This is a genomic window from Lysinibacillus sp. NPDC097162 (genome assembly GCF_044762185.1).
GTDB lineage: Bacteria > Bacillota > Bacilli > Bacillales_A > Planococcaceae > Lysinibacillus.
In genome coordinates this window covers 115,344-173,014 of sequence record NZ_JBIWDT010000001.1, presented here as the reverse complement: position 1 = coordinate 173,014, position 57,671 = coordinate 115,344, and the positions used below count along the sequence as shown (strand labels likewise).

54 protein-coding genes (1 of these 54 only partly in view) are annotated in these 57,671 nt (G+C 38.5%); 8 read left to right on the top strand and 46 right to left on the bottom strand.

From position 1 onward, the window contains the following. Positions 1-145: 145 nt before the first annotated feature. The 31 genes from sucD to ACIQXW_RS00660 all read right to left on the bottom strand — a co-directional run bounded on the left by sucD (position 146) and on the right by ACIQXW_RS00660 (position 33,027). Positions 146-1,048 carry a succinate--CoA ligase subunit alpha gene (gene sucD, locus ACIQXW_RS00810; protein ID WP_173477774.1) on the bottom strand — a complete coding sequence of 301 codons (903 nt, stop codon included), beginning with the start codon at positions 1,046-1,048 and terminating at the stop codon, positions 146-148. 17 nt (positions 1,049-1,065) lie between these two features. Continuing rightward, positions 1,066-2,226, bottom strand: a complete 1,161-nt coding sequence (gene sucC, locus ACIQXW_RS00805; RefSeq protein WP_401009485.1) for an ADP-forming succinate--CoA ligase subunit beta — start codon at positions 2,224-2,226, stop codon at positions 1,066-1,068. A 155-nt stretch (positions 2,227-2,381) separates the two neighbouring features. Then, on the bottom strand, positions 2,382-2,690 hold the full coding sequence (locus ACIQXW_RS00800) for an EscU/YscU/HrcU family type III secretion system export apparatus switch protein (protein ID WP_340825865.1): 309 nt from the start codon (positions 2,688-2,690) through the stop codon (positions 2,382-2,384). Then, positions 2,687-4,582, bottom strand: coding sequence for a hypothetical protein (locus ACIQXW_RS00795; RefSeq protein WP_402759400.1), 1,896 nt, complete (start codon positions 4,580-4,582; stop codon positions 2,687-2,689). Before ACIQXW_RS00795 ends, ACIQXW_RS00800 begins: the two co-directional genes overlap by 4 nt. Before the next feature lie 15 nt (positions 4,583-4,597). Further along, complete coding sequence (locus tag ACIQXW_RS00790; RefSeq protein ID WP_402762398.1) at positions 4,598-5,353, bottom strand: ribonuclease HII; 756 nt, start codon at positions 5,351-5,353, stop codon at positions 4,598-4,600. 114 nt (positions 5,354-5,467) lie between these two features. Then, entirely contained in the window at positions 5,468-6,343 is an 876-nt protein-coding gene (ylqF, locus tag ACIQXW_RS00785) for a ribosome biogenesis GTPase YlqF (RefSeq protein ID WP_401020395.1), read from the bottom strand. Between the two features lie 139 nt (positions 6,344-6,482). Further along, entirely contained in the window at positions 6,483-7,049 is a 567-nt protein-coding gene (gene lepB, locus ACIQXW_RS00780) for a signal peptidase I (RefSeq protein ID WP_173477780.1), read from the bottom strand. Between the two features lie 112 nt (positions 7,050-7,161). Continuing rightward, complete coding sequence (gene rplS, locus ACIQXW_RS00775; protein ID WP_139860434.1) at positions 7,162-7,506, bottom strand: 50S ribosomal protein L19; 345 nt, start codon at positions 7,504-7,506, stop codon at positions 7,162-7,164. A 126-nt stretch (positions 7,507-7,632) separates the two neighbouring features. Further along, complete coding sequence (gene trmD, locus ACIQXW_RS00770; RefSeq protein WP_340826527.1) at positions 7,633-8,361, bottom strand: tRNA (guanosine(37)-N1)-methyltransferase TrmD; 729 nt, start codon at positions 8,359-8,361, stop codon at positions 7,633-7,635. Beyond that, on the bottom strand, positions 8,361-8,876 hold the full coding sequence (rimM, locus tag ACIQXW_RS00765) for a ribosome maturation factor RimM (RefSeq protein ID WP_402759397.1): 516 nt from the start codon (positions 8,874-8,876) through the stop codon (positions 8,361-8,363). Before rimM ends, trmD begins: the two co-directional genes overlap by 1 nt. A gap of 229 nt (positions 8,877-9,105) precedes the next feature. Further along, the gene (locus ACIQXW_RS00760; protein ID WP_004269410.1) at positions 9,106-9,339 is read right to left on the bottom strand and encodes a KH domain-containing protein; all 234 of its coding nucleotides are present in this window, start codon (positions 9,337-9,339) and stop codon (positions 9,106-9,108) included. A gap of 15 nt (positions 9,340-9,354) precedes the next feature. After that, on the bottom strand, positions 9,355-9,627 hold the full coding sequence (rpsP, locus tag ACIQXW_RS00755; protein ID WP_024362057.1) for a 30S ribosomal protein S16: 273 nt from the start codon (positions 9,625-9,627) through the stop codon (positions 9,355-9,357). 94 nt (positions 9,628-9,721) lie between these two features. Continuing rightward, positions 9,722-11,080: a signal recognition particle protein gene (gene ffh, locus ACIQXW_RS00750; RefSeq protein WP_340825871.1), complete on the bottom strand. Its 1,359-nt coding sequence runs from the start codon at positions 11,078-11,080 to the stop codon at positions 9,722-9,724. Between the two features lie 12 nt (positions 11,081-11,092). Next, a complete protein-coding gene (locus tag ACIQXW_RS00745; protein WP_340825872.1) occupies positions 11,093-11,428 on the bottom strand; it encodes a putative DNA-binding protein in 336 nt (111 codons plus the stop codon). Positions 11,429-11,627: 199 nt separating this feature from the next. Further along, positions 11,628-12,881, bottom strand: a complete 1,254-nt coding sequence (ftsY, locus tag ACIQXW_RS00740; protein ID WP_402759394.1) for a signal recognition particle-docking protein FtsY — start codon at positions 12,879-12,881, stop codon at positions 11,628-11,630. Next, positions 12,878-16,459, bottom strand: coding sequence for a chromosome segregation protein SMC (gene smc / locus ACIQXW_RS00735; protein WP_402759392.1), 3,582 nt, complete (start codon positions 16,457-16,459; stop codon positions 12,878-12,880). Before smc ends, ftsY begins: the two co-directional genes overlap by 4 nt. A 3-nt stretch (positions 16,460-16,462) precedes the next feature. Continuing rightward, positions 16,463-17,227 (bottom strand): ribonuclease III, encoded by a 765-nt coding sequence (gene rnc, locus ACIQXW_RS00730; protein WP_401009494.1) that lies wholly within the window; start codon positions 17,225-17,227, stop codon positions 16,463-16,465. Positions 17,228-17,526: 299 nt separating this feature from the next. Beyond that, positions 17,527-17,763, bottom strand: a complete 237-nt coding sequence (gene acpP, locus ACIQXW_RS00725) for an acyl carrier protein (protein WP_340825875.1) — start codon at positions 17,761-17,763, stop codon at positions 17,527-17,529. A gap of 60 nt (positions 17,764-17,823) precedes the next feature. Continuing rightward, positions 17,824-18,570 (bottom strand): 3-oxoacyl-[acyl-carrier-protein] reductase, encoded by a 747-nt coding sequence (gene fabG / locus ACIQXW_RS00720; RefSeq protein ID WP_401020407.1) that lies wholly within the window; start codon positions 18,568-18,570, stop codon positions 17,824-17,826. Next, entirely contained in the window at positions 18,563-19,516 is a 954-nt protein-coding gene (gene fabD, locus ACIQXW_RS00715) for an ACP S-malonyltransferase (RefSeq protein ID WP_402759391.1), read from the bottom strand. Before fabD ends, fabG begins: the two co-directional genes overlap by 8 nt. 19 nt (positions 19,517-19,535) lie before the next feature. Beyond that, the gene (gene plsX, locus ACIQXW_RS00710) at positions 19,536-20,528 is read right to left on the bottom strand and encodes a phosphate acyltransferase PlsX (RefSeq protein WP_340825878.1); all 993 of its coding nucleotides are present in this window, start codon (positions 20,526-20,528) and stop codon (positions 19,536-19,538) included. A gap of 2 nt (positions 20,529-20,530) precedes the next feature. Then, positions 20,531-21,103, bottom strand: coding sequence for a transcription factor FapR (gene fapR, locus ACIQXW_RS00705; RefSeq protein ID WP_340825879.1), 573 nt, complete (start codon positions 21,101-21,103; stop codon positions 20,531-20,533). 132 nt (positions 21,104-21,235) lie between these two features. Continuing rightward, entirely contained in the window at positions 21,236-23,281 is a 2,046-nt protein-coding gene (gene recG, locus ACIQXW_RS00700) for an ATP-dependent DNA helicase RecG (RefSeq protein WP_402759389.1), read from the bottom strand. Between the two features lie 436 nt (positions 23,282-23,717). Then, positions 23,718-24,638 (bottom strand): L-serine ammonia-lyase, iron-sulfur-dependent, subunit alpha, encoded by a 921-nt coding sequence (sdaAA, locus tag ACIQXW_RS00695; protein ID WP_340825882.1) that lies wholly within the window; start codon positions 24,636-24,638, stop codon positions 23,718-23,720. A gap of 11 nt (positions 24,639-24,649) precedes the next feature. After that, positions 24,650-25,312: an L-serine ammonia-lyase, iron-sulfur-dependent subunit beta gene (gene sdaAB, locus ACIQXW_RS00690; protein ID WP_340825884.1), complete on the bottom strand. Its 663-nt coding sequence runs from the start codon at positions 25,310-25,312 to the stop codon at positions 24,650-24,652. Between the two features lie 350 nt (positions 25,313-25,662). After that, the gene (locus ACIQXW_RS00685) at positions 25,663-27,312 is read right to left on the bottom strand and encodes a DAK2 domain-containing protein (protein WP_402759386.1); all 1,650 of its coding nucleotides are present in this window, start codon (positions 27,310-27,312) and stop codon (positions 25,663-25,665) included. 18 nt (positions 27,313-27,330) lie between these two features. Next, positions 27,331-27,693, bottom strand: a complete 363-nt coding sequence (locus tag ACIQXW_RS00680; protein WP_024362072.1) for an Asp23/Gls24 family envelope stress response protein — start codon at positions 27,691-27,693, stop codon at positions 27,331-27,333. Between the two features lie 488 nt (positions 27,694-28,181). Continuing rightward, positions 28,182-29,786 carry a M20/M25/M40 family metallo-hydrolase gene (locus ACIQXW_RS00675; RefSeq protein WP_402759384.1) on the bottom strand — a complete coding sequence of 535 codons (1,605 nt, stop codon included), beginning with the start codon at positions 29,784-29,786 and terminating at the stop codon, positions 28,182-28,184. Between the two features lie 53 nt (positions 29,787-29,839). Continuing rightward, a complete protein-coding gene (locus ACIQXW_RS00670; protein WP_340826529.1) occupies positions 29,840-31,216 on the bottom strand; it encodes an amino acid permease in 1,377 nt (458 codons plus the stop codon). A gap of 158 nt (positions 31,217-31,374) precedes the next feature. Continuing rightward, complete coding sequence (locus ACIQXW_RS00665) at positions 31,375-32,136, bottom strand: dimethylarginine dimethylaminohydrolase family protein (RefSeq protein WP_401020421.1); 762 nt, start codon at positions 32,134-32,136, stop codon at positions 31,375-31,377. An 18-nt stretch (positions 32,137-32,154) separates the two neighbouring features. Continuing rightward, positions 32,155-33,027: a dimethylarginine dimethylaminohydrolase family protein gene (locus tag ACIQXW_RS00660; RefSeq protein WP_401020422.1), complete on the bottom strand. Its 873-nt coding sequence runs from the start codon at positions 33,025-33,027 to the stop codon at positions 32,155-32,157. Positions 33,028-33,231: 204 nt separating this feature from the next. Here ACIQXW_RS00660 and ACIQXW_RS00655 point away from each other — a divergent pair, with 204 nt between their 5' ends. Then, positions 33,232-33,972 (top strand): IclR family transcriptional regulator, encoded by a 741-nt coding sequence (locus ACIQXW_RS00655; protein ID WP_402759382.1) that lies wholly within the window; start codon positions 33,232-33,234, stop codon positions 33,970-33,972. Positions 33,973-34,180: 208 nt separating this feature from the next. Continuing rightward, positions 34,181-34,369, top strand: coding sequence for a 50S ribosomal protein L28 (rpmB, locus tag ACIQXW_RS00650; protein WP_340825892.1), 189 nt, complete (start codon positions 34,181-34,183; stop codon positions 34,367-34,369). A gap of 115 nt (positions 34,370-34,484) precedes the next feature. On the opposite strand, the gene spoVM is transcribed toward rpmB, so the two are convergent. The 15 genes from spoVM to ACIQXW_RS00575 form a co-directional block, all read right to left on the bottom strand. Next, entirely contained in the window at positions 34,485-34,589 is a 105-nt protein-coding gene (spoVM, locus tag ACIQXW_RS00645) for a stage V sporulation protein SpoVM (protein WP_401020558.1), read from the bottom strand. 18 nt (positions 34,590-34,607) lie between these two features. Next, a complete protein-coding gene (locus ACIQXW_RS00640) occupies positions 34,608-35,261 on the bottom strand; it encodes a thiamine diphosphokinase (RefSeq protein WP_340825893.1) in 654 nt (217 codons plus the stop codon). Further along, positions 35,258-35,926 (bottom strand): ribulose-phosphate 3-epimerase, encoded by a 669-nt coding sequence (gene rpe / locus ACIQXW_RS00635; protein WP_401020425.1) that lies wholly within the window; start codon positions 35,924-35,926, stop codon positions 35,258-35,260. Before rpe ends, ACIQXW_RS00640 begins: the two co-directional genes overlap by 4 nt. 2 nt (positions 35,927-35,928) lie before the next feature. Next, positions 35,929-36,813 carry a ribosome small subunit-dependent GTPase A gene (gene rsgA / locus ACIQXW_RS00630; protein ID WP_340825896.1) on the bottom strand — a complete coding sequence of 295 codons (885 nt, stop codon included), beginning with the start codon at positions 36,811-36,813 and terminating at the stop codon, positions 35,929-35,931. An 11-nt stretch (positions 36,814-36,824) separates the two neighbouring features. After that, positions 36,825-38,801: a Stk1 family PASTA domain-containing Ser/Thr kinase gene (gene pknB, locus ACIQXW_RS00625; protein WP_340825897.1), complete on the bottom strand. Its 1,977-nt coding sequence runs from the start codon at positions 38,799-38,801 to the stop codon at positions 36,825-36,827. Between the two features lie 2 nt (positions 38,802-38,803). Then, positions 38,804-39,553, bottom strand: a complete 750-nt coding sequence (locus ACIQXW_RS00620) for a Stp1/IreP family PP2C-type Ser/Thr phosphatase (RefSeq protein WP_340825900.1) — start codon at positions 39,551-39,553, stop codon at positions 38,804-38,806. A 6-nt stretch (positions 39,554-39,559) separates the two neighbouring features. After that, positions 39,560-40,702 (bottom strand): dual-specificity RNA methyltransferase RlmN, encoded by a 1,143-nt coding sequence (gene rlmN, locus ACIQXW_RS00615; RefSeq protein ID WP_340825901.1) that lies wholly within the window; start codon positions 40,700-40,702, stop codon positions 39,560-39,562. Beyond that, positions 40,702-42,063, bottom strand: coding sequence for a 16S rRNA (cytosine(967)-C(5))-methyltransferase RsmB (gene rsmB, locus ACIQXW_RS00610; protein ID WP_402759378.1), 1,362 nt, complete (start codon positions 42,061-42,063; stop codon positions 40,702-40,704). The genes rlmN and rsmB overlap by 1 nt, the downstream gene beginning before the upstream one ends. Then, positions 42,060-43,001, bottom strand: coding sequence for a methionyl-tRNA formyltransferase (gene fmt / locus ACIQXW_RS00605; protein WP_340825904.1), 942 nt, complete (start codon positions 42,999-43,001; stop codon positions 42,060-42,062). The genes rsmB and fmt overlap by 4 nt, the downstream gene beginning before the upstream one ends. A gap of 1 nt (position 43,002) precedes the next feature. Beyond that, positions 43,003-43,497 carry a peptide deformylase gene (gene def, locus ACIQXW_RS00600; protein WP_340825905.1) on the bottom strand — a complete coding sequence of 165 codons (495 nt, stop codon included), beginning with the start codon at positions 43,495-43,497 and terminating at the stop codon, positions 43,003-43,005. Positions 43,498-43,585: 88 nt separating this feature from the next. Beyond that, positions 43,586-45,997, bottom strand: coding sequence for a primosomal protein N' (gene priA / locus ACIQXW_RS00595; RefSeq protein WP_402759376.1), 2,412 nt, complete (start codon positions 45,995-45,997; stop codon positions 43,586-43,588). Then, positions 45,994-47,004 carry a bifunctional phosphopantothenoylcysteine decarboxylase/phosphopantothenate--cysteine ligase CoaBC gene (coaBC, locus tag ACIQXW_RS00590; protein WP_402759374.1) on the bottom strand — a complete coding sequence of 337 codons (1,011 nt, stop codon included), beginning with the start codon at positions 47,002-47,004 and terminating at the stop codon, positions 45,994-45,996. Before coaBC ends, priA begins: the two co-directional genes overlap by 4 nt. 130 nt (positions 47,005-47,134) lie before the next feature. Further along, positions 47,135-47,362 (bottom strand): DNA-directed RNA polymerase subunit omega, encoded by a 228-nt coding sequence (gene rpoZ, locus ACIQXW_RS00585; protein WP_173477811.1) that lies wholly within the window; start codon positions 47,360-47,362, stop codon positions 47,135-47,137. A gap of 4 nt (positions 47,363-47,366) precedes the next feature. Beyond that, positions 47,367-47,984: a guanylate kinase gene (gmk, locus tag ACIQXW_RS00580; protein ID WP_340825911.1), complete on the bottom strand. Its 618-nt coding sequence runs from the start codon at positions 47,982-47,984 to the stop codon at positions 47,367-47,369. Between the two features lie 43 nt (positions 47,985-48,027). After that, complete coding sequence (locus tag ACIQXW_RS00575) at positions 48,028-48,903, bottom strand: YicC/YloC family endoribonuclease (RefSeq protein ID WP_340825913.1); 876 nt, start codon at positions 48,901-48,903, stop codon at positions 48,028-48,030. 316 nt (positions 48,904-49,219) lie between these two features. On the opposite strand from ACIQXW_RS00575, the gene ACIQXW_RS00570 reads away from it, so the two are divergent. The 6 genes from ACIQXW_RS00570 to ACIQXW_RS00545 form a co-directional block, all read left to right on the top strand. Continuing rightward, the gene (locus ACIQXW_RS00570) at positions 49,220-50,914 is read left to right on the top strand and encodes an Rqc2 family fibronectin-binding protein (protein ID WP_402759372.1); all 1,695 of its coding nucleotides are present in this window, start codon (positions 49,220-49,222) and stop codon (positions 50,912-50,914) included. A gap of 252 nt (positions 50,915-51,166) precedes the next feature. Next, positions 51,167-52,852, top strand: a complete 1,686-nt coding sequence (locus ACIQXW_RS00565) for a methyl-accepting chemotaxis protein (RefSeq protein ID WP_402759370.1) — start codon at positions 51,167-51,169, stop codon at positions 52,850-52,852. 841 nt (positions 52,853-53,693) lie between these two features. Continuing rightward, complete coding sequence (locus ACIQXW_RS00560) at positions 53,694-55,349, top strand: peptide ABC transporter substrate-binding protein (protein ID WP_402759368.1); 1,656 nt, start codon at positions 53,694-53,696, stop codon at positions 55,347-55,349. 139 nt (positions 55,350-55,488) lie between these two features. Continuing rightward, entirely contained in the window at positions 55,489-56,418 is a 930-nt protein-coding gene (locus ACIQXW_RS00555) for an ABC transporter permease (protein ID WP_337981927.1), read from the top strand. After that, a complete protein-coding gene (locus tag ACIQXW_RS00550; RefSeq protein WP_402759366.1) occupies positions 56,418-57,338 on the top strand; it encodes an ABC transporter permease in 921 nt (306 codons plus the stop codon). Before ACIQXW_RS00555 ends, ACIQXW_RS00550 begins: the two co-directional genes overlap by 1 nt. A 13-nt stretch (positions 57,339-57,351) precedes the next feature. After that, positions 57,352-57,671 carry the 5' end (the start) of an ABC transporter ATP-binding protein gene (locus ACIQXW_RS00545; protein WP_401020441.1) on the top strand. 736 nt of this gene lie beyond the right edge of the window, so 320 of the gene's 1,056 nt are visible here — the first part of the coding sequence; the start codon lies at positions 57,352-57,354; the stop codon falls past the right edge of the window.

Genomic DNA, 57,671 nt, shown 5'->3' with positions numbered 1-57,671 from the left:
GCCCTATCTTGCCGCTTCACCTACTCGACTTTTATTATCGAGTTTCTAGTGTTGAACATTCCAAAAGGGAAGGAATAGACAAACACTATCATTTAAACAGAGAAAAAGAGAAAAGATGTAGCCACAATGTGCTACATCTTCCATTTTAATGGGTTTTACATTTTTCGTATAGCCCTTTTTCTTTAATTACTTTAATTAATGTTTCACCGATAACAGATGGTGTTTCAGCTACTTCAATACCTGCTTCGTTCATAGCCTTAATTTTTTCAGCAGCTGTTCCTTTACCACCAGAAATAATGGCACCTGCGTGTCCCATACGTTTTCCTGGAGGTGCAGTTTGTCCACCGATAAAGCCAACGACTGGTTTTGTCATATTTGCTTTAATCCATTCTGCTGCTTCTTCTTCAGCAGTACCGCCAATTTCCCCAATCATTACAACTGCATATGTGTCAGGGTCATTGTTGAATGCTTCAAGTGCGTCGATAAAGTTAGTCCCATTTACAGGGTCTCCTCCGATACCTACAGCTGTTGTTTGACCGATACCGGCTTGTGTCAATTGGTGAACTGCTTCATACGTTAATGTTCCAGAACGAGAAACAACTCCAACGTGACCTTTCGTATGAATATAACCAGGCATAATACCAATCTTACATTCATCTGCTGTAATAACACCTGGACAGTTTGGTCCAACTAGACGTGTTTTTTTGCCTTCCATAAAGCGTTTAACCTTTACCATATCAAGGACAGGAATATGCTCTGTAATACAAATTGTTAATTCTAGTTCAGCATCAACAGCTTCTAATATTGCATCTGCTGCAAAAGGTGCAGGTACATAAATAACTGATGTCGTCGCACCTGTTGCTGCAACTGCTTCAGCTACAGTATTGAATACAGGTACGCCTTCAATTTCAAGTCCTCCCTTTCCAGGTGTTACGCCTGCTACGATTTTTGTACCATAATCAAGCATTTGCTTTGTATGAAATAGCGCTGTTTCGCCTGTAATCCCTTGTACAATTACCTTTGTATCTTTATTAATAAATACAGCCATTGTTCTCCCTGCCTTCCTTAGCCTACTAGTTCCACAATTTTTTGTGCGCCGTCAGCCATTGAATCTGCTGCTACGATGTTTAAACCAGATGCATTTAAAATTTCTTTACCAAGCTCGACGTTCGTACCTTCTAAGCGTACTACTAACGGTACAGATAAACCGATTTCTTTGGCTGCAGTTACTACACCATCAGCGATAATGTTACATTTCATAATTCCACCGAAAATATTAACGAATATACCTTTTACATGTGGATCTGAAAGAATAATTTTGAATGCTTCTGTTACTTTTTCAGCTGTTGCGCCGCCCCCAACATCAAGGAAGTTAGCGGGACTGCCGCCGTAGTAACTAATTGTATCCATCGTTGCCATCGCTAGACCTGCACCATTTACCATACAGCCAATGTTGCCATCTAGAGAAATATAGCTAAGGTCATATTTTGACGCTTCGATTTCTTTTGGATCTTCTTCATCGAAGTCGCGTAATTCGACAATATCTTTATGGCGATACAATGCATTTGCGTCAAAATTGAATTTAGCATCTAGTGCTACTACGTCCCCTTGTCCAGTAACAACAAGTGGATTAATTTCTACGATAGAAGCATCTTTGTCGATAAATGCTTGATATAAACCTAACATTAATTTAACAGCTTTCCCTACTAGGTTTGCTGGAATATTCATATTAAACGCCATACGACGTGCTTGGAAGCTTGTAAGTCCGATTACTGGATCAACAACTTCTTTGAAGATTTTTTCAGGATTTGTTTCTGCAACTTCCTCAATATCCATGCCGCCCTCTTCTGATCCCATTACAGTTACACGAGATGTAGCGCGGTCTAATACTAAACTTAAATAATATTCTTTTTGAATATCAGAGCCCTCTTCAATATACAAGCGCTTTACTTCTTTTCCTTCTGGACCTGTTTGATGAGTTACTAAAATTTTACCTAATAACTCTTTTGCGTACGTACGCACCTCATCAAGGTTTTTTGCGATTTTGACACCACCAGCTTTACCGCGTCCACCTGCATGAATTTGCGCCTTGACTACAGTAACATTTGAGCCAAGTTCCTTCGCTACCTTCACTGCTTCATCAGGGGAAAAAGCAACTTTTCCGTTAGGTACTGCAACACCATATTTTCTCAGAATTTCTTTCCCTTGATATTCATGGATATTCATAATACATCCTCCCATCAAACATTTGCATAAAATTGTTTTACTAACATAATCTATTCTAACGAAACATTCTGATAAAGTCTACACTTTGTCTTTTGTTCAAAAATTCTCTAAAATTATGTCGTTTTCTTCTACTTTGTGTACTAAAACAGAGAATTCTAAAAATCAGAATACTTTATTTTTTCTATATTTTTGCTATGTTCTTGGTCTAAATGATATATAAATGCAAATACTTCTGCTACAGCTTGATATAATTCTTCAGGTATTGACTCATTTAAATCTAATTGTCCAAGTAATTGGACAAGGTTCGGATCCTCATAAATAGGCACGTTATGCTCATTTGCCCGTGCCAATATGTTTTCTGCCACCTTCCCTTTACCTTTTGCAACGACAGAGGGGCTATCAAATTGTCCTAGCTTATAAGTAAGGGCAATTGCTTCTTTACGAGTCTTTTTTTCTTCACTCATATACGGAAATCCACCCCACTATTTTCCTCCTGCTGTTGTACTACAGGGGGTGTTTTTTCTAGTTGGGCTTTTTCAAATTGTTTAATAAAGACTCCCGAAAGCTGATAATTTTTTTTTGCTAGACCTATTTTTAATACTTCCTTTAGTGAATCTGCAGGCGGAATAATATTGGATTGCTCATTAAATACAGTAACTGTTACGACACGATTTTGAACTTGCATATCAATAACGGTTTCCTTCATTGATTCCATCTGTAAATAAAATAATATTCGCGCATAGTTAGCATCAATTTTTCCATCATCCTTCATACGCCCGTTCCACTGTAGTGTCGCGTCCATTTTCTTACCGAAAAATTCGAGTGGTACTTGCATTACAAGTTGGTGTTGATGACCATTTTCTCCTGACACGAGTTGCATACCATTCATACGTGTCATTAACATTTCTGCCGCTTCCTTTAACTGCGGTGTAATCTGCACTTCTTGAAGCAACGTATGGAGCTGAGGCTTTAGTTGATGGGCAATCGTTTGTAAATCAGCTGATTTACTACTAAGGGCTGCCTCATAGCTAATACCTAGACTTTTTAATACTGTTTTAAGCGCATGTTCCATTGCCTTACTATCCATTGAATTTCTTACATGTGCATCAGCTTCTGTCAGCATTCGCTGAATCCCTGGCTGTGGTGCTTCAATACTAGTCTTCACAAGATTACGCATTAGCGCTTCATTTTGTGCAGGAAACGTGGGTTGTTGCTTAAACAACGATAATAAATGTTCTTTTACAGAAAGCCCATTAGCATCTTGCGTAAATAATCGCTCAGGGGTATTTTGAGCAAAAGCTTTGATTAGTTGCTCCTGCATTTGCTTTGCAAAAATCTCTAATGTTTGTTTATTAGTTGGTAATTGGTTAAATCTATCAATCATTTGGTTCAGTTGTAGTTTTTGCTCATTCGTCAATAAACTTTGACTTGCTGTCCAAGACTTTAGCTGGTCAATAAGCTGAGCTTTATTTTCTGGTTTTGTTGCTAAAATAGTTTGGATTACTTGGCCAGCCTGCTGCAGTTGACCTTGTTGCACAGACTTTGCATCTTTTAAAGACGTCCAATTTTGTAAAGTTGCCTGTTGCGGCAAAATGCCTGCTTCCTTTAATAAATTTAAAGCTTGTAAACGCTCGCTCACAGAAGCAGCATTATTCGTTAAAAGTTGAATAGATTTTGCGAGCACTAATGCCCCCGTTTCTGCTTCGAATGGCTTTGCAATCGCTGTCACTTGCTGCATTAAATTTTGCTTCATATTTTCTTGCAGTACGGTATCCTTTGCTAATAGCTGTGTAAAGGTATCCATAATAGCCGTCATACCTGATGTTTTCTGCCCACTAACAAGCGCTTGGAATACATCTTGAAGCATCGGCATTTTCAGTTCGACCATTTTTTGTAGCGCTTGCAAGGCATCCATCTTTGTCACATCTTCGGGTAATGCCTTCATCCACATCTCCGCCTGAAGAAGCTGCTCCTTAGAAATCGGTATTTGTGCCTTTATAAAATGCGCTAACACCTGCTGCATTTCCGTCGATTTTGGCAAGTTCATCGAATCTAGTAGCTGATTTATTTGTTGGCTCGAGGAAACCCCTTGTCCCATTGGCCCTGTAACAACCTTTAACTCTGTTTGCGGACTTGTACCTGTTACTTGAAAGAAATGTGCATCCCCTGCTTTAAGCGGTACTTCAAGTTTAGCAATGAGTTTTTGATTACCAACCTGAATTTCTGCCGTTTGATCTGGATATAGTTGTTTAATCGTGCCATGAAATACTTGTCCTTGCTTTAATGCAAGCGGTTGATTGGCTTGCATTAGAGCAGTTGGTTGTGTTTGTATCGGATTAAACGATGTAGCTGTCATCTAAATACTCCTTTCTTACATGGATTTTATAGGTTCAAATGACTTTCGATGATGTATTGTTGGTCCGAATGTTTCAAGTGCCTCTAAATGTTGTTTCGTACCGTAGCCAGCATGCTGTGCAAAGCCATACATAGGGAAATCTTTATCCAATTGTTCCATATAATCATCCCTAGCAGTTTTTGCTAAAATAGAAGCCGCTGCAATCGCTAAGCTTTTAGCATCTCCTTTAATAATAGATTCCTGAGGAATAGCGATTGGTAGTGTCATTGCATCAACTAATACGAAATTAGGCTTAATAGACAATGATTCCACACTTGTTTTCATCGATTGCTTTGTCGCTTCGTAGATGTTCAATTCATCAATATTTTTTGCTGATTGAAAATGAATAAAATAACTAATAGCATGCTCTTTCACCAATGATGCAAAAGCATTACGTTTTTCCTTTGTTAATTGCTTCGAATCATTTAATCCAACAAGAGCTTCACAGTTTTTTGGCAAAATAACAGCCGCCGTTACAACTGGTCCAGCTAATGGCCCACGTCCAGCTTCATCCACACCTGCAATCAATGCGTCGTTCCCACCATAGAGATGATCGAATTCAATTTTTGCTTGATGTTCGTCAATTAGTTGTTGTTTTCTATCTTGGCGTTTTTTCCAACTAAGCCATGCTTTCTGCACACCTGCACGTTCATCGACTGCAACTGCTGTCATCCATTCTTGCCAATCCTCAGCCATTTTTAATGCTGCTGTAATCTCTTTAATCGTTTTCATCATTTTACTCCCTTTTTCTCACTCTATATCATTTATCGGCAACAACTACTATTCCTAAAAGAAAAACTGCCATGCTCACGTTTTATTGCGTGAGCATGGCAGTTTTTTTGCACATTATTGCTGTGTAGCTTCTTTTTCAAGCTGTTCATCAACAAAGTCAAATGTTAGCTTTCCTAAAAGTAATCCACGTATATCACGAACGATAAGCTGTGCTACTTGATCATAATCGATTTCTCCACCTGCGCCAAAAACACGACGAAGCTTGCCAATATGGTCAAATGTTTCTACTAAATCCTCATGCATAAGTTGGAAACCATATCGTTCCTCCATGCGTGTAGGATAATGCGTCGATAAAAATCGCAACCCGTAAACAGCTAGATCTTCCATATTTGTAATGGTGTCTTTAATAGCGCCTGTTAATGCCAGCTTATAGCCGACTTCTTGATCTTCAAACTTTGGCCATAAAATCCCTGGTGTATCAAGCAATTCAAGTTCCTTACCGACCTTGATCCACTGTTGAGCCTTTGTCACACCTGGCATATTGCCTGTTTTCGCAATATTTTTCTTTGCTAATCGATTAATAAGTGTTGATTTCCCAACGTTCGGAATACCAACTATCATTGCACGGATTGCTCTTGGCTTCATTCCACGAGACTTCATTCGATCAAATTTTTCTTTTAAAATTTCCTGAGCTGCCTTCGTAACGAGTTGCAACCCTTTTCCTTCAAGTGAATTGATCGCCACCGCTTTATGACCATGCTTCGCAAAATACTCTACCCATTTGCGTGTTTCATGTTCATCTGCCATATCTGATTTATTTAAAATGAGAAGACGTGGCTTTTGATTAATAACCTCATCGATCATTGGATTTCTAGAAGATAGCGGCAAACGTGCATCAATTAATTCAAAAATAATATCTACTAGCTTTAATTTTTCCGTTACTTCACGGCGGGCCTTCGCCATATGCCCTGGAAACCATTGTATAGTCATTTCTATACCTCCTAAATAAGAAAAGCGCATTCGCCCAATTAACACGTACTAAACGTGCAGTGCAAATGCCTTAAAATCGAATAAGAAAACTTATGCTCTTAGACGTTAAGAAAGGGAGGGTTCGCCTCCCTTTCAAACATTACTTCACAATTTTAATATCGCTATACGGCCAGAAAATAAGGCTCGTATTACCTATGATTTCTTTTTGATCGACGATTCCAATATGACGGCTATCCTTACTATAACGACGATTATCCCCCATGACAAAAACATAGCCCTCTGGAATTACATCATTCAGTGATACATCAATGTCATTTAACGTAAAATCTTCCGTTAATGTACCCTCTGTAATTTTAGCTTTGTAGGCATCTAAATAAGGCTCGTCTATCGGTTCACCGTTAATGTATAGCTGATCGTCTTTATATTCTAACGTTTCACCTGGTAACCCAATTACACGTTTAATGTAGTTTTTTTGTTCTGGTGCATGGAACACAACAATATCAAAGCGCTTTGGTTCGCCAATTTTATAACCGATTTTATTCACAATCATTCGGTCGCCATCTTCAAGGGTTGGCATCATGGACTCACCATCAACTGCAATTGGTGTAAATAAAAAATAACGAATAACTGCTGCAATCGCAAATGCAATTAAAAGCGCCTTTGTCCATTCCCATAATTCATTCTTTTCTTTCACTTGTTTTTCCATTATGAATTGCCCCCTTGTCTATCCTCATCCTCATTTTAGATGATTATTATTTAAGATGACAAGCAAAAAGAAAAGGAGCTTGCAATACAAGCCCCTCACTTTTAAGTCATAATTATCGAATTTCTTTAATACGAGCAGCTTTACCACGTAGGTTACGTAGGTAGTAAAGTTTAGCACGACGTACTTTACCACGACGTACAACTTCTAAGTTAGCGATTTTTGGTGTGTGTACAGGGAATGTACGCTCAACACCTACACCGTAAGAAATTTTACGAACTGTGAAAGTTTCGCTAATACCGCCACCACGACGTTTGATAACTACACCTTCGTATACTTGGACACGTTCACGTGTACCCTCTACTACTTTCACGTGTACCTTAACAGTATCACCAGGACGGAAAGCAGGTAGATCAGTACGAAGCTGAGCTTTAGTAATTTCTGTAATAATGTTTGACATTGTTTTCTCTCCTTAGACAGATGCTCTTGCACGCAATCTATGCCACAGCGGAACACCGTAATTCAGCACTTCACATAGAAGTACAGAATAGATGTTATCACATATACTGCATGCAAGCAAGTATCTTTATAGTTCTTTTTTAAGTTTTTCTAAATACAATTTTTGCTTGTCTGTTAATGGATAATGCTCGAGTAGATCTGGGCGACGCTCGAATGTTCTTTTTAACGATTGTTCTTCGCGCCATTGCTCGATTTTCGCATGATTGCCCGATAATAATACTTCAGGTACTTGCATGCCTCGAAATTCAGCAGGTCGCGTATAATGCGGGTGTTCTAGCAGACCCGTTGAAAAGGAATCTTGAATATGGGAATCCTCTTGTCCTAAAACACCAGGTAAAAGCCGTACTACACTATCAATAACCGTCATTGCGCCTAACTCTCCACCCGTTAACACAAAATCTCCAATTGAAATTTCGTCGGTTACTAGGTGTTGACGAATGCGTTCATCATAGCCTTCATAGTGTCCACATAAAAACACTAATTCGCTTTCTTGCGCTAGCTCCTCAGCTTTTTTTTGGGTGAATCGTTCACCTTGCGGACACATTAAAATGATGCGTGGCTTTCTACCTGCTGTAATTGCCTCTACAGCGCTAAACATCGGTTCCGGCTTCAATACCATCCCTGCACCGCCACCATAAGGATAATCATCTACTTGATTATGCTTGTTGCCTGAAAATGCACGAATATCGGAAACTTCTAGCTTTACAGCACCTTTTTCCTGCGCTTTTTTTAGTATCGATGCTCCAAACACGCCAGAGAACATATCAGGAAACAGGCTTAACACATGAATATTTATCATAGCAAGCCTTCCATCACATGAATGACAATTTTCTTTTCTTCCACATCAATATTTTTTACGATGTCTTCAATATATGGAATGTAGTGTTCTTTTTTTGCACCTTTCACTACCCATACATCATTGGCACCTGTTTGCAGAATATCTTTCACTTCACCAATTGTTTCGCCTTCTTCAGATACAACTGTACAGCCAATAATGTCATGGAAGAAAAATTCATTTTCTTGTAATAAATCATCGGTCATTTGATCTTTCGTGATTTTCAGCATTCCTTCTTTGAACGGTTCGACAAAGTTGATATTATCCATGCCTTCAAATGTTAATAAAATAAAGTTTTTATGGCGGCGTACCGATTGAATTGTTACCCACGTTGGCTTTTTATCGTCTTTTTTAAACGCTGCAATCTTATTTCCCACCGCAAAGCGTTCTTCTTCAAAATCTGTAGTCGATAATATACGTACTTCACCACGGATACCGTGCGTGTTGACAATACGACCTACATTAAACCATTCCATCCATTTCACCTCTATAACGTTATATATCCGTACTATATAAAAAAAGGAAGGAACCAGCAAGCTCCCCCCTCTTCTATCCAGATTTTACGCTACACATTTACTGTCCCGTCGAATTCTAGCAACGTATGTAAGCATACTTATTAGAATTCTTCAGTGCAAAATGGTGACATGTTGCATAGTTGCTACATTGTTACCTTCTCGCGTGTAAACGAGCGTGAAAATCTTTTTATCAATCCAATATATCGACGTAAGTCTTTTTTTGATGGTGACTACCTGCCGCTGAATAAACAATTGTACGAATCGCTTTCGCCACTCGCCCTTGTTTGCCTATGACTTTCCCTCGATCCTCTGGATGAACAAAAAGTTTATAAACAATTCGATTTGCATTTTCGTCCGTCTCAATACGAACTTCTTCTGGATAATCGACTAACGGTAAAACGATTGCTTCAATCAGCTGCTTCAAAGACGTCTCCCCCGATTATTTACTGAATTTTTGGTTATGGAATTTTTCCATGATACCTTGTTCTGAGAACAAGTTACGTACTGTATCTGATGGTTTTGCACCGTCAGCTAACCATTTAAGAGCTTTCTCTTCATCAATGTTTACAGTAGCTGGTTGAGTTAGTGGGTTGTAAGTACCAACTGTTTCGATTGAACGACCGTCACGTGGTGAACGAGCGTCTGCAACTACGATACGATAGAAAGGAGATTTTTTAGCTCCCATACGTTTTAAGCGAATTTTAACTGCCATTTTAATAGCACCTCCGAATAAGTTTCACACAAGATAGTATATTATCAATGTTTATGTTGTTTGTAAAGTGTTTTTTCTTAACACCTATAAAATATTATTTAAACAATGAATCAAAGCCAGGTAATTTCATCTTTTTCTTGCCTTTACCAGTAGCCATACCTGTCATTTGTTTCATCATTTTTTTCATTTCGTCAAATTGTTTTAACAAACGATTTACCTCTTGAATAGACGTACCTGAACCTTTTGCAATGCGTTTTTTACGGTTGCCGTTAATAATTTCAGGATTTGTCTTTTCAGCCTTTGTCATAGAGTAAATAATGGCTTCTACGCGGCCCATTTGCTTATCGTCTACTTTGACATTATCTAACCCTTTAATTTTGCCTGCGCCTGGTAGCATTTTTAATATTTCATCGAGCGGGCCCATTTTCTTCACTTGTTGTAATTGCTCAACAAAATCATCGAGTGTAAAGCTTTGCGTTTTGAACTTTTCTTCTAGTTCTTTCGCTTTTGCTTCATCGACGTTTGCCTGTGCCTTCTCAATTAGTGATAAAACGTCACCCATACCTAAAATACGAGATGCCATACGCTCTGGATGGAACGGTTCAAGAGCGTCCATTTTTTCACCCATACCGACGAATTTAATCGGTTTCTGTGTTACAGAACGGATTGATAATGCCGCACCACCACGTGTATCCCCATCGAGCTTAGTTAATACAACACCTGTAATGCCGACAGCCTCATTAAAGCTGTCCGCAACGTTTACAGCGTCCTGACCTGTCATAGCATCTACTACTAGGAATACTTCATCCGGCTCTTTAAGCGCACGAATATCCTTTAATTCTTGCATTAAATCCTCATCTATATGCAAGCGACCTGCAGTATCAATAATGACTACATCATGATGCTCTTCTTTTGCTAGTTCAATTGCCTGGCGCGCGATTTCAACTGGTGATACGTCTGTGCCTAAAGCAAAAACAGGTAAAGATAATTGCTTTCCTAATGTTTGTAATTGTTGAACCGCAGCAGGTCGATAAACGTCAGCAGCAACTAATAATGGTTTACGATTATATTTTTTACGTAAAACATTTGCTAATTTCCCAGAAGTTGTTGTTTTACCAGCACCTTGCAAACCGACCATCATAATGACAGTAGGTGGCTTCGTATTAAATTTAATCGGGCTTTGTTCGCCGCCCATCAGCTCCGTTAATTCGTCTTGAACGATTTTAATTACTTGTTGACCTGGTGTTAAGCTTTGCATAACGTCTACGCCAACAGCACGTTCACTTACCTTTTTAACGAATTCTTTGACTACTTTTAAGTTAACATCCGCCTCGATTAAAGCAAATCGGACTTCACGCATCATTTCTTTTACGTCTTGTTCCGATACTTTCCCTTTACCTTTAATCTTTTGGATCGTTCCTTGGAGTCGTTCCGCTAATCCTTCAAAAGCCACTGCTTTCGCCTCCTAATCCCATTCTTTCAACTGCTCAATAAGCGCCAATTGCTCCTCAACCGGCATACTTTTTTCCGTAATCCCAGCTGTAAGTCGCGCAAGCATTTGCGTGCGTTGTTGAAATTTTTCCAGTAAACATAGTTTTTCTTCATATTCTTCAAGCATCGCTTCAGTTCGACGAATATTATCATAAACAGCTTGACGTGAAATCCCATACGATTCAGCGATTTCTCCAAGTGAGTTATCGTCTAAATAATAGAGTTCCATATAACTTCTTTGCTTATCTGTTAATAATGCTTGATAAAAGTCGAAGAGAAAGTTCATGCGTGTTGTTTTTTCAAGTAGCATCGAGTTTCTCCCCCCGTTGTTTGTCATTTGTATCATAACGAAAAGCGCCCGTCTGTGTCAAGGTAATCTCCTTGTCTAAAAGCCTTCTATTAGCTGATTTAAGTAATCTTCCATCATTAGCTAGTATTTCTCTTTTAAACAACACATTTCACCTTTTTACAGTCGAGCGCCCATTCTATCCACTACAAAATAGCTATCGTTAATCTTCGCTATTTTGTAGCTCTTTATCTAAACCTTCTGCAAACAAGCCATATACATAACGTTCTGCATCAAATGGCTGTAAATCGTCCATCTTTTCACCTAGACCTACGAATTTCACAGGAATGTGCAATTTATTTCGAATGGCTAGCACAATACCACCCTTTGCAGTACCATCAAGTTTCGTCAAGACAATACCTGTTACGTTTGTTACTTCTTTAAACGTTTGAGCCTGCACAAGCGCATTTTGACCAGTAGTCGCATCTAGTGCTAACAAAACCTCATGAGGTGCATTTGGTATTTCCCGCGAAATAACACGATGTACTTTTTCAAGCTCATTCATTAAGTTCACTTTGTTTTGTAGGCGACCCGCAGTATCACAAATTAATACGTCCGCTTTACGGTTTTTTGCAGCACGTATCGCATCATACATGACCGCTGCTGGATCCGAGCCTTCAGACTGCTTAATAACTTCACAGCCAACACGGTCTCCCCAAACTTGTAATTGATCAATCGCACCTGCACGGAACGTATCACCAGCTGCTAATACAACCGTTTTACCTTCTGATTTTAGACGATGTGCCAATTTACCAATTGTTGTTGTTTTCCCAACACCGTTTACGCCAACAAATAAAATAACAGTTAGCTCACCATTAGGTTGCATATTTAGGTCAATTAAATCTTCTTCACCTTGCTCATAAATTTCTACAAGCTTTTCAGAAATAATTGCTTGAATACCGTTTGTATCTTTAATATTTTTACGCTGAACCTCGTAGCGTAATTTATCCATAAGCTCCATCACTGTTTCAAAGCCAACGTCTGCTTGTAATAATAAATCTTCTAGTTCTTCAAAGAAATCTTCGTCTACTTTGCGGTAACGTGCAACTAAATCATTGACCTTTGAAGTAAATGAATTTCGTGTTTTTTCAAGACCAGCTTTAAACTTTTGTGTAATGGACCAAGCAGAAGGTTTTTTTTCTGGTACTTCTTGCTCTACAACGGCGATTTCCAAAACTTCTTCCTGTTTTTCTTCCTCTGCTATATCGGAAGCCTCTAAAACAGGTATGTCCTCACTTGGTGATTCCTCTAGCTTTTCTTCTACTTCTACTTCTACGTTAGTTGTTTCAAGCAAGGCAGGCTCAGCTGTGTCTTCAAGCTGTAAATCGGCTGACTGCTCGTCACCTGTAGTTTCTACTTTTTCTTCTTCTGTCGGATTTCCAATTAACTTATCTTTTAAACGTTTAAAAAAACTCATGCTTGTTCGCTCCTTTGCTCCGCAAGTACGGGTTCATCTTCTAATTTTACTGATACAAGTTTTGATACACCTGATTCCTGCATCGTAATACCATACAGTACGTCAGCTCCCTCCATTGTACCTTTACGATGTGTAATGACAATAAATTGGGTATTGCGACTAAACTTCTTCAAGTATTCGCTGTATCGAACAACATTTGCCTCATCTAATGCCGCTTCTACTTCATCGAGAATACAGAACGGCACAGGTCTAATATTTAAAATGGAGAATAGTAAAGCAATCGCAGTAAGTGCACGTTCACCACCAGAAAGCAAACTTAAATTTTGTAGCTTTTTACCAGGTGGTTGTGCAACAATTTCAATGCCTGTTTCAAGCATATTGTTTGGATCTAGTAATACTAAATCCGCTTGACCCCCACCAAATAATTCGCGGAATACAAGTTTGAATTGCTCACGAATGGCAAAAAACGTCTCACTAAAGCGCAATGTCATTTCTTCATCCATTTCTTTAATTGCTTCGTGTAAAGTATCTTGCGCTGCAAGTAAATCCTCACGCTGCTCTGTTAAAAAAGAATGACGCTCTTGGACACGCTCAAATTCATCAATTGCACTTAAATTCACAGGACCTAATTCTTCAATGGACTTTTTCAATAGCTTGACACGACGTCTCATGTGCTCTTCATCTTCAATTGATAAGGCTACTTCCATTGCTTCTTCTAACGTTAGTTGATAGTTTTCTTCGAGCTGATTATTATAATTATTCATCTCAAATTCTACGCGGCTTCGCTTTAATTCATTCGCACGTATTGCTTCAATGAAGCCTTTATGTATACGTTGCAATTCCTTTAGCTGCTCTTCTAACGTTGTTAGCTCTTGTTGTTGGGCTGCTTTTTTATCTTTTTTCTGTGAAATTGTAACTTGTAACGTTTCTCTTCTTGCTTTCCAAGTTGTGACTTGCTCCTCAACTTCTTCATCACTCAACAGTTTTGTCGATTCATCGGATTGAAGCCATATTATTTCCTGAGAAATATTGTCGACTTTTTGTCGAGCTTTGTTTAATTGGAGAGCAAGGTCTGCCGTTGCAATTTGTACTTGGGACATTTGCTCCTGCATAACCGCTAATTGTGAACGTTTTTCTGCAGTCTGCTCACGAAGAACATCCTTTTCCGTTTCACTTTGTAATTTAACTTTACCTAGCTGCTCTACAGTTTCATTAATCGCCACTAACTCTATTGCAAGAGCTGCTAAACGCGTCGTTGCTGCCTCTTTTTGAGCAAGCAGTGCTTCTTCACGGGTCTTCACATCCTGCGTTTCATTGGAAGCATATGACACTCGGGCTGACAAGCTTTTTTCAACAACTTCTAATTCCCGAATACGACTTGCCTGTTGCATCTCTTCTTTACGTAGCTGTTCGCCTTCTAGTTTTAATTGTTCCACTGCGTCACGCAATGTTGCCAATGTTTCCTTTTCAGTCGCTACAGCCTGTTCTGCACTATAAATGGTTTTTTCTAGCGCTTCTAGTTTAGCAATTAGACCATCTAGCTCCGCTTTTCTAGTAAATAGTGAAGATTGTTGTTTGGCAGCACCCCCCGTTAAAGAACCCCCAGCATTAACAATATCTCCTTCGAGTGTTACTACACGATAGCGGAAACCACATAAGCGTGCAATTTGGCTAGCACCTTCTAAATTCGCTGCCACGATGACATTGCCAAGTAAATTTTCTACAATGGAGCGATTATTTTCATCGAACGTCACCAGTGCATCTGCCATTTGCACGAATGCTGGATGCTCAGTCGCAAGCTGTATCGATGATAAATTAATTTTGCGCGATTTCATGACCGTTTTCGGTAAAAATGTCGCTCGACCTGCTCTTTTTTGTTTTAACCATTTGATTGCCTGTTGAGCATTCTGTTCATTCGACGTCACGATATGCTGTGATGCAGCACCTAAAGCTGTTTCAATCGCTTGTGAATATTTACCGTTAACCTGAATTAATTCTGCAACCGCGCCTTCAATACCGAATAATTCACCTTTGTCACGGGCCAGTAATACTTCCTTAACTCCGTGGAAGAAGCCTGAGAAGTCTGCTTCTAATTCTGCTAATGTGTCTTTTCTAGCTTTTAATTGTTGCTGATGCTGATAAGCCTTATATAGCATTTCTTGCTTATCGCTAAAGGAACTATTCACTTTTTTAAACTGAATTTGCAATGCTTCATATTGCTCTAGCTTTTGTTGCAGTTCAGTCGTTGTTGCAGTATATGTGCCAACAAGCGATTCTTTCTCAGTCACAACTTCAATAAGCTCTTGCCCAATTTCATCCGTTTGGTCGGTCATTCGCGCAGCCATCGCTTTTTGTTGCGATAGTTGTTGATCGATATTTTTCAATTCATTTTTTACTGTTGCTTCTTCATTTAACGAATCGATATAACGGTTTTTATGCTCTTCAATTTCTTGTTCTATCTCTGTAACAGAACGATTTAATGATTGCTCTAATTGCTTAATAATTTGCTTTAAAGTTAAAACTTCTTGTTGCTTTTCAGTAAACAACTGTTTCTTCTCAAGCTCTTGAGCGGTTAGGTCCTCTACTTCATTTTTCGCTTCTTGTAATGATGCATTTAACTGCTGTAATTGGTTCGTTGCATTTTGACGCTTTTCAGCCATTAAAGCTTTACGACCATCCCAACGCTCCATTTCCATTGTTGCATCAACAAGCTCCGATTGAGCAGCATCCAGCTCCACATCAAGCTCTTTTAAATGTTTACGAATTGCTGTAGATTGTGTTTCTAAAGCTTGAATATTACTAGCATGTTTTTGCTCTGTTTCAGATAGTTGCGTATATTCTTCTTTCAATGCATGCAAAGATTGTGCACAATTTTTTAAATCGTGCACAAGAATCGCAATATCAAAATCCTTAAGCTCCGTGGACATTTGCACATAATCTCTTGCGCTAGAAGCTTGTATTTGCAAAGGCTCCAAACGGCTATCTAACTCGTGCAAAATATCTAAAACACGGTATAAGTTTTCATCTGTTTCTACTAATTTATGCTCAGCTTTTTTCTTTCGAAGCTTGTATTTTAATACACCAGCCGCCTCTTCAAATATTGAGCGGCGGTCGTCAGGGCGGCTATTTAAAATTTCATCGACACGGCCTTGCGAAATAATTGAAAAAGCCTCTTTCCCAAGTCCTGAGTCCATAAACAAGTCCGTAATATCCTTCAGGCGACACTGCTGGTTATTTAATAAATATTCACTATCACCTGAACGGTATACGCGTCTTGTTACGCTTACCTCTGTATAAGAAAAAGCAAGCTGCTCATCAGTATTATCTAAAATTAATGTTACCTCTGCAAAGTTTAGTGGCTTTCGAGAGTCACTCCCAGCAAAAATAACATCTTCCATTTTTGCCCCACGCAACGACTTTGCCGATTGCTCCCCGAGTACCCAACGAATAGCATCAGTTACATTACTTTTCCCACTGCCGTTAGGTCCAACAACAGCTGTAACTCCTGGTACAAAATCAATACCAATGCGCTCCGCAAAAGATTTAAAGCCAATCACTTCGAGTCGTTTTAGGAACATCTATTAAGCCTCCTCTTTAGCAGAATGCTCACGCATCATACGCATAGCGCATTGTGCTGCTTGTTGTTCAGCTTCTTTTTTCGATTTTCCTCTACCGATTCCAAGCTCTTGTCCATTTAATAGCACGCTCGATACAAAGGTACGGTTATGCGCTGGGCCCTTTTCATCGATAATCTCATAATGAAGAAGACCGTTGTTTGTTTGCTGTACCATTTCTTGTAACTGGCTTTTGAAATCCATCACATGCGAAAAAGCACCGACTTCTACTTTTGGGAACACGATTCGTTCTAAAAACGTCACGACCGTTTGCAAATCCTGATCTAAATAAAGAGCACCCACAAATGATTCAAAAACATCTGCAAGTAGCGCTGGGCGTTCCCGTCCTCCTGTTAATTCTTCACCTTTTCCAAGCAATACAAAGCGACCAAAGCCTAATTCATTTGCAAAAATAACAAGTGATGGCTCACAAACAATCGATGCGCGCAGTTTTGTTAATTCGCCCTCGCTCATATGCGGGTATTTCTCAAAAAGGTATTTAGAAACAGATAGTTCAAGTACTGCGTCGCCTAAAAATTCGAGACGCTCATTATCCGTAAACAATTTACGGCGATGCTCATTCACATAAGATGAATGCGTGAATGCTTGATACAATAAATTTTTATTAATAAATGTGATATTTAATTCATGCTGTAACAGCTCGAATTGATTGCGTACCTTTTCAGGAAGTACGCCTGATTTCTGCATAGTTCCTTTTCTTCTCATAGCCATTGAACAATCTGCCTTCCTAATAGTTTCTACCGTCTTAGTGTACCTTTTTCAAGGCATTTATGCAAAAGTATTTCGGCTGAAATACAATGTTTTGGAAGTTTTAACGTAATTTTTTAACAAAAATAAAAAAAGGCACGCAAATCGTTCGAAAAACGAACCATTTCGTACCTTTAAAATACATCAAAGCATAAAATGCTTTTGCGATTATGCTTTGATGTAAGTATTACAATGTAATCAGATTTTTAATATGCAACCTCAAAAGGCTGCGTTCGAAATCTATAACATCTGCCAAGAGGCGATTAGTTAATTTTACCTTCGATGTATGAAATAGCAGAACCTACTGTTGTGATTTTTTCAGCATCTTCATCAGAAATTTCCATATCGAATTCGTCTTCAAGCTCCATAACAAGCTCAACAACGTCTAATGAGTCAGCACCTAAATCATCACGGAAAGAAGCTTCTAATGTTACTTCACTTTCTTCAACACCTAAACGGTCCACGATTACTTTTGTTACGCGTTCTAATACTGTAGTCAAAACTTTCACCTCCCCTCAAATGATTATACAAAAAATTTATATTTATGCTATAGCATAATATTACATTACCATGCCACCGTCAATATGTAGCGTTTGGCCTGTCATATAGTTTGCATCATCAGAAGCTAAAAACACAACAGCTTTCGCAATATCCTCTGGCTGCCCTAGTTTAGCAAGCGGAATTTGCGTAAGCATACCTTGTTTTAAATCTTCTGGAAGCTGTTCAGTCATTTCTGTTTCAATAAAGCCTGGTGCAATCGCATTAACTAAAATATTACGTGATGCAAGTTCCTTAGCAGTTGTTTTTGTTAAGCCAATTACACCTGCTTTTGCCGCTACATAGTTAGCTTGCCCAGCATTGCCTGCTACTCCAACGATAGAAGAAATATTGATAATACGTCCTGCACGTTGCTTCATCATTTGACGAGTTACAGCTTTTGTACAAAGGAATACACCTTTTAAGTTTGTATTAAGAACATCGTCCCATTCGTCTTCCTTCATTCGCATTAATAAATTATCGCGTGTAATACCTGCATTATTAACTAAAATATCAAGTGAACCAAATGTTTTAACTGCTGCATCCATTAAAGCAGTTACTTCTTCTGTTTTTGAAACACTTGCCTGTACAGCAAGCGCTTCGCCACCATTTGCTTGAATTGCCGCAACAACTTCTTCTGCTTTTGCTTGTGAGCCACTATAGTTTACGATAACCTTTGCACCTTCATCAGCAAGCTTTAACGCAATCGCACGTCCGATTCCTCGTGAAGCACCTGTTACAACTGCAACTTTACCTTCTAATTTACGCATTGATTGACCACTCCTTCGACGCTTCTAATACTGCTTCTAATGAAGCTTCATCATATACACAATACGTTGCTACTGAACGATCTATTTTCTTTACTAAGCCACTTAAAACTTTACCAGGTCCACACTCGATGAAAACATCGACGCCTTGAGCGATCATTTCACGAACTGATGCTTCCCATTGTACAGCGCTATAAACCTGTTCCACTAATTCCTGTTGAATAGCCGTTACATCTAGCAATTCTTTCCCTTTAACGTTGCCAATTACAGGAATTTGTGGTGTTGATAACGTAATATCTGCTAATGTTGCTTGTAATTGATTAGACGATGGTCGCATTAATTCTGAATGGAAAGGTCCACTTACTACTAATGGAATCGCGCGTTTAGCACCCGCTTCTTTAGCAGCGACTGAAGCCTTGTCAACGCCTTCTTTTGTTCCAGAAATAACGATTTGTCCTGGACAGTTAACGTTTGCAACTTGTACTACATCGCCATTAGCAGTTACTTTTTCAGTCACCTCATGCAATGCATCAAGCTCCATCCCAAGAATAGCAGCCATTGCACCTTGCCCTGCTGGCACCGCTTCGTTCATAAATAAACCACGTTTATGAACAATAGCAACAGCATCTTCAAACGATAAAACGCCTGCGATAACTAATGCACCATATTCTCCAAGTGAGTGCCCAGCTGCATAATTCGGTGTAATGCCTGCAGCACGTAATTTTTCAGCGACCATAACACCTGTCGTTAATAACGCTGGCTGTGCATGATATGTTAGCGTTAACTCTTCAGCAGGTCCCTCTAACATTAATTTAGACAAGTCAAACCCAAGTGTCTTGTCAGCATTTTCGTAAAAGGCTTTACTTTCTTGCGAGTTGCTTACAAATTCTTGGCCCATACCAACCGCTTGAGAGCCTTGGCCTGGAAATATAAATGCGATTTTCGTCATTTCTTATTAATCCCCTTTGTTAGTCAATTTCTAAGTGACGTACTGTATCTGTTATCGTTGAAATAACTGTATGCTCTACCATTGTATTTGCCTGACGTATTGCACTGAAGATTGCCTTTGCATTCGATGATCCATGTGCTTTAATAACAGGCGCTTGTAAACCAAACAAACCTGCACCGCCATACTCTGTGTAGTCCATTTTATTTTTTAAGTCACGTAAATTACTTTTCATAAGTACTGCTGAAATTTTTGTTTTTGTAGAAGACATAAAGGCCTCTTTTAACATCGTAAACAATGCCCCTGCTGTTCCCTCTATCGACTTCAACACCATATTGCCTGTAAATCCATCTGTTACAACAACATCAGCAACACCATCGAGTAAATCACGCGCCTCGACATTGCCGACAAAATTCAAGTCCGCTTCTTTTAGTAAATCAAAAGTTGCTTTTGTTAAGTCATTTCCTTTTTTATCTTCTGTTCCGATATTTAACAGTCCAATACGTGGCTTTTGTAGACCGCCTACTTTTTTAGCGTAAATATCACCCATAATCGCATATTGCAGTAAATGCTCTGGTCGTGCATCCGCATTTGCCCCAAGGTCTAGCATTAAAAAACCTTTACCATCAAGCGTTGGCAATGTCGTTGCTAAAGCTGGTCGTGCAATTCCTTCTATACGGCCTACCTTAAACAAACCACCTGCCATTAGTGCACCTGTATTGCCTGCTGAAAGACATGCATCAGCTGTGCCTTCTTCAACCGCATCCATCATTTTTGCCATTGATGAATCCTTTTTACGTCGTACAGCACGTGCAGGATCATCCGTCCCTTCGACCACTTCTTCACAGTGGATAACTGTTAAGCGATCGTGCATTTTTAAAAATGGGTCGAGCTTTTCTTGCTGTCCATATAATTGAATTTCCAAATTTGGAATTTGTTCTAATGCTAATAATGCACCTTCCACTACTGATTTCGGTGCATTGTCGCCACCCATTCCATCAAGTGCTAATTTCATTATTATTCACCTTTACCTTTCGTGCGGTACATATCAAATTCACCAACAAAAACAGTTTCACCATTCACAGTAGATATAATCTCTACTTTCGTACGATGGCGTTCATCATCTCTTCCGACAACGACCGCCTTAGTTATAACACGATTTCCGGCTCTTACAGGTTTCACAAAAGTAATATTGGAGTGCACTGTTAAGGCCAGCTCATCATCAATAACCGCTACAGCTAATGAGTTTGCTTGTGCAAATAAATGATGTCCACGCGCGATGCCATTGCGCTGAAAAACATGCTCTTCTTTTACATCAAATATAGATAATGCACGATTATCTAGTTCTATATCAATAATTTCACCGATTACTTCATCAATCGGTAATGATTTCACTTCATTTTCATATGTTTTCGAAGCCACATCTTTAATTCGTTCACGTAATTCTGGAATTGCTAATTCCATACGATCTAAACGAATTGTTTGAACACTTACCTGAAACTCCGACGCTAGTTGTTCATCTGTGACGAATGGATTTTCCGCAATCGTTTCAGATAATAATCGCTGTCGCTCTTTTTTCGTTCGTCTCAACGTCATTCGCCACCTTTTGAGTTGTTATTAGCACTTGGTACTAATATCAGTATATAGAGTATAAAAAAAGAATGCAAGACTTGTTTTCAAAAACAAGCTCTCGCATTCCTTGTAGTACAATATTAAATTTCACTAATCAAATCGATCACCTTGTAGAACACCAGCCTTTTCAAGCATCTCACGTAAATATTGATACGTTTCATCATGCCAAAATGCCTCTGTTTCAATCATTTCAGTAGCATCTTTTCGCGCTGTCTCGAGCGTTCTATAGTCATGTACTAAATCGGCAACTTTAAAGTCAGGCAAACCACTTTGCTTACGTCCAAAGAAATCACCAGGTCCTCGTAGCTCCAAATCTTTTTCTGCAAGTCGGAAACCGTCATTTGTTTCAGTCATAGACTGCATTCGCTCTTTGCCTTCATCAGATTTTGGATCAGCGATTAATACACAGTAGGATTGATGCTCGCCACGCCCTACACGACCGCGAAGCTGATGTAGCTGCGCTAAACCAAAACGTTCTGCATCGTATACTACCATAAACGTTGCATTCGGCACATTTACCCCGACTTCAACAACTGTTGTAGATACTAATACTTGTATGTCACCTTCACTAAAATCACGCATCACAGCATCTTTTTCATCCGCTGGTAGGCGACCATGCATTAAGCCAACTTTATAGCGACCATTAAAATACGATGCGAGCTGCTCATAAATTTCTACTGCGTTTTGGACATCCAATTTATCCGATTCTTCAATTAGCGGACAAATAGCATATGCCTGTCTACCTGCTTGAAGCTCTAGCTCTAGTTTGGACAGTACAGAACCAAGCTGTTCTTTTTTCATCCAATGCGTTTCAATTTCTTTACGCCCCGCTGGCATTTCATCAATCAACGAAACGTCCATTTCGCCAAAGGCTGTAATCGAAAGTGTTCGCGGAATGGGCGTTGCAGTCATAAAGAGCACATCAGGGTTTTCACCTTTATCACGTAAAATTCTTCGTTGTTCTACGCCAAATCGATGCTGTTCGTCCGTTATTACAAAGCCTAGTCTATTAAATATTACATCTGGCTGTATGAGTGCATGCGTTCCTATCACAATATCTATTTCACCATCCGCAAGTGCAGCTAATAATAGACGTCGCTCCTTTGTTTTCGTTGAGCCCGACAATAACGCTACTCGTACACCAAATGGCTCAAACCACTCTAATAAGTTTTCAGCATGTTGCTCAGCTAAAATTTCCGTTGGTGCCATTAGCGCTCCTTGAAATCCAGCCGTCACAGCGGCATATAAACAAATCGCGGCAACTACCGTTTTTCCCGAACCAACATCCCCTTGTAGTAAACGATTCATACGATGTGGTTCTTTTAAATCCTTGCAAATTTCATTAACTACTCGCTTTTGTGCTCCAGTTAATTCGTATGGTAATGAAGCGATAAATGCGCGTACTTTTTGCAAGTCAAATTGTATAATCGTACCACGTTCATTATCCTTACGAATTTTTCGTAACGCTTGAATACGAAGCTGAAAGTTTAATAATTCCTCATAAGCAAATCGCCTTCTTGCTTGTTTAGCGTGTTCAGCATCTAGCGGAAAATGAATACCTTCAAGACCATCACGGATTGAGACAAGCTTGTAGGCCTCCTGCAAATGTTGTGGAATCGCATCTGGTAGCTCTCCACCAAAATCATCTAACACTTGCCGCATATATTTGCGAAAACGTTTTTGCGGTATCAAACCTTTGAGGCTATAAACAGGTTCAAAGTCTACTTGGTCTATTTTCGGGCCAAATGTGACTGTTGTACCGTTAATCACTTGTCTGCCTCTATCCCATTTCCCCGTTACCGTCACAATAGTACCTGGTACAAGCTTCTGTTTTAAATAGTTTTGATTAAAAAATACTACCTTTACTAAATGTCGGCCAGCGAGCACTGTCACCTGCAAGCGAGATTTATTGCGCCCTAAAAACAGCACAGTCGGCTCACGCTCTACTTTACATTCAACAGTCACACGTTCATTATGGGGTGTTTGTGCTAAATCCTTTAAGCGAAAATCCTCATGTCGATGTGGGAATGTCCACAAAAAATCATTTATCGTTTCAATACCTAATGTTTCTAAGTGTGCTGCGGTTTCTTTCCCAACTCCTTTTAATTCGGAGACAGGACTGGTTAATTCAGTCACCTTTCACTTCAGCCCCTTTGAGTAGTTCCAATACGAATACCATACCTGTTAGCGTGCACGTATTTAAACTGTCGTAAATCAAAAGAGCCTACCTCCCTTCTGTTCAAATCATCGTTAGCTCCTATAGATTGTTAGCATTTTATATTCTATTTACAGCACTTTTCTTCTTAACTGTATCACAAAATTTTTCATTCGTGTCGTCACAGTAACTACGAAATGCGTATGTACATTTGCTACGGCTAGACTTCTATCGGCGATTTCTTCGGGTGTACCGGCGATTCATGGACTTCTATCGGCCATTTCTTCGGGTGTACCGGCGATTCATGGACCCTCAGTAAGTGCCCTCTGCTAAATTTTATCTATCACAAAAAAGTGTTAGATTGATTGTAGTCAATCTAACACTTTTTCTTTTTTGGTCCAGCCACTTTTCCATGCTTTACTCTACTGCTAAACCTGCTTTTAGTATACTTTGTAAATCACCATTATTAAGAATAGCATTGCTGATTGCTTTTCCTGTTGGCGTCGCAGCTAAGCCACCACGTGCTGTTTCTTTCAAGTTCGGGCTCATTGACTGACCAATGCGATACATCGCACCAATGACTTCATCGCACGGAATACGACTCGTTACACCTGCTAACGCCATATCTGCTGCAACAAGAGAATTCGCTGCACCCATTGCATTACGTTTAACACAAGGCACCTCAACTAATCCAGCTACTGGATCACAAACAAGGCCAAGCATATTTTTTAATGTAATTGCGAATGCTTCTGAACATTGCTGTGGCGTTCCACCCGCCATCTCCACGATTGCTGCCGCAGCCATACCAGCAGCTGAACCAACTTCAGCCTGACAGCCGCCAGCAGCACCTGAAATGGAAGCATTATTTGCTACAACAAAGCCAAATGCACCTGAAGTAAATAAATAGCGAAGCATTTGTTCACGTGTTGGATTTAGCTTATTTTTCACAGCAAATAAAGTACCTGGCACAACTCCCGCTGAACCCGCTGTAGGTGTTGCACAAATGGTACCCATTGCAGCGTTCACTTCATTTGTCGCAACTGCTTTACTAACTGCGTCTAATAATAAATCCCCTGATAGCGATTTTCCTTGTGCAATATAATTTTGAATTAGTACGGCGTCTCCACCAGTTAGGCCTGTTACAGACTGTACTCCTTGCAAGCCTCGTTCTACCGCTTCTTCCATCACTGTTAAGTTCTGGTCCATCTGTTGCATAATTTCTTCTCGCGTGCGTCCGCTAATTAACATTTCCTGCTCAATCATTAGCTCAGAAATTAGCTTTTCTTCCTGTTCTGCTCGTTCTACAAGCTCACGTACATTATGAAATAACACTTCCATAGAGACACCCCCTAGTTATTAATTCTCGACACTTTCGTAATATGTGGTATTAATGAAATTTGTTGAAGTACTTTTTCCTCAATATTTTGATCAATTTCAATGACCATTAGCGCCGTTAAACCACGTTCAATACGTGAAACTTCCATATGCCCAATGTTGACATTGTGCATCGCTAAGCAATTCGCAACATTAGCAATACAGCCAGCGCGATCATCGTGAACAACAAGGATGGCGGGCATCCCACCTGTTAAACGAAGTTTGAAGCCATTGACCTCACTTACTTCAATTTTTCCGCCACCAATCGAAATGCCGACAATAGACATTTCTCCATCATCATCACCGAACACTAGTCTAGCTGTGTTCGGATGCTCTGTATTCGCAGTTTCCGGTATAAACTCGTATTCCAATCCGGCTTTTTCCGCATGTTCAAAAGCCGTTTTAATACGTTCATCAAATGTATCAAAATCTAATAAACCACCAATTATTGCTACATCTGTCCCATGCCCTCTATACGTTTCAGCAAATGATCCATAGAGATGAATTTTCACCCATTTCGGTTGTCTACCAAATAAATCTCTTGCTACACGTCCAATACGCGCTGCACCTGCTGTATGAGAAGAAGATGGACCAATCATAACGGGTCCAATAATATCAAAAACTGATGTAAACTTCATACAAGCACCCCTCTATTCTATTCGTATAATAATTTTACATTTAGTTATATCATGCTTGATAGTTACTATAAAAGTAAAGCACTACATTTATCAACTTTCAGAAAATTAACACGACTATAATTTATAACTTAATTATATTATTCCTTTTTTGTCCACTCTATAAATACACACTTTCCAACAAGTTGATATCCCAGTATTTCCAAAATAAGTGTCCTCTGTAGAAATACATAAAACTATCTATTTTGTTCATTTCGTGTTGTTCCCTACATGTTGTATTCCTTTTACCATAAACAAAAGCAGTACACAACTTGTGCACTGCTTCGCCTACTCGTTTACTCAGTAACCATAGATTATTCTACCGAAATAATATATGGATATAATCCTTGTTTACCGTTAAATAACTCCACTTCTACCTCTGGATAGTTCTCTTCGATAAATTGGATTAATTCAGAGGCATTTTCTTCAGAAGTATCTTCTCCGTAAATAACCGTAACGATTTCAGTATTCGCATCTACTAAATCTGTAATGACTTTCTCAGCAGCATCTTTTAATGCTGGTGTAGATAGTACAATTTTCCCTTCAGCAAGTGCCATAAAATCGTCTTTATGAATTTCTACGCCATCAATAGACGTATCACGCACTGCATAAGTTACTTGACCTGTTTTTACATGAGCAAATGCTTCTGTCATCGTTGATTGGTTTGTTTTAACCGTTGCTTCTGGATTGAACGAAAGAATAGCAGCCATCCCTTGAGGAATCGTTTTTGTCGCTACAACTGCCGCTTCAATATCCAATAGCTCTACAGCTTGTTCAGCTGCCATTACGATATTTTTGTTGTTCGGTAAAATAAGTACTTTTTCTGCGCCAATTTCCTGAACAGCTTTAACAATGTCTTCTGTTGAAGGATTCATCGTTTGTCCGCCTTCAATAACATAAGAAGCACCGATTGAACGTAATAAGTCAGCTACACCTTCTCCCATCGCAATCGTTACAATGGCATATGGGTGCTTTTCAGCTTTTTTCGCTGGAGCTGATGCTTTGTAATCTTCACCAACAATAGCCGAATGTTGCTCACGCATATTATCGACTTTAATTTTAATAAGGCTACCGTATTTTTGACCCATCGCTAAAACTGCGCCCGGTTGCTCTGAATGAATATGCACTTTAGCAATTTCTTCATCTGAAATAACAAGTAAAGAATCACCTAATGGATTTAATTCATTGCGGAATTGCTCCTCGCTAAATGGCTCTTTTCCTTCTTCCAAACGAACCATAATTTCCGTACAATAACCAAATTCAATATCCGCAGTATTCATGAAATCTTGTGCTCTGTGATGTTCTGCATTAATTAAATCGTCTAATGTTGCATCATTTTTTTCCGGTAAAGGCTCACCCTTTAAAGAAGCTAAAAAACCTTCATAGACAAATAGCAATCCTTGACCGCCACTATCCACAACACCTACTTCTTTTAATACAGGTAAAAGGTCAGGTGTACGCTGTAGCGAAGCCTTTGCTTCTTCAGTAAATGCTTCCATCACAGCGATGATATCGTTTTCACTTTCGGCAACTTCAACACCTTTTTTTGCCGCTTCACGCGCAACAGTTAAGATTGTTCCTTCAACTGGCTTCATCACCGCTTTATAAGCAGTATCTACACCAGCTTGGAATGCACCAGCAAAAGCTTTTGCATCAATCGCTGCATCTTTTTCTACAAATTTTCCAAACCCACGGAAAAGTTGTGATAAGATAACACCCGAATTCCCACGAGCGCCCATTAGTAATCCTTTTGATAAAGCTTGCGCCGTTTTCCCAATATGTTCTGATGCTTGTAATTCTGTTTCTTTGGCACCAGATGTCATCGATAAATTCATATTTGTCCCTGTATCCCCATCTGGTACTGGAAATACATTTAAAGAATCTACATAATTTGCATTTTGATATAGGTGATGGGCACCCATTTGTACCATTTCAGCAAATTTTAATCCGTCTATAGACCGCATTCGATTTTGTTCCTCCTCTTACTCATTCGCTACACGAACGCCCTGCACAAAGATATTGACAGATTTTACGCTCATACCTAATGTTTTATCTACTGTATATTTCACTTTCGATTGTACTTGATAAGCAACTTCCGAAATTTTAGTCCCGTAACTAACAATAATGTACATATCAATATGTAAATCTTCTTCTTGTTGTCGAATTACAACACCTTTTGCAAAGTTCTCTTTACGTAAAATATCAGTTAGACCATCACGAATCTGATGTTTTGATGCCATGCCAACAATACCGTAGCATTCTATAGCAGCGCCACCAGCAATCTGTGCAAGTACATCAGTTGAAATATCAATTTGGCCGAATTCGTTATTTAATTCAATTGACATAGAAATGCCCCCTTGGCTCTTTTTGACTAAATTATATTGTACCACTTTGGGTATACATTAAGCAACCTAAGTTCCCTTGAAAGCGCCTTGTGTCAACGTTTTTAGCGTTTCATTCCAATCATCACAGTCTACGCTATTTATTGCGAACTAGTCTTTATTGAACTAGTACTAGCTTTGCCTGAAGTTATACTAACAAAACCTATTTTCATTTTTATTAATCAAACTTCCTTTCCACGCATAAAAAAGCTGATGTATTTAAACATCAGCTTCACGTATTAAGTATTTAAGTGCCTGGTACTTCGTATAGGTGCCTAGCATATTATCGGCTCCTAAATCGTAAAAATCCACTTCACTTTCGCGGGCACGACGTAAGCGCCACTCTTTCTTGAGCGCGTTCCCACAGTGTAAGTGGATTTTCACTTGGCCAGTCATAAAACACATGATTAGCATGAAAATTGTTTGAGTGCCTGGCACCTTCTATAAAATTATCAATATAAGCTTTTAATAAGTGTTTCAATCATAACAGGCATTTCTTTAAATGCGCTATCAACATGTAACCGTTCTGTCTTCTGGTGTGCGTCTTTGCCGAAAGGTCCAACATTTAGCACTGGGCCTTTCAAATCAGCCATCGCTTCAAATGGAATACTATACGTATCACCATAAACAGGCGTGTTTCGCTCAAATGCAGTCCAGCCATTTGAGTCATCTGTATAATTGACATAACTTAAATCACAAATGCCATTGAAATAGTGAATTTGCTCAATTTCGATATCAAATGTTTTAGCTGTTTTCTTCATTAATTCAATTGATTGCTTCACTAACGGATGCTCTGATGAATTGATTGCAGGATAATATGGTGGTGCATACAACAGCACAGTTGCTGGTGTTAGCTCCTGACAACGAATCATTAATTGATCTACAATACGAATCGATTTTTCACGGTCATCCCACGATGCATTTTCTAGAACCTGCTTTTTAATGTACTTCACTTCTTCAGCGCCAAGTTTATTTATAGCATGCTCTAAAACTGTTTCGTAACGAAGTACTCTTACTTCCCCAACACCTTGTACTTTTTCACGCTCACAAATTTTATTGTATTGCATATTACAAGCAGCCATTGCCTCCAATGCGACTTGTTCAAAAATTTCCATTACCTCTGTTGCTGTTCGCTTCAACAAAAATACATTGTAGAGCGCAGCAGCACGATATGGCGTTTGTGTCGAATACTCCATTTTTAAATCTTTTAATTGTAATGATACTGGCAATGGTGTACTTTCACCTAAATCCGTTTCACTGAACACCGGATTCCACTCCATATGCTGCGTCATATAAGATGCAATATAGTTTGCTGTCATGCCTTTTAACGGTTCACCTACATGTGTCTCCTTCCCATAAAATAAAGCAGCAGGCATAATTTTTCCTATCGTGCCCGAATAAATATATTCATTTATATCAGAAGGTCCTTGTGAGAACGATGGCTCACTATTTAAAAACAACTTATATGTTAAACCATATTGTTCACGTAGTCTTACTAGCTCGACTACTGCTGCACGCATACCAGCCGAGTTCACTTCTTCATCTGGTACCGCTGTTAAAATAAGATTGATTGGCCATTGTTCGATACTAGCTTTCTCAATTAATTGCATATGCAAAGCAAGACCCATTTTCATATCCATTGTTCCACGACCAAACAAATAATTGCCTGATTCTAAATCAATTCTTGCCGCTTCTGGTAAATCTTTTTTATACTTTGGCTCCATCAGCTTGCTCGTTAATTCTTCTGGGCGACAGGAAAAAGGTTCAAGCTCTCCATATTCCTCAGTGTGAACGGTATCAAAATGACTAATCAGCACTACTGTTTCCGTTGCAGTTGGATGCTTGTACAACGCTGTTACCGCATGGCGACCTAGTCCTGCGTCATGTAATTCGATATAGTTAGGGTTGTCTTGAAAATAAGTAAGCGTTTGCAGTGTATCTCTTAATTTATAGGCAAATTCATTTTCACCTGGTGTTAATGTTCTGCTTTCCCAACTTACAATTTCACATAATAATGCCCGAAGGTCTTCCGATGTATTCCATAAATATTTGCTCATAGTTAAAATCTCCTTTATTCGATAAATGCTTTTCCTATATCAGGAGCATTCCATTATGAATTTATTTTCGCTGTCTCATCAGTATCTGAAGAAACTGTACTTACTTTACTCAATTTCAGCTTATAAAATAGCATACAAGCAATAAAGAACCCTATACCGTATAATAAGCCGATTCGTTGTGTTGGATCGAATGCTAAAAATACGAGAATGACTATACAAAAAACAATACAAAATAGTGGAATTAAAGGATATAGCGGCGTTTTAAATTTCAAATCAGCCACGTTACCTCCCCCTTTAACATAACGGTAACGGAACATTAATTGGGACATTGCAATACCCATCCAAGAAATTGTCACCGCAATGCCCGCAATGGACATAAGCAATACAAATACCGCGTCGGCTTCCATCACACTCGTTAGCAAAGATAAAAGCGAAAATAGCATAGTGAAAATAAGCGCATTCAATGGCACTTTATTTTTTGTTAAACGTCCAAAGTACTTTGGAGCCATTCCCTCTTTTGACATCGACCATAGTAATCGTGTTGAAGCATAAAGGCATGAGTTACCTACAGATAATATCGCTGTCAAAATAACGAAATTCATAATGCCAGCTGCATAAGGTACACCAGCAATTTTCATCAATGTTACGAAAGGACTTTCAAGAAGCCCAAGCTCAGATGACGGGAAAATCGCAGACAATACAATAATCGAAGCAATATAAAATACAATAATTCTAAAAAGGATTGTACGTATTGCCCTTGGAATGTTCTTTTCTGGATTTTCTGTTTCACCAGCAGCAATACCTACTAGCTCGGAGCCTTGATAAGAGAATATAACATTCATCATTGTTACAAAAATAATTGTAATACCCGCAGGGAATAATCCTGTCGGTGCTAAATTCGTTAAATGCGGTGCTGGACGATCCGCCAGAGGAAGCCAGCCAAATATCGCAGCCGCACCAATAATAATAAAGGCAATAACGGCAACAACTTTAATGCTCGCAAACCAGAACTCTGCCTCTGCAAAACCTTTCGTTGTTAAGGCATTTAATGTAAACAAAAGCACCATGAAGACCGCACACCAAATCCAAATAGGTACATTCGGGAACCAATGTTGCATTAATATCCCCGCTGCGGTAAACTCCACCCCTGCGGTGGCGGCAGATCCGACAAAGTACATCCACCCTAAAGAAAAACCTGCTGATGGGCTTATAAAACGTGTTGCATATGTTTGGAAAGAGCCTGTTACTGGCATGTATACTGCCAATTCTCCAAGACAGTTCATGACCATATATAAAATAAAGCCCCCAAACAAATAGCCAATTAATGCTCCACCAGGGCCTGCTTGATTAATTGTATAACCTACATTTAAAAATAACCCTGTCCCAATCACTCCACCAAGTGATAGCATCAATAAATGTCGACTCTTCATAGAGCGTTTCAATACATTATTATGCTGTTGTTCCCCTTTGCTCAAAGCGTTTCCCCATTTCCATATGTTGTCAAATTATTAAATATTCAGTTATTTAGAGGACTAAAACACCCAATCAATTTTTCCCCTACAAATTGATTGGGCATATATACATTTAATTAAAAACGAAGGGATAAGCAGCTTAAGCCGCCGTCATGTTTTCTAAACTCAGACATATCAAGTTCAATTGTTTTATAGCCTAAGTCATTTAATTTACGATTTGTATCAGGGTAGCCAGCTGGAATAATGACATAGTCATTTACTTGAATGCAGTTCGCTGAATACTCATCTTCTTGTGGAATAACAATTTTTTCATATGATGCAAAAGCAGGGTGGTCGATAAACTCTCCAGCAACGACCATACGATTTTGTCCAACGTAAGCAATTCCCGTTTTTAAATGGAAGAATTCTTTTAATGGAATAATCGTAGCTTCATAGCCTTCTTTTTCAACAATTTCTTTAAATTGTCGTGCACCTTCTTCGTTTGTACGATCAGAAATACCTACATAAAATTTCTTTTCTGCTTGTAAAACATCTCCACCATCAAGTGTACCTGGCGCTTCGATGTAATATAGTTTGTCATAGAATTTTTTAACTGCTGGTTCAATATCTTCAATTTCGCGATTACGCGCTTCCGCTCCTGGATTTGAAATAATAGCAAACTCAGAAGTTAGTACTGCTGTATCTTCTACAAAAGTAGCATCAGGGAAAGCTTCATCTGCCGCTAGTTGTGTAACCTCTACACCACATTTTTTTAAAGCTTCTACATATTGTACGTGCTGCTCAAATAACTTTTCTAAAATAGGTTTTCCTAGATCACTCGTTGTTAAACCGTTTACAAAGCTATTACCTGGATTTTTTACAATGACATTTTTAAACATTTTTATTCGTCTCCTTTTTTATCCTCTGATTACAGGACAAGTTAGACATGTTGGTCCACCTGTTCCTTTTACTGTGATTTCTTCACCTTTATATTCATAAACTGTAGCGCCTGCATCCAATAACTGCTGTTTTGTAGATGGGTTACCTTCAGGAATAACACATACTCTTGGTGCAAGTGCCAAGACATTACAGCCGAGCGTGTCATATTCATCTTTAGGTACTTCAACTAACTGAATCCCTCGTTCAATAAGAAGCTGACGGAAAAATACTGGCATTAAACGAGAATGTACTACTGCCAAATCCTTGTCCACCATACTAATAAAGGACATTAGATGTAAGCATTCCGCTTCACCTAAATCATGAGGAAGCTGTACAACGATAAATTCATCGACAACATCCGCTGTCATTTCCTTAATTTGACGAATGGCTTCATCATTCGTGCGATATCCTCGGCCAACAACAAGTGTACGGTCATCAAGCCAAACAATATCCCCACCATCTGAAACAGCATCGCCTGACAGTTCCCCTATGATAGAAATGCCTTTGCTTTGTAAAAATTCCTTGTATACAGTTGCTTCAGGTTGTCTCAATTTCTTTCCAGATTTCAAAATAATCGCACCGTGTGGCGTGAATTTAACAGGATCATGCGCATAAAGCGAATCTAACCCTACATCATCTGAAGCTGGTAAATAATCAATTTGTTCAACATACTTCTCTAAAATTGCTATAAATTCAGCATATTCTGTAATGGCCTCATTATAGTTTGGTTCTGATAAATAGTTGAAAGTTTTCCATTCATCCGTTAGATGCTCTTGGCTTTTAAAAGCTTCTTTTGGATGTTTGACAATTACGTGTTTTAAAGGTGCATACATGGATGAACAATAATGCATACCTTTCACCCCTTTTCCGTGTAGTGGAAAACGTTTCCGTTAAGAGGAAAGTTTATATAAAAAATATATGCGTTTTATGTTATACTGTCAATATATTTAGAAAAATTTTAATATTAAACAATTTTAAAAGTGCTTACTCATTTGGAATGAACTAGACGTAAACAGAGAATAAAAATACAATATGATTAGAGGAGGTGGGACAAAATGCAGTTATTAGAACGAGCAATGACAATTGCTAAAGTGTTAGCTTCAGAAGCAGCAGAAGGCAGTTTGTCTATTTCAGAGCTATCCACCAAATGCGATTTACCACTAAGTACATTACATAGAATTTTAAAAGCGATGATTGCACAAGGAATGATTGAACAAGACGAGCAAACGAAACACTACCGCCTTGGAACGATATGGATGGAATTAGGCTTACAAGTGTATGATACGATGGACTATATTAGCAAAATTAGACCCGAATTAGAGCGCCTAGCAAGAGAAGTTGAGGAAAGTGTTTATTTAAGCAAGCCTGCGGGGTTAGATACTATTATTATCGAAAGAATTGATAGTGCAGCAAATCCGATTCGAATTTATGATCAACTCGGTATTCGCATCCCAATGCATATAGGAGCAGCCAATAAAGCATTGTTAGCCTCTATACCTACTGTACAAGCTAAGGAAATTATGAATCAACTAGTCCCTATCGAAGAAATGGCTGATTTAGAAGAACAATTAGAACAAATAAGGAAACAAGGCTATGCTATAAGCCACGGTGAACGAACGGCTGGTACTTCCTCAGTCGCTGTAGCTGTTTTTAATGGGTTCGGAGAAATTATAGGTGCTGTTAGTATAGGCTTTGTTAGCTTTAACGTTAGCGACAAACATATCAACTTCCTTATAGAAAGCCTAAAAGAAACAGGAAAACGTGTTTCAACAAAGCTTGGCTACCGCGGGAAGTAATTTATTAAATATACACTGTACAATGAATCTAGTGACCATTGTACAGTGTTTTTTTCATAGCAGATTTTTGTCTGTAAAGGTTTTTTTCTTGAAAGGTTATGTGAAAACTGTTGCACTGAATGACTTCGTATGTTAAATTATTATGGTATGTGAAATACCGAACTGAAATAATAATCTTTCAGCATCAACTGTAAGGAGGGAATACAACATGCCAAAACAATGTGTAATCACTGGACGTAAAGCTCGTACTGGTAACAACCGTTCCCACGCTATGAACGCTAGTAAACGTACTTGGGGCGCTAACCTTCAAAAAGTTCGTATCCTAGTTAACGGTACACCAAAACGTGTATGGGTTTCTACTCGTGCTTTAAAATCAGGTAAAATCGAGCGCGTTTAATAACCGCTTCTAAAAAATCGATTTCGCATATAGCGTAAATCGATTTTTTTCTTTCATTATTTAAGGCAGACTACCAACCGCCTTTATATAGCTATGAAAAAAAATCCGACTGGCATCAGTCGGATTTTTTAGCTTCTTTCTTATCTTTTTTAAATAGGTTAATACACGTACGCGTAATGCTACTCACAACTTTCGGCAATTGGAACGTATATACTTTCAGGACTCTCTCCCCCTTACGCTAATCTATGCTTCTTATCATTAAACATATGCCTTGCGTAAAGGATATAGACCCTAAAGTGCCTATTATTTCATTACTTGTAAATCGACTTGAACCTAATGAAATTTCTTCATTCGTCGTTTCATATTTAACATGTCTTAATGTAACCCCTAGAATAGGTTGCTCATGCGCAAAAAAAGACAAATAGCGATAGCGATCATCCGCTTGAATTGTGTGCGTGCCTGGCACCAAAAACTGCAACATATTAGCATGATTAATAATTTTCAACACAAGTAGGGGATGTTCTATCTGTAAACGATAGATCGAACGAACAGCTGCCTCATAGTGATCCAAACGACCACCTGTAACACCTGTCAACACAATATCGCTAGGGGCATAGGTTAATGCCTTTAATAGCGCTAAATCCGTATCCGTTTCATTCTTTTCTTCTCGGAAACGCTGAGCATCATTTGCATGCTCCATAACATATTGATATTCCTCTTGTGATAATGAGTCAAAATCACCAACAATGGCATGTGGTCTAATTCCTTGCTCAATTAAATACAGCGATCCTCGGTCTGCACCGATAAATATGACATCATTTCGCTTATTATACGGCTCAAAGGAACAAAGCTCCTCTTTCGGACCGCCCGCACAAACGACAACAGTGGTCATCCTTTAATCGCAGCCTCACCAGCAGTTAGAATCTCTTGCAGTGCCGCTGTTCTGTCTTCTTTGCTGTATATCGCTGAGCCTGCTACAAAAATTGTTGCCCCTGCTTTTGCACAAGGAACAATTGTTTCCGCATTAATACCACCATCGATTTCAATCGCAACGTCTAAGTTACGCTCTTTAATAATTGTTGATAACGCTTCAATTTTTGGCACAACAGAATGAATGAACTTTTGACCACCAAATCCAGGATTCACTGTCATAAATAACACCATATCAATATCCTCTAAAATGTGTTGAATAGATTCAATTGGTGTATGTGGATTTAATACTACACCTGGCTTTACTCCATAAGAACGAATCAATTGAATTGTACGATGTAAATGGCGACAAGCTTCTACATGTACTGTAATATAGTCTGCTCCCGCTTTAGCAAATTGTTCAATATATTGATCTGGGTTTTCAATCATGAGATGAACATCTAACGGTAAATCCGTTAAAGGACGAATGGCATCCAACACAATTGAGCCAAATGAAATATTCGGTACAAAATGACCGTCCATCACGTCGATATGAATAAGCTTTGCACCTGCTCGTTCTACGTCTTTAACTTCTTCTCCTAGTTTTGCAAAGTTTGCTGCTAAAATTGATGGTGCTATTTGTATCATGATTAATACCTCGGCTTTCGATCCATAATTTCTTGCATAAATTGTTCGTAATGCTTGTAGCGGTACTCACGAATTTCTCCAGTTTCGACTGCTGCCTTAACTGCGCATTTAGGTTCCTTCAAATGCAAGCAGGCTCTGAATTTACAATCCTCAGCAATTCGTGTTATCTCTGGAAAACATGCACCTAACTCTTCTTTTTCAATTTCATCAAAATCAAATGAGCTAAATCCTGGTGTATCCGCCAATAAACCGTCACAAACTTCTATTAACTCAACATGACGAGTCGTATGTTTGCCTCGTCCTAAGCTTTGCGAAATAATGCCTGTTTTTAAATTTAAATCAGGGATTAACGTGTTCAGTAATGTTGATTTCCCAACACCAGATTGTCCAGCAAGCACCGAAGTTTTCCCCTTTAAAATTGGCTGAAGTCGATCAACTAGTTCTTCCTCATCTTTATAGGTTTGAAGCACTGTATATCCCATGTTTTCATAATCTTCTATATAGCTCTGTAATTCCTTACGCTCATCGTCTTCTATTAAGTCCATCTTTGTAAGGCAGATGATTGGGTGTACATGAAATGACTCTAAAACGACTAGGAAACGATCGAGTAAAATTGTATTGAAGTTTGGCTCTTTTACAGAAAACACTAAAATGCCTTGATCGATATTGGCAATCGGTGGACGTACAAGTTCATTTTGACGATCAAGTATTTTTTGAATTGTACCATCTGATCCTTCTGTTTCAAGTGTATACTCAACAAAGTCACCGACTAGCGGGGATTCTCCGCGATTGCGAAATACCCCACGTCCTCGACATTGTAAGAGCTCTTCACCATTATAAACATAATAATAGCCACTTAATGCTTTACGAATTTGGCCTTGCGCCATCCAATTCCCCCTTATTTAACGTCATCATAATTAAAGCTTTCTGACTCGATAATTTCAGAGTCACGGATTATTTTATAAGCCGCTTCTTCACCTTCTACGATGACGAGTTGTATTTTGTATTGTCGGTCACTAGTAATAGTAAATTCATCAAAGGTTTTCACCATTGTATGGGTTTTATCTTGAATTTCAATGCGTATAACTTGTTCAGCGCCTTCTTCAGACGGCTCATATGGAATTAAAACATTTTTAATAAATGTCTTCACAGGTTTCTCAGCCGGTCCTTTACTTAAAACAACTGCAATTGTATCGCCTTCCATTAAGCTAGTACCCGGTTTCGGCGTTTGTGAAATGACACTGCCCGCTGCGACGGTATCATTGTAATCCTCTCGAACGGTACGCCATTTCAACCCTACTCGATTTACGTAATCATCCATTTGAGCTTTCGTGTAATTTGCAACACTATCTACTGTAATCATCTTTACGCCTTGGCTTATCGTAAATGTAATCGTTGCATCTTTAGCGATTATCTCAGCACCCTCTGCCGGATCTTGTTCAATAATTTGTCCTTCAGGCTGTTTGGAATGCACATAATTTTTTTGGATTGAAAGTTTATCTTTTAACAATGACTCAACTTGACTAATTTGTTGCCCCGTGTAGTCATCAATTTTAATCGTTTCTACACCTAAACTGACAATTAACCCTACTTCAGTTCCCTTAACTCGCTTTGCACCTTCTGCAGGGTCTGTTTCAATGACTTTGTCTTTTTCAACTTCCTCAGAATTACGCTCTTGTTTTTGTTCTGCTACAACAAAGCCTTCATCTTGTAATTTTTTTGTAGCTTCTTCTACCGTTAAATTAGCAACACTAGGCACCTCAATTTTTTTCGGACTAAATAAATCTGTTGCAAATAAAAAGAATAGGAACATAGCAATAACGACTACTAATAGCCCCGTCACATATATTGGCCATTTTTTCTTTTGTTTAACAGGCGCCACTTTTTCAACAGGTTTCTTAGTCTTTGCTTCAACTTTCGACTGTGTGATAGGCGCCATCGCTCTTGTTTGCGTTAAATCCTCATCTTTGCGTATTGGCTGTTCCTTTATAATTGGAATGGCTCTTGTAGCGTCATTATCGATAGGAATCGTAAACTTTGGTTCATTAATACGTGTTGATGATAATACCGTATCCAAGTCCTCTTGCATTTCTTCTACGGTCGCATAACGATGGGAAGCATCTTTGGCAGTAGCCTTTAACACCACATTTTCTAGACTTTGCGGAATTGTACCATCAAATGCTCGAACCGATGGTGTCTCTGATTGCAAATGCTTAAGTGCAATGGAAACAGCAGATTCACCCGAAAAAGGCAATTCCCCTGTTAGTAATTCATACAACACAATGCCAAGCGCATAAATATCTGATTTATTTGTTGCTGTTCCACCACGCGCTTGTTCTGGTGATAAATAATGCACAGTCCCTAGCACAGAATTTGTTTGGGTAAATGATGTCGCACTCAGCGTCATAGCTATTCCAAAATCCGTAATTTTCACATTACCATCCGCATCCATTAAAATATTTTGTGGCTTAATGTCACGGTGGATAATATGATTTTCATGGGCATTGGCAATCGCTGACGTTAATTGCTTCATAATATGCACACTTCTGGCAGGAGAAATTGGTGCAAATTCCTGTATGTACTGCTTTAACGTCTTTCCTTGAACATATTCCATCACTATATAATGCAGATCTCCATCATCACCTACATCATAAATACTTACAATATTTGGATGTGTAAGGCTTGTAACTGAAAGTGCCTCACGTTGAAAACGTCGATGTAATTCATCCTCATTGGTAAAATCATAGCGTAATATTTTTATTGCTACATCCCTATTTAATATCATATCATGCGCCAAGTATACATTGGACATGCCTCCGCCACCAATGAGATCTATAATTTTATAACGGTCACTAATTCGTTTTCCTACAAGCATACTTACACCTCCTCATCTTGCCTTGTGAGTAACACGAGGGAGATGTTATCTTCTCCCCCGCTTGCATTGGCTAATTCCACAAGTTTTCGTCCTTTTTCTTCAATTAAATCTGGATAGGTAATGATAGATGCCATTTCATACACTGACAGTTTATTGCTTAAACCGTCAGAGCAAATTAGTAAATACGATTCTGGCGCTAGCTCTACTTCATAAAAGTCTGGCTCAATAGTTTCCTCTGTTCCAACAGCTTTTAAAATGAAATTTTTCTTCGGATGCGTCAACGCTTCCTCTTCGCTAATTTCACCATTTTCAAGTAGAACATTAACGTAAGAATGATCTTTTGTTATTTGTTGTGCGCCATCATCAAAGAAATAATACACGCGACTATCGCCAACATGCGCAATGAAGCAATAATGTCCTTCAATTAACGCGGCAATAAACGTCGTACCCATTCCTTTACAGTCTTCGTGTGATAAAGAATAGTCGAATATATTTTTATTCAATTGCTTAACTGATTGTAGTAACCATTCTTTTTTTGATGTCATAGTTGCAAAATGATGTGTCTCTGCTTGTAAAAAAACGTTCTCCATTTGTTTCATTGCCATATCACTCGCCACATCGCCAGCATTATGTCCACCCATGCCATCCGCTACAAGTGCTAGTGCAAGTCCATCTGGTCGTTTAAAAAATGCAGCTCGATCTTCATTAATTGCTCGTTTTAAACCAATATCACTTTCGACTGTGTATTCCATCACTGGTCACCTCGTTTCTTCAGATCTCTCTTTCGCACGTAATTGTCCGCATGCCGCATCGATATCAGACCCTTGCTCTCTACGGATTGTTACGTTTATACCATTTTTCTTTAAAGTTTTTTCAAAAGCAAAAATTTTACTACGAGATGTACGGATATAATCACGTTCTGGTACGTAGTTTACAGGAATTAAGTTTACGTGGCATTTAATTCCTTTTATTAATGCAGAAAGTTCTTCTGCAACTTCAACAGAATCATTTTCACCTGACATTAAACCATACTCAAAACTTACACGTCTGCCCGTTTTTTTCGTATAGTAACGAACAGCTTCCATTAATTCATCTAATTTGTACGCACGTGCAATCGGCATAAGTTTTTGACGTGCCTCCTGGTTTGGTGCGTGCAATGATACAGCAAAGTTAATTTGAAGCTGTTCATCAGCAAATTGATAAATTTTAGGTACAATGCCAGATGTTGATACAGTAATGTGACGTGCCCCAATATTTAAACCTTTTTCATGATTAATGACTTTTAAGAAGCTCATCATGGCATCATAGTTATCGAAAGGCTCACCAATGCCCATAATAACGATATGTGACACACGTTCATTTACCTCATCTAAAGCTTGCTGTACTTTTACAACTTGCTCTACAATTTCACCTGCTAATAAATGGCGCTTCAAGCCACCTAAAGTTGATGCACAAAACGTACAACCAATTCGACAGCCTACCTGTGTAGTTACACATACTGAGTTGCCATATTCATGACGCATTAAAACTGTTTCAATAGAATATCCATCCTGTAGCTGGAATAAAAATTTAATCGTACCATCTTTTGATTCCTGTTTAATGATCGTTGACAATGTTGTTAACGCAAAGCTTGCCTCTAACTTGTCACGTAATGTTTTTGATAGGTTAGACATTTCTTCAAATGTTTTAACACGTTTATTGTATAACCAGTCAAAAATTTGTGCAGCTCGGAATGGTTTTTCCCCATTTTCTTTTAGCCATTCTTCTAATTGATGTGGTTGTAATGAATAAATTGATTCTTTTAAATTCGGTTTTTCTTTTTTCGCTCGTCGAACTGGCTTTTCTTCAGCTTCATCGACTAAGTCGTTAATGCGTTCATTAAATTGCTCTTGATCCACCATTAGTTGGATTCTCCTTTTTTACGAAAGGCTGCGACGAAGAAACCATCACTGCCGAAGTCTTGTGGGAAGACTTGAAGCATGCCATTTGCTTGCTTTTCCGCTAATTTTGTTGGTAAAGATTCTAGTTGTATAGCTTCCATTTCTGGATGCTCTCTTAAAAAGGCATCAACAGTGCCTTCGTTTTCTTGTTTATCGACTGTACATGTACTGTACACAAGCTTGCCTTCATTTTTTAGTACTTTAGTTGCTGCATCGAGTAGTGCCAACTGGATTTTTTGAAGGTTTTCTAAATCTTCTTCACGCTTCGTATATTTAATATCCGGCTTACGACGCATAACACCTAAACCACTACACGGAGCATCGACTAACACCGCGTCGAACGATTCTAGTTGTAAAAACTCTGGAGCCTTACGTCCATCAATCGGAGCTGTTTCTACAATATCAAGTCCTAGACGTTCTGTATTATGGTCGATTAAATCTAATTTATGTGGGTGCAAATCCGTTGCCAAAATGGAACCTTTATTGTCCATTTTTTCTGCCAAATGTGTCGTTTTACCACCTGGTGCTGCACACATATCTAAGACGCGCATTCCTGGAGAAGGATTCAAAACATTTGCAGGAATCATCGAGCTTTCATCCTGAATAGTGATAAGTCCTTCCTGAAATGCCTTTGTACGAGCAGGTTGGCCATTTGTCACATGTAGACATTCGGGCATTAAACCACTTAGCTGTGCAGTTAAACCTTCAGCTTGTAAGCTTTCAATCGCTTGTTCTGTAGTCGCCACCGTCGTATTGACACGAACCGTTTGCACGGGCGGTACGTTATTTTCATGAAGCATTGCTGTAGCTACTTCTACACCATAATTGTTTACAAAGCGTTCTACCAACCATTGTGGATGACTTGTTTCGATAGCAAGACGTTCTATAGGATTTTTTATATCTTCTAAAGATCGTACACCTTGACGCAATATAGAACGTAAAATACCATTGACCGTAGATGCAATTCCTTGGTGTCCACGGCGTTTTGCAATTTCTACCGCTTCGTTCACTGCTGCGTGAGGCGGAATACGCGTTAAATAATGCATTTGATAGAGCGACAAACGCAATAGCCAGCGCACCCAATGATCTAGTTTACCACGAACAAATGGCTCTAAATAATAGTCGAGGGTCATTTTATATTGAAGCGTACCATACGTAATTTCTGTTAAAAGCGCACGATCCTTTGATTCAATTTTATGGCGTTTAATCGTTTCGTGTAAAAGTAAATTACTATACGCTTGGTTTTTATCTACTGCTAATAGGATAGAAAGTGCGGCATCCCGTACATTGCCATCCCAAATTACTACGCTTTTTTTACTCATTTAAACTGGTCCCCGATCTGTAATTTTGAACCTGTACCTCGTAAATAATCCTCTGCCGTCATACGTTTTTTACCCGCTGGCTGAATGTCATATAATGCAAGTGCTGTGCCATTTCCAGCCGCAACCTCAAAATGGTCCTTTGCAATTGCTACGACTGTACCAGGCGTAGCATTATGTTTTGCTTGTCCTACTTGCGCCCACCAAATTTTAAAGTTTCCTTCTTCAAAAGTAGTATAAGCTACTGGCCAAGGATGAAGTCCTCGCACTTGATTGTATAAAGTCGTTGCATCCTTTGTCCAATCAATTCGTTCTTGTTCACGAGATATATTGCTCGCAAATGTCACTTGTGTTTCATCTTGTACAGTACGGCTATTTGTTCTATTTATAATAGAAGGAAGTGTTTCTTTTAATAGGTCACAGCCTACAACACTTAGTTTATCAAATAGGCGACCTGTATGGTCATCTTCTTCGATAGCTATTGCCTTTTGAGATATAATATCGCCTGCATCTAACTTTTCCGCCATATACATAATTGTTACACCCGTCTCTTTTTCACCATCAATAATTGCTTGGTGAATAGGAGCTCCTCCGCGGTATTTCGGTAAAAGTGATGCATGCACATTAATACAGCCTAGTGGTGGCGCATCGAGCAATTCTTTCGGTAAAATTTGTCCAAATGCAGCTGTAATGACGATATCTGGCTGTAATTCAAGTATTTGCTGTAATTCTTCAGAGCCACGTAGCTTTTCAGGTTGAATAACAGGCAAGCCTAATTCCAATGCCGCTGCCTTTACAGGTGGCGGTGTTAGCACTCGCTTACGCCCTACTGGTCGATCTGGTTGTGTAACAACTGCTTTAATATCATAGCCTTCTTTGTGTAGCATACGCAAAATTGGCGCTGAGAAATCAGGTGTTCCCATAAAAATAATCGACGTCATGTTATTCCTCCTCTTCTGCGTACATTTCTTCTAGCTCTTCTTCTGTAAGAATACGTTTAATTTTAGAATCAAATAATATACCATCTAAATGATCAATTTCATGTAAAATTGCTCGCGCTTCAAAGCCTCCCGCCTCAAGCTCATACACACGCCCTTCACGGTCACACGCTTCAATTTTTACATAGTCAGGACGTTCAACTTCTCCATAAAGACCAGGAAAACTTAAGCAACCTTCGATATCCACTTCTGCACCGTCTGTTTTTATAACAGTAGGATTAATCATTTCTAAAATATCTCTTTCCTCGCCAAGCTCGACAATTGCCACACGTAAACCTACATCTATTTGTGGTGCTGCAATACCAACACCATCATATTCCACCATCGTGTCATATAAATCATCTAGTAATGCTATAATATCTTCATTAATTTCTGTTACTTCAGCACATGGTGTTGATAAAATTTTTGCTGGATGTTCGATCACTTTTTTAATCGCCATTTCTCGTTCCTCATTTCTAATATTTAAGACTTCTCCGCCTTTATTTTTATCTCAGGCAAATAAACTGAACTTGTATCTTATAGCATCCCTATATAGTAGACGGGTCTAAATCTACCGTCATTAATATGCCCTGTTTTATCCATTCTGCTCGATACATTGCAAGTAATCGTTGCAATACAGGTATCAGATTTGGTTCAATTTTATATTTTATCAAACATTGATAGCGATATCTATTTTGGAGACGGCTAATACTTGCAACTGTTGGGCCTATAATAGACACTTGATTTGATAAATTTCCCCGAAGCCAATCCGCGGCTCGCCCGGCATACTCCGCTGCCATCATGACATCTTCATGAGATACTTGTATAAGCGCAACGAAATAGTAAGGTGGATAGCCTGAACGACGGCGTAAAAACATTTCTCGTTCATAAAATGGCTCGTAATCTTGTACTTTAGCTAATTCAATTGCATAATGCTCAGGAGTATAAGTTTGAATGACGACCTCACCTGGTTTATCATGTCGTCCTGCCCTACCACTTACCTGTGTGAGTAACTGGAAAGTCCGTTCCGCTGCACGGTAATCTGGTAGATGCAATGATGTATCGGCACTAAGCACACCAACAAGTGTAATATTAGGAAAATCAAGTCCCTTTGCAATCATTTGCGTACCGAGTAAAATATCGGCTTGCCCCTCACCAAATGCTTGCAAAATCTCTTCATGCGCCCCCTTGTGCTTTGTTGTGTCAACATCCATTCTTAGTACCCTAGCCTCTGGGAATAGCTTATAAATTTCTTCTTCCACTTTTTGCGTTCCTGTCCCAAAATACCGTATATGCTCACTTTGACATTGCGGACAAATTTGTGGTACATGTTCTTCATAACCGCAGTAATGACACTTCAGTTTTTCAGTTGTGCGGTGATAGGTTAGCGAAATATCGCAGTTCGGACATTGTACGACAGTACCACAATCACGACATAGCACAAATGACGAATACCCTCTTCGATTTAAAAATAGCACCATCTGTTCTTGTCGTTCGAGTCGAGTACGTATCCCTTCAATGAGCAGTTCAGAAAACATAGAGCGATTTCCTTTTTGCAGTTCCTCGCGCATATCTGCAACAAATACAGTTGGCATCGCCTGATGCAGTGCACGTTGTTTTAAAGTAAGTAGTGTATAGACACCTTTTTTTGCACGAGCAAACGACTCAAGGGCAGGTGTCGCACTACCTAAAATGACAGGACATTGGTAATATTGGCTACGCCAAATTGCCACATCTCTCGCATGATAGCGTGGGGAATCCTCCTGCTTGTAAGTAGATTCATGTTCCTCATCTAAAATAATGAGCCCTAAATTTGTAAAAGGTGCGAAAATTGCTGACCGCGCACCAACTACTACCCTTACTTTGCCTTGTTGAATTTTCCGCCATTCATCATACTTCTCACCTACAGATAACCCACTATGCATGACCGCAACCATTTCACCAAAGCGACTACGGAAACGTTCTGTCATTTGCGGTGTTAAGGAAATTTCAGGCACTAGCATAATCGCTTCCTTGCCCTCATGTAAAACCTTTTGAATCGCCTGTAAGTAGACTTCTGTTTTACCACTACCTGTTACACCTTGCAATAAAAAGGTTGAAGCGGAATGTGTATCAAGTGAGTGTGCAATGGCGTTTAATGCAACAGCCTGCTCGTCCGTTAATTGTAAAGATTGGGTGCGCGCAACTTCGTTTGTAAAAGGATCTCGATACACTTCTTCCTGTATAAAACGCGCAGCTCCTTTGTCAATGACCGCTTGTAATACTGCAGCAGATACATCTGTTTCATCATAAATTTGCTGAGGCGTAAAAATTTCTCCTAGATGCGTAGACATCCATTCAATTAAAGATCGTTGCTTCGCAGCTCTCGATGCCTCTAACATTGCATTTCTTAGCGCTTGTTCGTCTTCTGCTATTTTGACCATACGTACTTCTTTAACATTCCCTTGTTGCTTCACAACATTTTCTATCTTTACAATTTTATCTGCAATCAGTTGTTTTAATAACGGCAATAAACCTACACGTTCAAATTCCTTAAAGTTTGCCTTTTGACGTTTTCCAAAAATCTGCTGAACTTGTATTGGCAATGTATCTTGCTCAACTTGTAACTTAACAATCTTTTCATACTTTGCCCGAAGTGCTGAAGGTAGCATTACTTGCAAAGCATCAATTTCATAACAAATCGTTTCGTTTTTTAACCACTTTGCCATCAACAGCATTTCTTCTGTGAAAACGGGCTCTATATCTAAAATTTGTGCAATTGGCTTTATTTTGTTTTCAGGGACATCTGTGTCACTTTTTAAACCTACGACAAATCCTAGTACATTTCTTGGTCCAAAAGGTACTTTCACACGACAACCTTTTTCTATAACAGCTATCCATTCTGTAGGAACAGCATAGTCAAATGTGCGATCTACATGGTATGTCGAAACATCCACTATAATCTCAGCATATAAACTCATTGCGCTTCACCTTGTAATACATGCTGCCATAAAACTTTCGCAAACTGTGTCGCGTCCGAGACATCCAATACTTCACCATTTACTTTCGCAGTATGACTAAAATCAATCCACTCGTCAGATAAAACTTGTAACATCGGTTCACCATAAACTTTTTGTCCAAATGTCACTGCAGTCGTACCTTCGACAGACAGAATAGGCGCTCTTTCAATAGTTGGTATATGGGCCGCGTGAAGTAAAAATGCATGTGGATATTGTTTTTTTAAGCGCTCAACTTCCGCAATAAGATCATTGGCATTTGAAGCTTCTCCACCAATTAAAATCGCATGTGCTCCAAGTGCTCGTGCTTCATTCACTAACGCCTGTCCAATCCGACCATTCGCCTTTGTACTAATTACATGTTGATCATCCAAAGGGACATACCATGCACCCGCTGTCACAAGCACCTTTTTACCTGCTAATAGCTTTACCTTTGATGAAAAATAATCTTGCACAAGAGCTGTAATATTTTCTGGTTCCTCTAAACGACCTTTGCCAACATAGCCACACGCTAAAAAGCCTTCTGACGGTTCAATAAATTGATAGCCATCTGCCGCTAGCTGTGCCAAGTTGCGTTTTACTGCTGGATGATCATACATATGAACATTCATTGCTGGCGCAAGCCAGACGGGAGCAGTTGTGGCAAGTAAAGTCGTCGTGACCATATCATCAGCAATACCGTTTGCGAGTTTACCAATGACATTTGCAGTTGCAGGTGCAACTAATATTAAATCTGCCCAATCTGCTAAATCTATATGGGCAATCACATTTGAATCCTTTTCATCAAATGTATCGAAATAGACATCATTTTTTGACATGACTTGAAAGCTTAACGGATTGACAAACTGTCGCGCCGATGCTGTCATAATGACCTTTACGTTGGCACCTGCCTGAGATAGCTTACTCACTAGTGCTACAGCTTTATAAACAGCAATACCACCTGATACACAAAGTAAAATATTTTTGTTCATCTACAATGTCGTCCTTTCAAACGATAAGCTCCCAAAGGACAATTCCTCGGGAGCTCTCGGCATTCTTGTATAATCAAAAAATCACTGCAGATTTTAACATTAACTTGGCAAAAGCTTTGTTACATCAATGTTAGATTTCGTCTTCGTACACAGCTGACTCATCTTGAGATACTTTCGTAAGTACACCTGCTGCTACCTCTTCAAGTGCTTTCCCTACATATTTATAGGAAACATATTTGTGCAAGCGCTCAGTACCTTCAATCTCTTGCATTTGACGAGCACGTTTTGACGCTAAGCTTACTAAAGAATATTTTGAATCGATCTCTTTTTTTAAGGCATCTACTGATGGGTATAACATTGGTTTATTCTCCTCTCAACATTGACAAATATCTTTTTTCAACACGTTCTCTTCGACAATGCTCGGCTTTAATAATCGCATTTATACGATCACAGGCATTTGTCACTTCATCATTTTCAACTACATAATCATATAAGCTCATCATTTCAAGCTCTTCACTTGCAGTTGCGATGCGCTTCGCAATAACATCCGCTGTCTCTGTCCCACGCCCAACTAAACGATCTTTTAATTCCGTTAAACTTGGAGGGGCTAAGAAAATAAATAAGGCATCCGGTGCTTTTTTACGAATTTGCGCTGCTCCTTGTACTTCAATCTCCAAAAACACATCACGACCAGCATCAAGTGTTTCATTTACATACGTTAACGGAGTGCCGTAGTAATTCCCTACAAATTCAGCGTGTTCTAATAAGCCACCTTGTTCAATTAACGTTTCAAACTCTTCACGCGACTTAAAAAAATAGTCTACACCATCTACTTCACCTTCGCGAGGATTTCGTGTTGTCATTGAGATGGAATACTCATAATTCGTATTCGGTTGAGAAAATAATTCTTTTCGCACTGTCCCTTTTCCTACACCAGATGGGCCAGACAGAACAATTAATAATCCACGTTCTTTTATCATTTATTCTCTATATCTCCCTTAATTTATAACAGATGCAAGCATATTATTCGATATTTTGAACTTGCTCTCGCATCTTTTCTAAAATTGTTTTTGCCTGAACTACTGCAACGGCTGCTTCTGTCGATTGATTTTTTGAACCTATTGTATTAATTTCGCGATGAATCTCCTGCATTAAAAAGTCTAATTTACGTCCGATTGAAACTGTTTCTAGTAACGTTTCTTCCAGTTGGTTAAAATGACTATCTAAACGATCTAACTCTTCTGTTATGTCCACTCGTTCAGCAAATATCGCTACTTCTGCGAGCAAACGGTCTTCTAAGAGCGCTCCATCTGCTATTTCAGCAATTCGTTCTAATAATCGCGTACGATATTTTTCAACAGCAAGTGATGAATACGAGCGAATTTGATTCACTTGTTCCATTAACTGTTCCTTATATTGTACAACAACATCTTGCAATTCTTGCCCTTCACGCTCACGCATTTGGATCAACTGTCTAGTAGCTTCTGTCACCGCATGCTCAACTGCCCCCAATAAATCCTCTGGCGTTAGTTGCGGTTTTTTCTGTACTAACGCTTGCTCTAGCGCTAATAGCTCCTGCATTGTCCATTTTTCTTCTAGGGGTACTTTACTTGCTAATTGCTCTTTTGCCTTACGATACGCTTCAATTAATGACCAATTAATTTCAATAGATTGCTCGACGTTTTCTAAATCCTTCACATCTACCATCACATCAATTTTTCCACGTGATAAAGCTTGTGAAATCAATTTCTTAGCAAAAATTTCTGCTTCAAGCCATTCTTTTGGGAACTTTGCATGAATTTCTAAAAAACGATGGTTGACCGAGCGTATTTCTACGGTTAACTGAAAGTCTCTTGTTGTTGTGACACCTCTGCCAAAACCAGTCATACTACGCACCAAGGTTCGTCACACCTTTCTTTGCATACTGGGATTATTATAACATAAGCTCTGTCATTTATGACGTCTCTCCACAAAAAATTCGCTAGTGCAAAAATTAATTCTACCACATCTGAAGCTATATTTTAATATTCACCTAAAAAATGCTATGATAAACATACAAAAAATGCATCCATACATGAGATGGCTGTTTGAACACAATTTATAATAGGAAGAATCCCATCCTATATGTTCATATACACAGCCAAATATGGCGCAAAAATTACTATTATATACGAATACACAATGATGCAATATATCGTTGGAAAGAGGAATTAAAATGGCATTCGATGGCTTATTTACTTATTCAATGACAACAGACCTGCAACAATTAGTAACAGGTCGCATTACTAAAATACATCAACCTAATGCTCAAGAAGTTGTTTTACAAGTTCGCGCAAATGGTGGCAACCACAAATTATTGTTTTCTATCCACCCTTCCTATGCACGTGTACATCTTACTGAGCAAACAATAGAAAACCCCGCGGAACCTCCTATGTTTTGTATGTTATTACGTAAACATTTAGAAGGTGGTTTTATTTCATCTATTAAACAGCACGACCTAGATCGCATTATTATAGTAGAAATCCATAGTAAAAATGAAATTGGCGATCCAATTGTACGGGAATTACACGCAGAAATTATGGGTCGCCATAGTAACCTGCTATTAATTGATAAGGAACAAAATAAAATTATCGATAGTTTAAAACATTTATCACCATCGATGAATAGTTTCCGCACAATATTACCTGGACAGCCTTATATTGCACCACCTGCCCAAAATAAATGGCAACCCCTATCGGTCTCAGATGAGCAGTTAACAGCATTTTTTACTGAGCCGAAAACAGCAAAAGAAGTTGTTTCGCAATTTGTCGGCTTTTCTCCATTACATGCCGAGGAATTATTATTCCGCTTAACAACTGCAACTAATAAAGTAGTATGCTTCAGAGACTTTATGGCAGCCTTTCGTGATGGCGGCACAGAACCAATGTATGTATTTTCCAATAACAAAACCTATTTCTCTCCTATCGCTTTAACCCATTTACAAGGAGAAAAAACTGTTTATCCAAATGTACATGAACTGCTTGACCGCGTATTTTTTGCACGTGCTGAGCGAGATCGTGTGAAACAACAAGCTGGAGATTTAGAACGCTGGCTACAAAACGAAATCGATAAATTGTCATTAAAGATAAAAAAACTGACGAAAGACTATGAGCGTGCTTCCAAACTAGATCAATTCCAATTATTTGGGGAACTGCTTATGGCCAATATATACGCTTTCGAAAAAGGTGTGAAGGAAGTAACAGTAACTAACTATTATAGTGAGTCCGCTGAAGAAATTACGATTCCTGTAAGCGAACGAAAAACACCTATTGAAAATGCGCAAAGTTATTACACAAAATACACAAAGGCTAAAAATGCCCTTATTATGGTACAAGAGCAACTTGAAAAAACAAAAGAAGAAATTACTTATTTTGAGATGCTAGCTCAACAGGTTCAACAAGCAGCTCCAGGTGATATAGAAGAAATACGTGAAGAATTAGCGGAACAAGGCTATTTAAAACTACGTCACGCTAAGAAAAAGAAAAAACAACTAAAACCTGAACCAGAACATTATATATCATCTACAGGGACACCTATTTCTGTAGGCAAAAACAATAAACAAAATGATATGCTAACATTTAAAATTGCTAAACGTACTGATATATGGCTACATACAAAGGACATACCGGGTTCACATGTAGTCATTCATGCTACTGAGCCAGATGATACGACATTGCGAGAAGCTGCGATACTTGCCGCTTATTTCTCAAAAGCGCGCGACTCTTCCTCTGTTCCAGTAGATTATACAGAAATACGTCAAGTCAAAAAGCCAAATGGTTCTAAACCTGGATTTGTTATCTATTTCGAACAAAAAACATTGTTTATCGATCCAGATGAAACTGTCATTTTACAGTTAAAAAAACAGTCTTAAAGATAGGAATACGATGCTAATTGCATCGTATTTTTCTTTCACAAAGTTCTTTCTCCGCAATGTGTACTATATATAGATAAAAATCAATGCCTTTTGTGTTTTTTACAGGCTATGTTCCCTATTACGATATTTTAAGATTTCCACAATGATTATTCTGAACTGTTTCTACCTTCTGTTATTGACTTCTAGCCTCCACGATGTCTTAATTTAACTATAAAAATTTTTAAGCAATTCAGAAAGGGCGTATTCACTATGTCTGTTGGCAAAAAGTTAAGCTTCGGTTTTTTCTCGATCATCTTTACCTTATTCATTTCTTTGCTTATTTTGTTTATACAATTTTCTAAAATTGAAAGTAAAGTTGAAGATGCATTAGAAAATCGCGTCTCCTTAGTTGAATTATCGGATAATATTAAAATTGAATTAGCGATGCAAGGTCTTTTTATTCGCGCAATGTTTATAGAAGATACTCCATATAATAAGGAGAGTTTTGAAAAATATTCATTAATGCTTGATAAGCATGTTGAGGAAATTACAGAAAAAGCAGATTCACCCGAAATGATTGAATACGCTAAAGAGCTTAATACATATAACAATGCTTTTAACAAAGCAGCTGGTACTGTTTTAGCTTTACATGATAGAGGTAATATAGAAGAAGCTTTACAAAAAGTAAATGGTGAAGCCCAACAAGCTAACAGAAAATTATCAGAAGTCTCTGATAAAATTGTAGACTATCAAAAGAATCAATTAGAAATTATTACGAAGGAATCTAAACAGGCAGTAAAAAATTCTCAAATCATTTCGGTTATTGCGCTTACTATTGGTGTAACACTCGGCTTATTCCTTATGTTCTATGTACAACGTAAAATTACTCGCCCTTTAAAATCAGTAGTAGTTGCTGCTAACAATATTGCAAATGGTGAATTATATCATCAAGATATTGCAAATCAATCTAAAGATGAAATTGGCCAGCTAGCAGTAGCCTTTAACACGATGAAAAGTAACGTTCGTAGTTTAATGACACATATACAAGAAAACTCCGAACATTTAACAGGCGCAGCCGAAGAGTTAACTGCCTCTACTGAAGAAGTTTCTGCTACAACAGACGAGGTTACATCACGTATTAATGACACTGCTGCGTCAGCAGTAGCCGCAACAGTTGCTGCAAAGGAAAGTGCTGCGGCTATGGATGAAACTGCAACAGGGGTACAACGTATTGCAGAAGCAACACAACAGCTTCACCATAGTGCTATTGCTACATCTGAAACAGCCAACAGTGGTAACAGCATTATAGAAGAAGCACAGCAACAAATGAACGTCATCAATGATTCAACTCAACTGATTAACACGCTCGTTCAAAAACTTAGTAAACAATCAGTAGAAATTAGCAATATTACAGAAGTTATAACAACAATTACGGATCAAACAAATTTACTTGCACTTAATGCCGCTATCGAAGCCGCACGTGCTGGTGAACATGGTAAAGGCTTCGCTGTAGTAGCAGACGAGGTACGCAAGCTAGCGGAAGAATCAAAACAATCTGCCAATCAAATTGTTGCTTTAACAAAAGACATACAACAAGATACCAAAAATGTAGAAAAGGCAGTATTTGATGGCCTTCATTCTGTAACAGACGGTGTTAAAATGATAGGAAATGCAGGCATTGCTTTTGAATCTATCGTTACAGCAATTAATACAATGTCAGATCAAATTGAAGATATTTCTGCAACTTCTGAAGAAATATCTGCCAGTGCTGAGCAAGTAGCAGCTTCTGTTGCTGAAATTGCTTATGGTGCTTCAGCAAGTGCTGACAATACGAAAATTATCGCTGAGGCAATGAAAGAACAAGCCGCAACAATCCAACAAGTAAACTTAGTAGCGACAGATTTAAGTGAAAAGTCTTTAGATTTACAAAATCAGATACATCAATTTAAGTTATAAACCTCAAAAAATACTCTAGGTAAACGACACATTGCGTTTGCCTAGAGTATTTTTCTATGCAATACATTTATTAAAAATCGAATGAATTGACGAACTTCAGATAAATTTTTAATAAGAAATCATTTTTATACAAAATACATATCACCATGTAGATATATGCCGAAAAAGAGAAAAACAAACTTCGAATTTTTATCTAAACGTTAATAAATAACGCTTTTTCATATATTCAACCGCTTTCCAAAACGTCATAGTATTATTTTAAAAAAATATTAGACTACTATCTTGTGCTTAAATGGCGCTATTCTATCTATTAAACCGCATGCTATTTCATACAAATTTCTCTCCTTTTCCCTTTTTTTCTCTCTTAAAGCTAAATACTAGATAAATACAAAACAAAATTTTTATATATCATTTATAGATAGTATTATTCATATTTTTAGATTAGAAATTACAAGAAATTACCTTATTAAAAATCATATTCACTTAGTTTTACGATGATTTTCTACAAAACTATATAAATTTCTTAAGGTATAACAACTGTGACTTTTGAATCATTTTTTATTGCGTCATAATATTATCGAAAAAATAGGAATTTTCGGTATAGTAAGTCATTTTTTCGATTTTGTTTTATTTTTGATATTTTTAGCTGTTTTAAATCAAATTCTCATTATTTAAACACTTTCGTACACTGAAGTAATAGACCGAAGAAAATTATTATTCTTGTAAATGTCAGATAATACTATATAAATTTGAATCTTTTTTATTTTGTGCACAATGACTTTTTTGGTATATTAAATAGGAGCTTCACAAAAGGCTTAAAAATTGTATAAGGGGGATTCACATGAATAAGAACAAAAAGTTTTTATTACTTACAGTCCTTGCAGTATTTTCACTAGTACTTGCTGCATGTGGCTTCGGTGGAGATTCGTCTGATAAAGCAAAAGACGATAAAAAAGATTCTGGTTCATCAGAAACAGCTTCTTCTAAAGAGTTGAACGTAGTTGTAGCTTCTGAGCCGCCATCTTTACATCCACAACTTGCAACAGATACTACTTCTGGGGCAATTCTTCAAAACGTATTTGAAGGTTTAATGGTTTTAGACCTTGATGGAAAACCAGCTCCTGGTATGGCTGAAAGCTATACAGAGAGTGAAGATTTATTAACTTACACTTTCAAATTACGTGATGCAAAATGGACAAACGGAGATCCAGTAGTTGCTGGCGACTTCGAATATGCTTGGAAATGGGCTTTAAATCCTGAAAACTTATCTGAGTACGCATCTTTACTTTACCCAATTAAAGGCGCTGAAGCTTATAACTTAGGCGAAGGTTCTGCTGATGATGTTGGTGTTAAAGCTGAAGATGACAAAACTTTAGTTGTAACTTTACAACAACCAACAGCTTACTTCTTAGAGTTAGTTGCATTTAAAACATATGCTCCTTTAAATCAAAAAGTAGTTGAAGGCAATGATAACTGGTACACTGATGCTGGTGAAAACTTCGTAACGAACGGACCATTCACATTAGATACTTGGAAACACAATGATTCAGTAGTATTAAAGAAAAACCCTGAGTATTGGGATGCTTCTAGTGTAGCTCTAGATACTGTAAACATTGGTATGGTTGAAAATGAAGCAACAGCTTCAACAATGTTCAAAACTGGAGAAATCGATTATTTAGGTGCTCCTTATCAAACAGTTTCACTTGATGAAATTGATGGCTTTAAAGCAGACGGTTCATTACAAATCGCTGACTATGCTGGTGTATACTGGTACAAATTCAATACAACAGACAAAATTACTGGAAACGCTAACATCCGTAAAGCGTTAACATTAGCAATCGATCGTCAAGGCTTAATTGACAACATTACTAAAGGTGAACAAAAACCTGCTTTAGGTATGGTTCCATCTGCAATTAACGGTTTTGAAGAAGACCGTGGTTACTTCAAAGATAACGATATCGAAGGTGCTAAAGCAGCACTTGAAGCTGGTATGAAAGAACTTGGTATTAAAGATCCAAAAGATCTTAAAATTAATGTTTCATTCAATACAAGTGAAGGACATGCTTCTATTGCTCAATTCATCCAAGAAGGCTGGAGCAAAAACCTTGGTATTACTGTAGGTCTTGATAACTCTGAATGGCAAGTGTATTTAGAAAAACTTAACGTTCTTGACTACCAAGTAGGACGTATGGGTTGGATCGCTGACTACAACGATGCTTATTCATTCCTTGAAATGTATGATACAGCAGCAAATGGTAACAACGATACAGGCTGGGAAAACCCTAAATACAAAGAATTGTTAAAACAATCTATTGCTGAAGGTGATTCTGCTAAACGTTTAGACCTATTAAAACAAGCTGAATCTATCGCAGTTTCAGAATTCCCTGTTGCGCCAATCTACTACTACACTAACCTTTCAGTAGTTGATAAAAAAGTTAAAAACATGGTTCCAGATATTTTAGGTAACATTAAACTTAAATATGTTGATGTGGAATAATTTTCACTACTGAATCTTTTATCTTTTAAGCTCTACAGCGAAGAGCTGCCTCGTGGCCACTTCGGCGCGAGTCAGCTCTTTTTAAAATACGAAGGCATTTATTTGTCAGAAAATTGACAAATAGAAGGAGGAGTTTTATGTGATTAAATATATTTTGAAAAGGCTGATGTATATACTTCTCGCGCTTTTCGTCATCGTAACGGCTACGTTTTTCTTAATGCGTCTTGCTCCAGGTAGTCCTTTTGCAAGTGAACGTAATTTCCCTCCTCAAATTGAGGAAAAGTTAAACGAAACGTATGGATTAAATAACCCTTGGTATATTCAATATAAAGATTATTTAATCGATACGGCCTCATTTAATTTCGGTGAGTCTATGAAGTATAAAGCGCGTTCTACAAATGATATGATTAATGAGAGCTTCCCAGTTTCGTTAACACTTGGGATTGAAGCTATGCTACTGGCGATTGGATTCGGTGTATTAATAGGCGTAGTTTCAGCGCTTTATCATAATAAATGGCCGGATTATTTGGCAACGACCTTTGCGGTGCTCGGTATTTCAGTACCATCATTTATTTTGGCAGGCTTAATGCAGTATTTCTTAGCCTTTAAATTAGGCTGGTTCCCTGTTAGTGGATGGAAGGGCTTCATCTATAGTGTTTTACCTGCCCTTGCTATCGCATTCTCACACATGGGTTTTATCGCAAAATTAACACGTTCAAGTATGCTTGAGCAAAATAGCAGTGATTATGTAAAAATGGCACGTGCTAAAGGAATTGGCAAATGGACAATCGTTTTCCGCCATACTTTACGAAATTCCTTACTGCCAGTTCTTACTTACCTTGGCCCATTAACAGCTGGTGTTGTAACAGGTAGTTTCATCGTTGAACAAATATTCGCAATCCCTGGTCTAGGTAAACACTTTGTACAAAGTATTACAAACCGTGATTACACAGTTATCATGGGAACGACAGTGTTCTATTCAATCATCCTTTTATTTGCGGTATTAATTGTCGATATTCTATATAGCATTGTTGATCCGCGAATTAAGTTGAAGGGAGCGAAAAAGTAATGACACAGCAACCGATTAACAAAGATATGTTTAAAATTGTCGGTGGAAATCATGAAGCAACAGATAAATTAGCTGATAAATCCGTTTCCTTCTGGAAGGAAGTATTTATTCGCTTTTCACATAATAAAATGGCAATTTTCGGTTTAATTACACTGATTATCGTTATTATAATGGCGATTACTGTTCCAATGCTTTCACAATATAAATATAGCGATCAACTTGGTGTCTACAACAGTCGCCCATCTGCTGATTTTTGGTTTGGGACAGATGATTTAGGTCGTGATATTTTCGTACGTATTTGGGCAGGTGCTCGTATTTCCCTATTTATCGGGATTACAGCGGCTGTTATTGACTTAGTGATTGGTGTTCTTTGGGGAAGTATTTCAGGTTTAGCAGGTGGTCGTGTTGATAATATTATGATGCGTATTGCCGACGTATTAACAGCTGTGCCTTACCTTTTAGTTGTAATCGTTTTATTAGTAGTTTTACAACCAGGTTTATTCCCTATGATTATCGCCCTTTCGATTACAGGCTGGATTAGCATGGCTCGTATCGTTCGTGGTGAAGTATTATCCATTAAAAATCAAGAATATGTACTTGCTGCACGTACTTTAGGTGCGAGCACAATGCATTTAATCTTAAAACATTTAATTCCAAATGCACTTGGTGCGATTTTAGTAACAATGACTCTAACAATTCCGTCTGCTATTTTCACCGAGTCATTCTTAAGTTATTTAGGACTTGGTGTTCCTGCTCCGCACGCTTCATGGGGTACAATGGCATCTGAAGGGAATAAAGCAATTACAAATGCCCCTTGGCGTTTAATTTTCCCAGCGGTATTTATCTCACTAACAATCTTTGCGTTTAACGCAGTTGGTGACGGCTTACGTGATGCATTAGATCCAAAACTACGTAAATAAGGAGGTGGCCGAAATGAGTAAAACAATTTTAGAAGTAAAAGATTTAAAAATTAACTTTAAAACATATGCAGGGCTTGTCCATGCTGTGCGTGGTGTAAACTTTGATTTAAAAGAAGGTGAAACACTAGCGATCGTTGGTGAATCTGGTTCTGGTAAGAGTGTTACGAGTAACGCCTTAATGAAATTAATTCCACAGCCACCTGGTATTTATGAGTCAGGACAAATTTTATTTAACGGCCGTGATTTAATTCCACTTTCTGATAAAGAAATGTCGAAAGTACGCGGAAATGAAATTGCTATGATCTTCCAGGATCCGATGACAAGTTTGAATCC

Bases quoted from the DNA above. Each gene is read 5' to 3' on its own strand.
- sucD (WP_173477774.1), bottom strand. From the start codon at position 1,048: ATGGCTGTATTTATTAATAAAGATACAAAGGTAATTGTACAAGGGATT.
- sucC (WP_401009485.1), bottom strand. From the start codon at position 2,226: ATGAATATCCATGAATATCAAGGGAAAGAAATTCTGAGAAAATATGGT.
- ACIQXW_RS00800 (WP_340825865.1), bottom strand. From the start codon at position 2,690: ATGAGTGAAGAAAAAAAGACTCGTAAAGAAGCAATTGCCCTTACTTAT.
- ACIQXW_RS00795 (WP_402759400.1), bottom strand. From the start codon at position 4,582: ATGACAGCTACATCGTTTAATCCGATACAAACACAACCAACTGCTCTA.
- ACIQXW_RS00790 (WP_402762398.1), bottom strand. From the start codon at position 5,353: ATGAAAACGATTAAAGAGATTACAGCAGCATTAAAAATGGCTGAGGAT.
- ylqF (WP_401020395.1), bottom strand. From the start codon at position 6,343: ATGACTATACAATGGTTTCCAGGGCATATGGCGAAGGCCCGCCGTGAA.
- lepB (WP_173477780.1), bottom strand. From the start codon at position 7,049: ATGGAAAAACAAGTGAAAGAAAAGAATGAATTATGGGAATGGACAAAG.
- rplS (WP_139860434.1), bottom strand. From the start codon at position 7,506: ATGTCAAACATTATTACAGAAATTACTAAAGCTCAGCTTCGTACTGAT.
- rimM (WP_402759397.1), bottom strand. From the start codon at position 8,876: ATGGAATGGTTTAATGTAGGTCGTATTGTCAACACGCACGGTATCCGT.
- rpsP (WP_024362057.1), bottom strand. From the start codon at position 9,627: ATGGCAGTTAAAATTCGCTTAAAACGTATGGGAGCTAAAAAATCTCCT.
- ACIQXW_RS00745 (WP_340825872.1), bottom strand. From the start codon at position 11,428: ATGCTACTTGAAAAAACAACACGCATGAACTTTCTCTTCGACTTTTAT.
- ftsY (WP_402759394.1), bottom strand. From the start codon at position 12,881: ATGAGTTTTTTTAAACGTTTAAAAGATAAGTTAATTGGAAATCCGACA.
- smc (WP_402759392.1), bottom strand. From the start codon at position 16,459: ATGTTCCTAAAACGACTCGAAGTGATTGGCTTTAAATCTTTTGCGGAG.
- rnc (WP_401009494.1), bottom strand. From the start codon at position 17,227: ATGGCTATGAGAAGAAAAGGAACTATGCAGAAATCAGGCGTACTTCCT.
- fabG (WP_401020407.1), bottom strand. From the start codon at position 18,570: ATGCGTAAATTAGAAGGTAAAGTTGCAGTTGTAACAGGTGCTTCACGA.
- fabD (WP_402759391.1), bottom strand. From the start codon at position 19,516: ATGACGAAAATCGCATTTATATTTCCAGGCCAAGGCTCTCAAGCGGTT.
- plsX (WP_340825878.1), bottom strand. From the start codon at position 20,528: ATGAAATTAGCACTTGATGGAATGGGTGGCGACAATGCACCGAAATCA.
- sdaAA (WP_340825882.1), bottom strand. From the start codon at position 24,638: ATGGAAGTGTTATTTCATAATGTACGTGAGCTTGTAGAACGAGCAGAA.
- sdaAB (WP_340825884.1), bottom strand. From the start codon at position 25,312: ATGAAGTTTACATCAGTTTTTGATATTATTGGACCCGTTATGATTGGT.
- ACIQXW_RS00685 (WP_402759386.1), bottom strand. From the start codon at position 27,312: ATGCGGTCTATAGACGGATTAAAATTTGCTGAAATGGTACAAATGGGT.
- ACIQXW_RS00680 (WP_024362072.1), bottom strand. From the start codon at position 27,693: ATGTCAATTGAATTAAATAACGAATTCGGCCAAATTGATATTTCAACT.
- ACIQXW_RS00675 (WP_402759384.1), bottom strand. From the start codon at position 29,786: ATGAGCAAATATTTATGGAATACATCGGAAGACCTTCGGGCATTATTA.
- ACIQXW_RS00670 (WP_340826529.1), bottom strand. From the start codon at position 31,216: ATGAAGAGTCGACATTTATTGATGCTATCACTTGGTGGAGTGATTGGG.
- ACIQXW_RS00665 (WP_401020421.1), bottom strand. From the start codon at position 32,136: ATGTTTAAAAATGTCATTGTAAAAAATCCAGGTAATAGCTTTGTAAAC.
- ACIQXW_RS00660 (WP_401020422.1), bottom strand. From the start codon at position 33,027: ATGCATTATTGTTCATCCATGTATGCACCTTTAAAACACGTAATTGTC.
- ACIQXW_RS00655 (WP_402759382.1), top strand. From the start codon at position 33,232: ATGCAGTTATTAGAACGAGCAATGACAATTGCTAAAGTGTTAGCTTCA.
- rpmB (WP_340825892.1), top strand. From the start codon at position 34,181: ATGCCAAAACAATGTGTAATCACTGGACGTAAAGCTCGTACTGGTAAC.
- ACIQXW_RS00640 (WP_340825893.1), bottom strand. From the start codon at position 35,261: ATGACCACTGTTGTCGTTTGTGCGGGCGGTCCGAAAGAGGAGCTTTGT.
- rpe (WP_401020425.1), bottom strand. From the start codon at position 35,926: ATGATACAAATAGCACCATCAATTTTAGCAGCAAACTTTGCAAAACTA.
- rsgA (WP_340825896.1), bottom strand. From the start codon at position 36,813: ATGGCGCAAGGCCAAATTCGTAAAGCATTAAGTGGCTATTATTATGTT.
- pknB (WP_340825897.1), bottom strand. From the start codon at position 38,801: ATGCTTGTAGGAAAACGAATTAGTGACCGTTATAAAATTATAGATCTC.
- ACIQXW_RS00620 (WP_340825900.1), bottom strand. From the start codon at position 39,553: ATGGAATACACAGTCGAAAGTGATATTGGTTTAAAACGAGCAATTAAT.
- rlmN (WP_340825901.1), bottom strand. From the start codon at position 40,702: ATGGTGGATCAAGAGCAATTTAATGAACGCATTAACGACTTAGTCGAT.
- rsmB (WP_402759378.1), bottom strand. From the start codon at position 42,063: ATGAGTAAAAAAAGCGTAGTAATTTGGGATGGCAATGTACGGGATGCC.
- fmt (WP_340825904.1), bottom strand. From the start codon at position 43,001: ATGACGTCGATTATTTTTATGGGAACACCTGATTTCTCAGCGCCAATT.
- def (WP_340825905.1), bottom strand. From the start codon at position 43,497: ATGGCGATTAAAAAAGTGATCGAACATCCAGCAAAAATTTTATCAACA.
- priA (WP_402759376.1), bottom strand. From the start codon at position 45,997: ATGAGTTTATATGCTGAGATTATAGTGGATGTTTCGACATACCATGTA.
- coaBC (WP_402759374.1), bottom strand. From the start codon at position 47,004: ATGAACAAAAATATTTTACTTTGTGTATCAGGTGGTATTGCTGTTTAT.
- rpoZ (WP_173477811.1), bottom strand. From the start codon at position 47,362: ATGTTATACCCATCAGTAGATGCCTTAAAAAAAGAGATCGATTCAAAA.
- gmk (WP_340825911.1), bottom strand. From the start codon at position 47,984: ATGATAAAAGAACGTGGATTATTAATTGTTCTGTCTGGCCCATCTGGT.
- ACIQXW_RS00570 (WP_402759372.1), top strand. From the start codon at position 49,220: ATGGCATTCGATGGCTTATTTACTTATTCAATGACAACAGACCTGCAA.
- ACIQXW_RS00565 (WP_402759370.1), top strand. From the start codon at position 51,167: ATGTCTGTTGGCAAAAAGTTAAGCTTCGGTTTTTTCTCGATCATCTTT.
- ACIQXW_RS00560 (WP_402759368.1), top strand. From the start codon at position 53,694: ATGAATAAGAACAAAAAGTTTTTATTACTTACAGTCCTTGCAGTATTT.
- ACIQXW_RS00550 (WP_402759366.1), top strand. From the start codon at position 56,418: ATGACACAGCAACCGATTAACAAAGATATGTTTAAAATTGTCGGTGGA.